The organism is Bifidobacterium sp. ESL0825 (genome assembly GCF_052606465.1).
The window spans coordinates 57,672-115,342 of record NZ_CP199589.1 but is presented as its reverse complement, the minus strand read 5'-3'; the positions used below and the strand labels follow the sequence as shown (position 1 = coordinate 115,342).

General features: G+C 63.7%; 47 protein-coding genes and 1 tRNA gene (2 of these 48 cut by a window edge). 14 read left to right on the top strand and 34 right to left on the bottom strand.

Annotated features, from left to right (window positions below; genetic code table 11):
* Window positions 1-1,507: the end of an ATP-dependent RNA helicase HrpA gene (gene hrpA, locus ACUIAG_RS00450; RefSeq protein WP_445339811.1), read on the top strand. 2,564 nt of this gene lie to the left of the window's left edge; 1,507 of the gene's 4,071 nt are visible here — the last part of the coding sequence; its start codon lies off the left edge, out of view; it ends in the stop codon at window positions 1,505-1,507.
* Entirely contained in the window at window positions 1,504-2,391 is an 888-nt protein-coding gene (locus ACUIAG_RS00445; protein WP_445339810.1) for a hemagglutinin, read from the top strand. Before hrpA ends, ACUIAG_RS00445 begins: the two co-directional genes overlap by 4 nt.
* Before the next feature lie 9 nt (window positions 2,392-2,400).
* On the opposite strand, the gene glnA is transcribed toward ACUIAG_RS00445, so the two are convergent.
* The 16 genes from glnA to ACUIAG_RS00365 form a co-directional block, all read right to left on the bottom strand.
* Window positions 2,401-3,738, bottom strand: coding sequence for a type I glutamate--ammonia ligase (glnA, locus tag ACUIAG_RS00440; protein WP_445339809.1), 1,338 nt, complete (start codon window positions 3,736-3,738; stop codon window positions 2,401-2,403).
* A 46-nt stretch (window positions 3,739-3,784) separates the two neighbouring features.
* Window positions 3,785-4,516 (bottom strand): bifunctional 1-(5-phosphoribosyl)-5-((5-phosphoribosylamino)methylideneamino)imidazole-4-carboxamide isomerase/phosphoribosylanthranilate isomerase PriA, encoded by a 732-nt coding sequence (priA, locus tag ACUIAG_RS00435; protein WP_445339808.1) that lies wholly within the window; start codon window positions 4,514-4,516, stop codon window positions 3,785-3,787.
* A 1-nt stretch (window position 4,517) separates the two neighbouring features.
* Window positions 4,518-5,267, bottom strand: a complete 750-nt coding sequence (gene hisH, locus ACUIAG_RS00430) for an imidazole glycerol phosphate synthase subunit HisH (RefSeq protein ID WP_445339807.1) — start codon at window positions 5,265-5,267, stop codon at window positions 4,518-4,520.
* Window positions 5,268-5,298: 31 nt separating this feature from the next.
* A complete protein-coding gene (locus tag ACUIAG_RS00425) occupies window positions 5,299-6,051 on the bottom strand; it encodes a hypothetical protein (RefSeq protein WP_045924082.1) in 753 nt (250 codons plus the stop codon).
* Window positions 6,048-6,650: an imidazoleglycerol-phosphate dehydratase HisB gene (hisB, locus tag ACUIAG_RS00420; protein WP_024627238.1), complete on the bottom strand. Its 603-nt coding sequence runs from the start codon at window positions 6,648-6,650 to the stop codon at window positions 6,048-6,050. Before hisB ends, ACUIAG_RS00425 begins: the two co-directional genes overlap by 4 nt.
* A gap of 99 nt (window positions 6,651-6,749) precedes the next feature.
* Complete coding sequence (locus ACUIAG_RS00415) at window positions 6,750-7,898, bottom strand: histidinol-phosphate transaminase (protein ID WP_445339806.1); 1,149 nt, start codon at window positions 7,896-7,898, stop codon at window positions 6,750-6,752.
* The gene (hisD, locus tag ACUIAG_RS00410; protein ID WP_445339805.1) at window positions 7,895-9,292 is read right to left on the bottom strand and encodes a histidinol dehydrogenase; all 1,398 of its coding nucleotides are present in this window, start codon (window positions 9,290-9,292) and stop codon (window positions 7,895-7,897) included. Before hisD ends, ACUIAG_RS00415 begins: the two co-directional genes overlap by 4 nt.
* Before the next feature lie 82 nt (window positions 9,293-9,374).
* A complete protein-coding gene (gene dnaE / locus ACUIAG_RS00405) occupies window positions 9,375-12,932 on the bottom strand; it encodes a DNA polymerase III subunit alpha (protein WP_445339804.1) in 3,558 nt (1,185 codons plus the stop codon).
* A 43-nt stretch (window positions 12,933-12,975) separates the two neighbouring features.
* Window positions 12,976-13,905 (bottom strand): RluA family pseudouridine synthase, encoded by a 930-nt coding sequence (locus ACUIAG_RS00400; RefSeq protein ID WP_045924078.1) that lies wholly within the window; start codon window positions 13,903-13,905, stop codon window positions 12,976-12,978.
* Window positions 13,902-14,432 carry a signal peptidase II gene (locus tag ACUIAG_RS00395; protein WP_445339803.1) on the bottom strand — a complete coding sequence of 177 codons (531 nt, stop codon included), beginning with the start codon at window positions 14,430-14,432 and terminating at the stop codon, window positions 13,902-13,904. The genes ACUIAG_RS00400 and ACUIAG_RS00395 overlap by 4 nt, the downstream gene beginning before the upstream one ends.
* Before the next feature lie 12 nt (window positions 14,433-14,444).
* Window positions 14,445-15,749, bottom strand: coding sequence for a DivIVA domain-containing protein (locus ACUIAG_RS00390; protein ID WP_445339802.1), 1,305 nt, complete (start codon window positions 15,747-15,749; stop codon window positions 14,445-14,447).
* Window positions 15,750-15,840: 91 nt separating this feature from the next.
* Window positions 15,841-16,125, bottom strand: a complete 285-nt coding sequence (locus tag ACUIAG_RS00385; RefSeq protein ID WP_045924075.1) for a YggT family protein — start codon at window positions 16,123-16,125, stop codon at window positions 15,841-15,843.
* Between the two features lie 41 nt (window positions 16,126-16,166).
* Window positions 16,167-16,634 carry a cell division protein SepF gene (locus ACUIAG_RS00380; RefSeq protein WP_313836892.1) on the bottom strand — a complete coding sequence of 156 codons (468 nt, stop codon included), beginning with the start codon at window positions 16,632-16,634 and terminating at the stop codon, window positions 16,167-16,169.
* Between the two features lie 18 nt (window positions 16,635-16,652).
* Window positions 16,653-17,825, bottom strand: a complete 1,173-nt coding sequence (ftsZ, locus tag ACUIAG_RS00375; RefSeq protein WP_445339801.1) for a cell division protein FtsZ — start codon at window positions 17,823-17,825, stop codon at window positions 16,653-16,655.
* Window positions 17,826-18,056: 231 nt separating this feature from the next.
* Window positions 18,057-19,235, bottom strand: coding sequence for a tRNA dihydrouridine synthase DusB (dusB, locus tag ACUIAG_RS00370; protein ID WP_082067627.1), 1,179 nt, complete (start codon window positions 19,233-19,235; stop codon window positions 18,057-18,059).
* On the bottom strand, window positions 19,222-20,739 hold the full coding sequence (locus tag ACUIAG_RS00365) for a glycine--tRNA ligase (protein ID WP_445339800.1): 1,518 nt from the start codon (window positions 20,737-20,739) through the stop codon (window positions 19,222-19,224). The genes dusB and ACUIAG_RS00365 overlap by 14 nt, the downstream gene beginning before the upstream one ends.
* A gap of 198 nt (window positions 20,740-20,937) precedes the next feature.
* Between ACUIAG_RS00365 and ACUIAG_RS00360 the strand changes: the two genes are divergently transcribed.
* The 4 genes from ACUIAG_RS00360 to ACUIAG_RS00345 all read left to right on the top strand — a co-directional run bounded on the left by ACUIAG_RS00360 (window position 20,938) and on the right by ACUIAG_RS00345 (window position 25,527).
* On the top strand, window positions 20,938-21,273 hold the full coding sequence (locus ACUIAG_RS00360) for an MTH1187 family thiamine-binding protein (RefSeq protein ID WP_445339799.1): 336 nt from the start codon (window positions 20,938-20,940) through the stop codon (window positions 21,271-21,273).
* A gap of 61 nt (window positions 21,274-21,334) precedes the next feature.
* On the top strand, window positions 21,335-22,408 hold the full coding sequence (locus tag ACUIAG_RS00355) for a LacI family DNA-binding transcriptional regulator (protein ID WP_445339798.1): 1,074 nt from the start codon (window positions 21,335-21,337) through the stop codon (window positions 22,406-22,408).
* 252 nt (window positions 22,409-22,660) lie between these two features.
* Window positions 22,661-23,953 carry an MFS transporter gene (locus ACUIAG_RS00350; protein ID WP_445339797.1) on the top strand — a complete coding sequence of 431 codons (1,293 nt, stop codon included), beginning with the start codon at window positions 22,661-22,663 and terminating at the stop codon, window positions 23,951-23,953.
* 50 nt (window positions 23,954-24,003) lie between these two features.
* Window positions 24,004-25,527 (top strand): glycoside hydrolase family 32 protein, encoded by a 1,524-nt coding sequence (locus ACUIAG_RS00345; protein WP_445339796.1) that lies wholly within the window; start codon window positions 24,004-24,006, stop codon window positions 25,525-25,527.
* Window positions 25,528-25,767: 240 nt separating this feature from the next.
* Here the strand turns inward: ACUIAG_RS00345 and ACUIAG_RS00340 are convergent, their stop codons facing one another.
* The 9 genes from ACUIAG_RS00340 to ACUIAG_RS00300 all read right to left on the bottom strand — a co-directional run bounded on the left by ACUIAG_RS00340 (window position 25,768) and on the right by ACUIAG_RS00300 (window position 36,290).
* A complete protein-coding gene (locus tag ACUIAG_RS00340) occupies window positions 25,768-26,964 on the bottom strand; it encodes an MFS transporter (protein WP_229133121.1) in 1,197 nt (398 codons plus the stop codon).
* 91 nt (window positions 26,965-27,055) lie between these two features.
* Entirely contained in the window at window positions 27,056-28,486 is a 1,431-nt protein-coding gene (locus ACUIAG_RS00335; RefSeq protein WP_121913994.1) for an amidohydrolase, read from the bottom strand.
* Window positions 28,487-28,654: 168 nt separating this feature from the next.
* On the bottom strand, window positions 28,655-29,449 hold the full coding sequence (locus tag ACUIAG_RS00330) for an isoprenyl transferase (RefSeq protein ID WP_445339795.1): 795 nt from the start codon (window positions 29,447-29,449) through the stop codon (window positions 28,655-28,657).
* 3 nt (window positions 29,450-29,452) lie between these two features.
* The gene (gene recO / locus ACUIAG_RS00325; RefSeq protein WP_045924065.1) at window positions 29,453-30,175 is read right to left on the bottom strand and encodes a DNA repair protein RecO; all 723 of its coding nucleotides are present in this window, start codon (window positions 30,173-30,175) and stop codon (window positions 29,453-29,455) included.
* 15 nt (window positions 30,176-30,190) lie between these two features.
* The gene (locus ACUIAG_RS00320; protein ID WP_445340405.1) at window positions 30,191-31,843 is read right to left on the bottom strand and encodes an alpha/beta hydrolase family protein; all 1,653 of its coding nucleotides are present in this window, start codon (window positions 31,841-31,843) and stop codon (window positions 30,191-30,193) included.
* A 101-nt stretch (window positions 31,844-31,944) separates the two neighbouring features.
* Entirely contained in the window at window positions 31,945-33,174 is a 1,230-nt protein-coding gene (gene ispG, locus ACUIAG_RS00315) for a flavodoxin-dependent (E)-4-hydroxy-3-methylbut-2-enyl-diphosphate synthase (protein ID WP_180335377.1), read from the bottom strand.
* Window positions 33,171-34,445 carry a 1-deoxy-D-xylulose-5-phosphate reductoisomerase gene (gene dxr / locus ACUIAG_RS00310; protein ID WP_445339794.1) on the bottom strand — a complete coding sequence of 425 codons (1,275 nt, stop codon included), beginning with the start codon at window positions 34,443-34,445 and terminating at the stop codon, window positions 33,171-33,173. Before dxr ends, ispG begins: the two co-directional genes overlap by 4 nt.
* Window positions 34,442-36,115 carry a DivIVA domain-containing protein gene (locus ACUIAG_RS00305; protein WP_445339793.1) on the bottom strand — a complete coding sequence of 558 codons (1,674 nt, stop codon included), beginning with the start codon at window positions 36,113-36,115 and terminating at the stop codon, window positions 34,442-34,444. The genes dxr and ACUIAG_RS00305 overlap by 4 nt, the downstream gene beginning before the upstream one ends.
* A gap of 101 nt (window positions 36,116-36,216) precedes the next feature.
* Window positions 36,217-36,290 (bottom strand) — tRNA-Val (locus ACUIAG_RS00300).
* Between the two features lie 132 nt (window positions 36,291-36,422).
* On the opposite strand from ACUIAG_RS00300, the gene ACUIAG_RS00295 reads away from it, so the two are divergent.
* Entirely contained in the window at window positions 36,423-37,967 is a 1,545-nt protein-coding gene (locus ACUIAG_RS00295; RefSeq protein ID WP_445339792.1) for an MDR family MFS transporter, read from the top strand.
* Window positions 37,968-38,086: 119 nt separating this feature from the next.
* On the opposite strand, the gene ACUIAG_RS00290 is transcribed toward ACUIAG_RS00295, so the two are convergent.
* The gene (locus ACUIAG_RS00290) at window positions 38,087-38,503 is read right to left on the bottom strand and encodes a DUF3052 domain-containing protein (RefSeq protein WP_045924062.1); all 417 of its coding nucleotides are present in this window, start codon (window positions 38,501-38,503) and stop codon (window positions 38,087-38,089) included.
* A gap of 51 nt (window positions 38,504-38,554) precedes the next feature.
* Window positions 38,555-39,421 carry a S16 family serine protease gene (locus ACUIAG_RS00285; protein WP_445339791.1) on the bottom strand — a complete coding sequence of 289 codons (867 nt, stop codon included), beginning with the start codon at window positions 39,419-39,421 and terminating at the stop codon, window positions 38,555-38,557.
* Window positions 39,422-39,515: 94 nt separating this feature from the next.
* On the opposite strand from ACUIAG_RS00285, the gene ACUIAG_RS00280 reads away from it, so the two are divergent.
* Complete coding sequence (locus ACUIAG_RS00280; RefSeq protein ID WP_445339790.1) at window positions 39,516-41,153, top strand: zinc-dependent metalloprotease; 1,638 nt, start codon at window positions 39,516-39,518, stop codon at window positions 41,151-41,153.
* Between the two features lie 46 nt (window positions 41,154-41,199).
* Here ACUIAG_RS00280 and ACUIAG_RS00275 read toward each other — a convergent pair whose 3' ends face one another.
* A complete protein-coding gene (locus ACUIAG_RS00275) occupies window positions 41,200-42,690 on the bottom strand; it encodes an ATP-dependent helicase (RefSeq protein ID WP_045924060.1) in 1,491 nt (496 codons plus the stop codon).
* Between the two features lie 102 nt (window positions 42,691-42,792).
* Here ACUIAG_RS00275 and ACUIAG_RS00270 point away from each other — a divergent pair, with 102 nt between their 5' ends.
* A complete protein-coding gene (locus ACUIAG_RS00270) occupies window positions 42,793-44,427 on the top strand; it encodes a phosphotransferase (protein ID WP_445339789.1) in 1,635 nt (544 codons plus the stop codon).
* An 89-nt stretch (window positions 44,428-44,516) separates the two neighbouring features.
* Window positions 44,517-44,756 (top strand): DUF3107 domain-containing protein, encoded by a 240-nt coding sequence (locus tag ACUIAG_RS00265; protein WP_024627268.1) that lies wholly within the window; start codon window positions 44,517-44,519, stop codon window positions 44,754-44,756.
* Window positions 44,757-44,820: 64 nt separating this feature from the next.
* Here the strand turns inward: ACUIAG_RS00265 and ACUIAG_RS00260 are convergent, their stop codons facing one another.
* A complete protein-coding gene (locus ACUIAG_RS00260; protein ID WP_445339788.1) occupies window positions 44,821-45,708 on the bottom strand; it encodes a PHP domain-containing protein in 888 nt (295 codons plus the stop codon).
* Between the two features lie 71 nt (window positions 45,709-45,779).
* Here ACUIAG_RS00260 and ACUIAG_RS00255 point away from each other — a divergent pair, with 71 nt between their 5' ends.
* Window positions 45,780-46,388: a vitamin K epoxide reductase family protein gene (locus ACUIAG_RS00255; RefSeq protein ID WP_445339787.1), complete on the top strand. Its 609-nt coding sequence runs from the start codon at window positions 45,780-45,782 to the stop codon at window positions 46,386-46,388.
* Here the strand turns inward: ACUIAG_RS00255 and dapF are convergent, their stop codons facing one another.
* Window positions 46,389-47,354, bottom strand: coding sequence for a diaminopimelate epimerase (gene dapF / locus ACUIAG_RS00250; RefSeq protein ID WP_445339786.1), 966 nt, complete (start codon window positions 47,352-47,354; stop codon window positions 46,389-46,391).
* A 67-nt stretch (window positions 47,355-47,421) separates the two neighbouring features.
* On the opposite strand from dapF, the gene murI reads away from it, so the two are divergent.
* Together murI and ACUIAG_RS00240 are read left to right on the top strand one after the other, a co-directional pair.
* Window positions 47,422-48,207, top strand: a complete 786-nt coding sequence (murI, locus tag ACUIAG_RS00245; RefSeq protein WP_445339785.1) for a glutamate racemase — start codon at window positions 47,422-47,424, stop codon at window positions 48,205-48,207.
* A 68-nt stretch (window positions 48,208-48,275) separates the two neighbouring features.
* Window positions 48,276-49,127, top strand: a complete 852-nt coding sequence (locus ACUIAG_RS00240; RefSeq protein WP_045924054.1) for a patatin-like phospholipase family protein — start codon at window positions 48,276-48,278, stop codon at window positions 49,125-49,127.
* A gap of 52 nt (window positions 49,128-49,179) precedes the next feature.
* Here ACUIAG_RS00240 and ACUIAG_RS00235 read toward each other — a convergent pair whose 3' ends face one another.
* Window positions 49,180-50,148, bottom strand: coding sequence for an SPFH domain-containing protein (locus tag ACUIAG_RS00235; protein ID WP_445339784.1), 969 nt, complete (start codon window positions 50,146-50,148; stop codon window positions 49,180-49,182).
* A gap of 166 nt (window positions 50,149-50,314) precedes the next feature.
* On the opposite strand from ACUIAG_RS00235, the gene ACUIAG_RS00230 reads away from it, so the two are divergent.
* The gene (locus ACUIAG_RS00230; RefSeq protein ID WP_445339783.1) at window positions 50,315-51,262 is read left to right on the top strand and encodes an aldo/keto reductase; all 948 of its coding nucleotides are present in this window, start codon (window positions 50,315-50,317) and stop codon (window positions 51,260-51,262) included.
* Between the two features lie 136 nt (window positions 51,263-51,398).
* Here the strand turns inward: ACUIAG_RS00230 and ileS are convergent, their stop codons facing one another.
* The 3 genes from ileS to ACUIAG_RS00215 form a co-directional block, all read right to left on the bottom strand.
* Window positions 51,399-54,743 carry a mupirocin-resistant isoleucine--tRNA ligase gene (gene ileS, locus ACUIAG_RS00225; protein WP_445339782.1) on the bottom strand — a complete coding sequence of 1,115 codons (3,345 nt, stop codon included), beginning with the start codon at window positions 54,741-54,743 and terminating at the stop codon, window positions 51,399-51,401.
* 275 nt (window positions 54,744-55,018) lie between these two features.
* A complete protein-coding gene (locus ACUIAG_RS00220; protein WP_445339781.1) occupies window positions 55,019-56,293 on the bottom strand; it encodes a glutamate-cysteine ligase family protein in 1,275 nt (424 codons plus the stop codon).
* Between the two features lie 137 nt (window positions 56,294-56,430).
* Window positions 56,431-57,671: the 3' portion of a glycoside hydrolase family 3 N-terminal domain-containing protein gene (locus ACUIAG_RS00215; RefSeq protein ID WP_445339780.1), read on the bottom strand. It continues 1,087 nt past the right edge of the window; the window shows 1,241 of its 2,328 coding nt (coding positions 1,088-2,328); its start codon lies beyond the right edge, outside the window; it ends in the stop codon at window positions 56,431-56,433.

The following is a 57,671-nucleotide window of genomic DNA, read 5'->3' as shown; positions in this document are numbered from 1 at the left end:
GGACTTCGACCCTGACAAGATGGAGCGCCTGAACGACCAGTCCGCCTCCTACCGACCCGGAGACTACCCCGACCACTGGCACACCCTGGGCACCGACGGCCGGCCCATGGATCTGCCCCTGACCTACCGCTATCAGCCGGGAGAGCCGGACGACGGCATCACGGTCCACATCCCCCTGCACTGCCTGAACCAGCTGACGCCCGGACAGTTCAGCTGGACCGTGCCCGGCCTCCTGGACGATCTGATCACAGCCACCATCAAGTCCCTGCCCAAGGCCCTGCGGGTCCAGTTCGTACCCGCCCCTGACGCCGCCCGGACCATCCGCGCCTGGATAGACGGCCACTATCCCCTGCTGCCCGGCGCCGATCCTGACTCGGCAGAGCAGGCAACCTACGGATCGGCTGACCAGCAGTCTGCGTCCGGGAACGAAACCGGTGCAGAAGCCATCCCCGCCGAGGGCTGGCCGGACTTCGAGCAGGCCTTCACCGCCGCGGCCATAGACACGGTCGGAGCCCAGCTGCACCCGGAGGTCTTCACCCAGGACAGGCTGGAACGACTGCCCGACTACCTGCGGCCCACCTTCCAGGTGGAGGAGAAACGGCGCCACGGCCATCCCAAGGTCCTGGGCCGGTCCAAGTCCCTGACCGACCTGCAGCGCGACCTGGCCGGACAGGCCCGGCAGTCGGCCCGGTCCCGAGTTGACTCCCAGGCCAGCAAGGCCGCCCGGCAGGGCCAGGTGGTCAAGAGCGCCGACCTGCTTCACCAGTCCGGCGCCACCACCAAACCGCGAGAGGAGCTGATCTGGCAGGCCGCCCTGGGCAAGCTCCACCTGCCTGCCCAAAGGATCTCCTCGCGCTGGCTGAGCCGGGAGGCCCTGATGCTGGCCTCGGCCCCCTACCCGGGCACCTCTGCCCTTGCCGAGGACCTGCAGATGGCTGCTGTCAAGCGCCTGATCCCCCACACCGAGGCCATCACCGACGACCGGTCCCTGCAGGAGGCTGTGGCCGGCGTCAGCCAGGTCTACGAGGACACCGTCTACCAGGTGGCCAAGGATGTGGTCGCCATTCTGGAGACCTCGGCCCAGGTGGACAAGGCCGTGTCTGGCCCCGCCGATCTTCCCCTGCTCTCGGTCCTGCAGTGGATCCGCCAGCACGCCGGCGGATTGGTGGCCAAGGGCTTCATCGGCGCCGACCCGCCCTACGCCCTTCCCCGCCTGCGCACATATCTGAAGGCGGACCTGATGCGCCTGAACAAGGCCCGCAGGGACAAGGACCGTGACGTACGATGGGCATGGCAGGCGCAGACCGCCCAGGATCTGGTGGACCAGGCGGCCAAGGCGGCCCAGGCCCTGCCCGCCGGTCCCGGACGAGACCAGGCCATGGACCGTGCGCGAAGGGGACGTTGGATGATGGAGGAGTACTTTGTCTCCATCTGGGCCCAGGAGCTGGGGACGGCCATCCCTGTCAGCCTGCAACGGATCAGGAAGGTGCTGGAAGGAAAGCCATGAGCACGAAACCATCGGGACGATCACGCAGGGGCAGCACCAAACGCGGACGGATGACCCTCCGCCGCGCGCAGACCCTGGGGGCCGCCCTGATGGCCATAGTCCTGGTGGTCGCCCTGTGCATCCTGGCCGTCCGCTTCGTCTCCTACCGGCTGATGGTCGGCCGCGTCATCCGCCACCAGGAGGAGCTGTCCCAGGAGTACGTTTTCAATCCAGGCAAAATCATCACCGATCACCGCTTCCATGACACCGTCGATATGAACGCCGACGATGTCCAGGACTTTTTAAACAAACATGAGGCCTCATGCAGCGGATCCACCTGCCTGCGCAGCCTGCAGATGGATGTCCCCGACCGTCCCGGTGACGGTCTATGTGATGCCTACAAGGGCGGCAAGAGGCAGAGCGCGGCTCAGATCATCGACGGTGCCGCCCGCTCCTGTGGAATCAGCCAGAAGGTCCTCCTGACCATGCTGCAAAAGGAGCAGCATCTGGTGGCCACCAACCAGTCCCCCACACAGGTCCAGCTCAAGTCGGCCATGGGCCTTTCCTGCCCAGACGATGCAGACTGCGACACCCGCTATGCCGGATTCTTCGATCAGGTCTACGGGGCCGCCCACCGATTCCGTTACTACCAGGCCCATCGGGACCAGTATGCCTACCAGACCAAGGCCCTGAACGATGTGCGCTTCAGCCCCGATGCCTCCTGCGGCAGCGGCAAGGTCTACATCGAGAACGACGCCACCGCCCTGCTCTACATCTATACGCCCTACCAGCCCAACGAGGCAGCGTTGCAGGCAGGCGACGGCGAAGGCGACCGCTGCTCGAGCTACGGCAACCGCAACTTCGTCATCATCTACAACAACTGGTTCGGCCGATCGGACCAGTGAGCCCCGGTTTCAAAGCCTGGGCAGGTAGTAGGCCAGCTCGTAAGGGGTGACCTGCCGGCTGTATCCGGCCCACTCCCGGTGCTTGTTGCGCAGGAAGTACTCAAAGGTCTGCTCGCCAAGCACCTGGGCCACGAAGTCCGACTTCTCCATGACCTTGAGCGCCGCGTCCAGACTGTCAGGCAGGGGCTCGATGCCCATGGCCTGCCGCTCGGCGTCGGTCAGCTCCCAGACATCATCGCTGGTGGGATCGCACAGGGTCATCTTCTGCTCGATCCCGTCCAGGCCGGCAGCCAGCAGCACCGAATAGGCCAGATAGGGGTTGGCCCCCGGATCCAGCCCGCGGAACTCCATCCTGGCCGAGTTGCCCTTGCCGGGCTTGTACTGGGGTATGCGCAGGAGGGCGGACCGGTTGTTGTGCCCCCAGCAGACGTAGCTGGGCGCCTCGGCCCCGCCCCAGAGACGCTTGTAGGAGTTGACGTACTGGTCGGTCACCGCGCAGATCTCGGCCGCATGGGCCAGGATGCCGGCGGCGAACTGCCGGGCCGTCTGGGACATGTTGAACTCCTGGCCTACCTCGTAGAAAGCGTTGGTGTCCCCCTCGAACAGGCTCAGATGGGTGTGCATGCCCGATCCAGGCTGGTCGGTGAAAGGCTTGGGCATGAAGCTGGCGTAGATCCCCCGCTCCAGGGAGATCTCCTTGACCACGGTCCGGAAGGTCATGATGTTGTCGGAGGTGGTCAGGGCATCGGCATAGCGCAGGTCGATTTCGTTCTGCCCCGGCCCGGCCTCGTGGTGGGAGTACTCCACCGAGATGCCCATCTGCTCCAGCATGTTGACGCAGGCCCGGCGGAAGTCCATCCCCGGGCTGCGGGGCACATGGTCGAAGTATCCGCCCTCGTCGATGGGGGTCGGGGTCTGGGACCAGTCCTCCTGATTCTCGAACAGGTAGAATTCAATCTCCGGATGGGTGTAGAAGATGAATCCCTTCTCCTTGGCCTTGGCCAGGGCCCGCTTGAGCACGTGCCGGGGATCCCCGCTGCTGGGCTCGCCGTCCGGGGTGAGCACGTCGCAGAAGATCCGGGCTGTGCCCTGCGGTCCGCCCCTCCAGGGAAGAATCTGGAAGGTGGACGGGTCGGGCTTGACGATCATGTCATCCTCGGAGACCCTGGTCATGCCCTCGATGGCCGAGCCGTCAAAGCCCAGCCCCTCCTCGAAGGCCACCTCCAGCTCGGTGGGTGCTATGGCCACCGACTTCAGGGTTCCCAAGACATCGGTGAACCAGAGACGAATGAACCGGACATCGCGCTCCTCGACGGTGCGCAGCGCGAACTCCTCTTGCTTATCCATAGAGCTTATGCTCCCATTCCTATATTTCGCAGACTTGCTTATAGCGTTAACAATGCCCTGAGACCAGGTCCAGTGCCTGCCCCAGGGTGAAGGCCCCCTCATAGAGGGACTTGCCCAGAATGGCGCTGTCCACGCCCCGATCCACCAGACCCAGGATGTGGCTCAGGTCATCCAGGCTGGATATGCCGCCCGATGCCGTCACCTTGGCCGGGGTCCGGTCAGCCACCTGTCCCAGCAGATCCAGGTTGGGGCCGGTCATCATTCCGTCGCGGGTCACGTCGGTGACCACGTACCGGCTGCACCCGTCCCGGTCCAATCGTTCCATGGCCTCGAAAAGATCCCCGCCCTGTCTGGTCCAGCCCCGGGCGGCCAGGGTGTGTCCGCGCACGTCCAGACCCACGCACACTTTCTGTCCGTAGCGAGCCAGGACCTGGCTGGTCCACTCCGGGTCCTCCAGGGCCGCCGTGCCGATGTTGACACGGGTGGCACCTGCATCCAGGGCGGCCTCCAGGCTGGCATCGTCACGGATGCCGCCGCTCAACTCCACCTTGACGCGATCGCCCAGCTGGTTGACCAGGGCGGCCAGCTTGTCACGGTTGTCTCCGGTGCCGAAGGCCGCATCCAGATCCACCAGGTGGAGCCACTCGGCACCCTGGTCGACCCAGGCCTTGGCTGCATCGGCAGGCTCGCCGTAGACCTTCTCGGAGCCGGAGATCCCTTGCCTGAGGCGGACCGCCTTTCCGTCGCGGACATCGACAGCGGGTAGGAGCGTCAGCATCTCATTCACCTTTCTCGGAGGGGATCCCGGAAGCCCCGGGAAGGGTCCGCACCCAATTGGTCAGCAGCCGTGCCCCGGCCTGACCGGACTTTTCAGGATGGAACTGGGTGGCGCTCAAGGGACCGCATTCATAGACGGCCACGAATCTGCTGCGCCCATAGGTGGCCCAGGTAACCAGCGGTTCGCCGAACAATGCGCCCTCTGTTGACCCTGGCTGCCTGTCGCTGTGTTCATTCAACGCCGATACTCGTAGGGACAGATCGGGCTGCGCCACGCCGGCCCGATCATCCCCCTGCACCGCCATGGCGGCATAGGAGTGGACGAAGTAGAAGCGCTGGTCCTGGACCCCTGCCAACAGCCGTGTTCCCTGTGGCGCCTGGACATGGTCCCAACCCATATGGGGCACCACGTCAGCGTCCAGCCTGGTCACCCGACCGGGGATCAGGCCCAGGCCGGGCTCGCTGCGGCCGTCCTCGTCCCCGAACTGGAACATGATCTGAAGGCCTATGCAGACCCCCAGGACCGGCAGCCCTTGGGCCAGGCGATCCAGGATGATGCGGTCACCGCCGACGGCGCGCAACCCTGCCATGCAGGCCCCGTAGGCCCCCACGCCGGGAATGACCAGGCCGTCGGCCTTCATGGCCAGGTCCGGGTCGGCGCTGATCTGCGCATCGACCCCCAGCTGGGAGAGGGCATGCACCATGGATCTGACATTGCCGAACCCATAGTCAAGCACCTGTATCCTGGTCATGTTCCTCCTAGCAGGTCTGTTGTCCCAACGACTACTCGACGCGGCCCTGGCGAGTCGATCCGCCGGCTCCGAACCTGGTGTGCGAGGCGATGATGCCCATGGCCTTCTCGCGGTTGTACTCCCCCGAGTCGAAGATGGCGGCCCCATCCTGGCGCAGCCTGTCCACCGTGGTGGTCCCGATCATCAGGTCCTCCACGAAGTCGGCGGTGGCGGCAAAGAGGATGGGCGGCGCGAGCGTCTGCCCCGACTGCCCGCTGATCCAGAGGGTCACTTCGAGTTTGTCGGCCCGATTGACCGCCAGGATGGCGCTGAGCCCGGATACGACCGTGGTCAGATCGCGGATGGCCGCCTCGGGTCCGTCCCCGTCCAGGTTTCTCAGGACGGCCACGGCACCCTCACGGGCCTGGATGCACCAAGCTGAGATATCGGATATCTGGCAGAAGGCCGCCAAAAGCTCTGCCGAAGCCAGACGGGTCACCATGACGGCGGCCTTGGCCCGATTGCCGATCAGGCCTTCCAGTTCTTGATCGAAATCGGCAGCAACGCCATCAGCCTCATCCGGTTCCACCGACGATTCGTCAGCGGGCCCGGAATCCAAACCGGCCTCGTCAGCCACGCCTGATTCGGTATGGCCAACAGGCTGATCCGCCTGATTCTGGCCTTCATTGAACTCGGCCTCAAAGCTGGCCAGGGCCCGCTCGACCTCCTCCTCGCTCAGATGGTGGCCGGAATCCGGCAAGCCCTGATCCTCGCTGTCATTGTTGTCGTGTTCATCAGCACTCATAGCGACCCCTTGGTGCTGGGGATCCCCTTCACCCTGGGATCAGGCTCCACAGCGAAGCGCAGAGCCCTGGCCAGGGCCTTGAACTCAGCCTCGGCGATGTGGTGCGGATCCCTGCCCGACAAGAGGGTCAGGTGCAGGCAGATGCCGGCATGCAGGGCGATGGACTCCATGACGTGCCTGACCAGGGAGCCGGTGAAGTGCCCGCCGATCATGGCATACTCGAACCCCTCGGGCTCGCCGGTGCAGACCGCATAGGGCCTGCCGGAAATGTCGACCACGGCTCGTGCCAGGGCCTCGTCCAGGGGAACGGTGGCGTCGGCGAAGCGCTTGATGCCCCGCTTGTCGCCCAGGGCCTGGGCCAGGGCCTCGCCAAAGACGATGGCCACATCCTCGACGGTGTGATGGACGTCGATCTGGGTGTCCCCGCTGGCCTTGATGGTCAGGTCGATCAGGGAATGCCTGCCCAGGGCCGTCATCATATGGTCATAGAAGGGAACCGAGGTGTCGATATCGGTCACTCCGGTGCCATCCAGGTCCAGACTCAGGCTCACCTTGGATTCACTGGTCTGGCGGGTGATGGTGGCTGTTCTGCCTGCCATTGCTGCTCCTCCGCTTTCTGCCGCACATTCCAGCTCGCACTGTGTCTTCTGCACGGCGTCTAGACCACCAGCATAGCCGTTCGGCTGGTCTGCATCCTCCTAGAACCGCTTGAGAACATGGACCAGGGTTTGACGGAATCGATCCATCTCCGCGTCCGTGCCCATGCAGACCCTCAGGTAGCCCTGGGGGCCCACGGCCCGGATCAGCACGCCTTCATCCTTCATGGCTTCGAAGACGGCATCCCGGTCGGGGAAGATGCCGAAGAGGATGAAGTTGGACGCCGAGGGCACCACCGTCAAGGGCTGACCATGGAACTTCTGTCCGGCCAGCCACTGGGCGGTCCGCCGACGGGTCTGGCGAAGCTGATCCACCCGAGCCAGCTGGAGGTCCGTGTGCTCCAGGGCAGCCAGGGCCGCAGCCTGGGTCAGGGCACTCAGGTGGTAGGGCATTCGGACGATGCGGACTGCATCGACTATTCCCTGGGATGCGGCCAAATAGCCCACCCTGGCGCCAGCGAAGGCGAAGGCCTTGGACATGGTCCGGCTGACTGCCAGATGGTCGTACTGCCCGATCAGGCTGACCGCCGAGGGCGTGCCCGGGTCGCGGAACTCGATGTAGGCCTCGTCCACGACCACGATGGGTCGGGCGGAGGGATCCGCGCCCGCTACAGGGACCTTGGAGCAGGCCTGAAGAAGCCCGGTCAGCTGATCCATGGGCAGAGGCGTCCCCGTGGGATTGTTGGGGCTGGTCACCAGAACCATGGCTGGCCTCAAAGCCTTGATGCGTTCGATGGTCGTATCCATGTCCAGGCTGAAATCGGGCCGCCGGTGGGCCAGCTCCCAGTCGGTGAAGGTGTCCCTGGCGTACTCGGGGTACATGGAGTAGGTCGGGTCGCAGCCCAAGGCGGTCCTGCCCGGTCCGCCGAAGGCCTGGAAGAGCTGGAGCATGATCTCGTTGGACCCGTTGGCCGCCCAGATCTGCTGGGGTTGGAGCGAGGTCCCTGATTCCTTCTTCAGGTAAGCCGCCAGGGCCCGCCGCAGTTCCTCATGCTCCCTGTCCGGATAACGATTGAGGCCGGGGGCCACCTGGCGCACACGCTGGCAGATGGCCTCAACCACTTCTTGATCCAAGGGGTAGGGGTTCTCGTTGACATTCAGGCAGACCGGGACATCCAGCTGGGGGGCGCCGTAGGGCTCCTCCCCCACCAAGTCCGTGCGCAGGGGCAGATCGGCTGGTATGGCACTCACCGCAGACCGGCCTTCTCTTCGTCGGCTTCAAGGTCGGCCTTGTCATAGGGGTCGTCCAGGAACCGGCTCAGGATGCACTCGCCGTGGGCGGGCAGATCCTCGGCTACGGCGAAATCGTTGATCTTGGCCGCGATGGGCTTGAGCCCCTCCTCGTCATATTCGATGACTTCGACAGGCTTCATGAAGGTGTGGACGCCCAGGGCGACGTCGAACCGGGCGGTTCCGCCGGTGGGCAGGACGTGGTTGGACCCAGACATGTAGTCGCCCAGAGGAACAGGAGAGTAAGGGCCGCGGAAGATGGCGCCGGCATTCCGGATCCGGTCGATGACGGCATCAGGATCGGCGGTCTGAACCTCCAGATGCTCGGCTGCATAGGCATTGGCCACGTCGATGGACTGGTCGATCCCGTCGGTCATGATGATTCCCGACTGGTTGCCGCCCAGAGAGATGCGCACCCGGTCGGCATGCTCGGTCCGAGGCACCCTGCGCCCCAGAGCCTCCTGAACACCCTGGGCCAGATCCTGGCTGTCGGTGATCAGCACCGAGCCGGCCAGCTCGTCATGCTCGGCCTGGCCGATCAGGTCTGCCGCAACCCAGTCGGGATTGGCCTGCCCGTCAGCCAGAATAGCGATTTCCGTGGGGCCGGCCACGGCGTCGATGCCCACCATGCCGGAGACCATCTGCTTGGCTGTCGCCACGAAGATGTTGCCCGGGCCGGTGATCTTGTCAACCGGATCGCAGAGAATCTCCCCGTCCTGGGGCTCGGATCCCTTGGCCCCGTATGCGAACATGGCCACGGCCTGGGCACCGCCCACGGCATAGACCTCGTCCACCCCCAGGATGGCGCAGGTGGCCAGGATGATGGCCGCTGGCAGACCGCAGGGATCGTCAGAGGCGGGCGGAGTGGCCACAGCCAGGGAATCGACACCGGCAATCTGGGCGGGGACCGCGTTCATGATGACCGATGAGGGGTACAGGGCCTTGCCTCCAGGCACGTACAGACCCACCCGTTGAACCGGGATCCACCGCTCGCTAACCCGGGCGCCGGGTGCCAGGTCGGTGGCCATGGGCTTGGGCACCTGGGTGGTGCAGACCTTGCGGATGCGGCTAACGGACTCCTCGATTGCCGCCCTGACCTTGGGATCCAGCCCATCCAAGGCCTCCTGCATGGCCGATGCCGGAACCCTCAGATCATGGGGACGCACATGGTCGAACCTCTCCTCCAGGTCGCGCAGGGCCGCAGCCCCATGCTCGCGCACCTGGTCCAGTATGGGCCGCACCTGGGCGCTGGCCTCCCGGGTACCCATATCGGCTCGGGGCATGGCGGCGAGGAGTTGGGCGCGGGACATGGTTTTCCCGCGCAGATCCATGGTTCTCATCATGAGCTTTGACATACTTTGATGGTAGTGAACTTTTGTGTCGCCAAAGCCAGCGACTCACCGCCGTCCCATATGGTGAGACGGTTCCGGGCGCATCCTAGGCCGACGGCAGGCAGGAGGGCCCGAAGACCGACTTGATCTCGGCCATCATGGAGGTGTCGTGCCTGGTGCGGAATCCGTCGCCAAAGGTCAGCAGGCGGACGTTGCCCCGGTCGTCGGTGACCGCCAGACGAACCTGGCAGTAGCCGGGGTGGGACTTGAGTATCCGGGCCAGCCGCTCCATGTGCCCCCGATCCAGGGCCTGCCTGGGCAGGGTGATGGTCAGAGGCCGCTCGTCCGCCGACTCCAGGACGGGCACCTCCATATCGGTGACGCGGATGTTGGTGGCCTCGTCCCGCAGCTCGACCACACCCTTCACCCGGATGACCGAGTCCAGGACCAGGTCGTCGGAGTGGGCGTCGTAAATCTTGCCAAAGAACATGCACTGGATGGAGCTTTCCAGATCCTCGATGGTGACGATGGCCCAAGGATTGCCCTTCTTGGAGACCCGTCGGTCCACAGCAGTGACCAGCCCCGCCAGGGTCACCGCCTTGCCGTCCATGCCCTTGGACCGGTTGAGCAGCTGGGCGATGGACATGTCACGCATGCCAGCCAGAACCGAAGTCATGCCGCTCAAGGGATGGTCGGACACGTACAGACCCAGCATCTGCCGCTCGAAGTTGAGTTTGGTGGACTTGTCCCACTCGTCGATGTCAGGCACGGTCACCTGGGCATCGCCCAAGGCATCCTGCTGGGGCAGATCGTCATCGGGGTCAGCGAAGAGATCGAACTGGCCCTCGGCCTGCTTGCGCTTGATGGGCATGACCTGGTCGACGGCCTCGTCATGGATCTGGAAGAGTGCTCTTCTGTTGGGGTCGATGCTGTCGAAGGCGCCGCCCTTGATCAGGGATTCCACGGTTCGCTTGTTGAGCACCTCCATGGGCACCCGCTTGACGAAGTCCATGAAGTTGACGTACTTGCCCCGGGGCCCCTGGCGTTCCTTGATGATGTCCGCCACCACCTTGTCGCCCACATTGCGGATGGCTCCCAGGCCGAAGCGGACCACGTCGCCGACAGCGGAGTACTCGGCCACGGACTCGTTGATGTCAGGCGCCAGGATGCGGATGCCCATCCTTCTGGCCTCACCCAGGTAGAGGGCGGTCTTGTCCTTGTTGGCCTTCTCGTTCTGCAGCAGGGCGGCCATGAACTCCACCGGATAGTGGGTCTTCAGGTAGGCGGTCCAGTATGCGATCAGGGCGTAGGCCGCGGAGTGCGCCTTGTTGAAGGCGTAGCCGGAGAAGGGCACCAGGACGTCCCAGACCGCTTGGGCGGCCTCCTGGGAGTAGCCGTGCTCTTTCATGCCCTGGAAGAAGGGCACCTGCTCCTTGGCCAGGACATCGGGCTTTTTCTTGCCCATGGCCCTTCGGAGCACGTCGGCTCGGCCCAGGGAGTAACCGGCCAGAATCCGGGCTGCCGACTGGACCTGCTCCTGGTAGACGATCAGACCGTAGGTCTCGTCAAGCACGCCCGCCAGGGGCTTGGCCACCTCCGGATGAATGGGCTCGATCTTCTGCTGCCCGTTCTTGCGCTTGGCATAGTTGATGTGCGAGTTCATATCCATGGGCCCTGGCCGGTAGAGGGCGATCAGGGCGGAGATGTCGTTGAAGTTGTCGGGCTTGAGCATGCGCAGCAGGGATCGCATCCCGTCGCCATCGAGCTGGAAGACGCCCAGGGTGTCGCCCCGGGACAGCAGCTGGTAGGTCTCCTTGTCGTCCAGGGGGACCTTCTCGATGCTGATGGGCTCCTTGCCATTGCGCTTGATGTTGGCGACCGTGTCCCTGATGACCGTCAGGTTGGACAGCCCCAGGAAGTCCATCTTGACCAGCCCCAGGGTTTCGCAGGTGTGGTACTCGAAGGTGGTGGTCACCGTGCCGTCGGTGCGCTCCATCAGCGGCGAGGTGTTGGTGATGGGGTTGGAGGCCATGATGGTGGCGCAAGCGTGCACGCCGGTCTGGCGGATGATGCCCTCGATGCCCTTGGCTTCCTCGGTGATCCGCTTGACGTCCGGGTTGGACTCGTACAGGTCACGGAACTCCTTGGCCTCCGGGTAGCGCTTGGACTGGGGATCGAAGATCTCCTTGAGGCTCATGTCCTTGCCGTTGACCGTGGGCGGCAGGGCCTTGGTGACCTGGTCGCCCACCGAGTACTCGTAGTCCATGATCCTGGCCGAGTCCTTCAGGGCCTGCTTGGTCTTGATGGTGCCGTAGGTCACGCACTGGGCCACCTTGTCGGAGCCGTACTTGCGGCCCACGTAGTCCAGGACCTTCATGCGCCCCTCGGGGTCGAAGTCCACGTCGATATCGGGCAGGGAGACGCGCTCGGGGTTGAGGAAGCGCTCGAAGATCAGCCCGTGCTTGAGCGGATCCAGCTCGGTGATGCCCATGGCGTAGGCCACCATGGATCCTGCCGCCGATCCACGGCCCGGCCCCACCATGATGCCATGCTGCTTGGCCCAGTTGATGTAATCGGCCACCACCAGGAAGTATCCGGTGAACTGCATCTGGCAGATGACCCCGCACTCGTAGTCGGCCTGGTGGGAGACCTCCTCGGGCACCCCGTCCGGGTAGCGGTTCTTCAACCCCTCGTCCACCTTCTTCAGGAAGAGGGAGGTCTCGTCCCAGCCCTCCGGGCAGTCGAAGCGGGGCATGAAGGCCCCGTCCTCGTGGTCGTCGAACATGACGTTGCAGCGTTCCGCGATCTCCAGGGTGTTGTCGCAGGCTTCGGGGAACTCCTTGAAGATCTCCCGCATCTCCTGGGCCGAGCGGATGTAGTAGCCGGTGCCGTCGAACTTGAAGCGTCCAGGGTCGGTCAGCCGGGACCCCGAGTTGATGCAGAGCAGGGCATCCTGGGCCGAGGCGTCCTCCTTGCGCACATAGTGCGAGTCGTTGGTGGCCACCAGGGGGGCATCCAGACGACGGGCGATCTCCAGCAGTTCCTTGGTCACCCGATGCTCGATCTCCAGCCCGTGGTCCATCAGCTCCACGTAGTAGTTCTCCTTGCCGAAGATGTCCTGGAACTCCCCTGCGGCACGCAGGGCCTCGTCGAACTGGCCCAGCCTCAGCCTGGTCTGGACGATGCCCGAGGGGCAGCCGGTGGTGGCGATGACCCCCTGGTGGTAGGTGGACAGCAGATCCTTGTCCATGCGGGGCCATTTGCCGACCAGGCCCTCCAGGTTGGCCACCGAGGAGGCCTTGATCAGGTTGACCAGACCAGTGTCGTCGCTGGCCCAGAGGGTCATGTGGGTGATGAAGCCGCCGCCGGAGACATCGTCGGAACGCTGCTCGTCGGTTCCCCAGTGGACCCGGCTCTTGTCCTGGCGGGCAGTCTCAGGGGTCACGTAGGCCTCGATGCCGATGATGGGCTTGATGTCGGCATCCACGGCCGTCCGCCAGAGCTCGTAGGCCCCGTGCATGTTGCCGTGGTCGGTAATGGCCACGGCCGGCTGCCCCAGCCGCCCCACCTCGGCAACCAGGTCGGGGATCCTGCTGGCCCCGTCCAGGGTGGAATAGTGGGTATGGGTGTGAAGGTGAACGAAGTCTGACCGGGTTGAGGACATATCTCCAACTTACCCAGGACCCTGGCCGAATCGCCGGAGTCCGCTAGCTGCGTATACCAGTGGCGCTCTGGCGTTCGATCTGCAGGGCGCGGCGCAGATCAGCCGGATAGGAGGAGACCACCTTGGTCCAGATCTTGGTGCGGGGATGGCGGAATTCCAGGCGCATGGCGTGCAGCCACTGCCGCTTCAGGCCCAGCCTGTCCGCCAGGTCGGGGTTGGCCCCGTACATGTGGTCGCCTACCAGGGGGTGTCCTATGGAAGAGAAGTGCACGCGTATCTGATGGGTGCGCCCGGTCTCCAGATTGACGCTGACCAGGGTGGCCGAGCCGAAGCGCTCCAGTACGTCCCAGTGGGTGATGGCCTCCTTGCCTGCAGGGGTGACGGTGAAGCGGAAGTCCGAGACCCGGGCCCGGCCGATGGGAGCCTCGATGGTGGCCTTGTCCTGGGAAAGATTGCCCTGGACCAGGGCGTGGTAGATCTTGACCACCTCATGCCGGGCGAACTGCCGGCGCATCTCCTTGTAGGCCAGGTCAGACTTGCAGACCAGCATAAGGCCGCTGGTGCCTGCGTCCAGGCGGGAGACGATGCCCTGACGGCCCTGGGCCCCCATGGAGGTGATGTGGGTGCCCCGCTGCAGGAGGCTGCCCAGAACGGTTGGGCCGGTCCAGCCTATGGAGGGATGTGCCGCCACCCCAACCGGCTTGTCAACGACGACCACGTCCTCGTCCTCGTAGACCACGGGCATGTCCTCAGCCACCGGCTCCACCTGTGTGGCCGGCTCGGGTTCGTCCAGCTCTATCAGATCGCCGCTCATCAGGGTGGTGGCCTTGTTCACCCGACGGCCCATGATCCGCACATGGCCCTGGGCCACCAGATCGCTGGCCTTGGCCCTGGACAGGCCCAGCATCTTGGACAGGGCCATATCCAGGCGCCGACCCACCAGGGCATCCGGCGTGGGAAGAAGCCGGGTCACTTGGCTGCTCCCCCATGTTCTTTGGGTCGGGATCTGTCGCTGAACTGCACATTGCAGGCAATGAGCGCCACCACGGCAACACCGGCCAGGGTCAGATAGATGTCGGCCACATTGCCCACCGACCATCCGTAGTCCAGAAAGTCGACCACGGCACCGTCAAGAAAGCCTGATGCATAGGCCACCCGGTCGATCAGATTGCCTGCCGCCCCTGAGAAGGCCAGGGAGAGGGCCAGGGTCCAGGCCATGGAGGTGGTCCGCAGGGCCAGAACAATGATGAGCAGGCAGGCGGCCAGGGCGATCAGGGATATGACCCAGGTACTCCCGGATCCCAATCCAAGAGAAGCCCCAGGGTTGCGCACCAGTCGCAGACCATGCAGAGGACCAGGCAGTGCCACACTGACCCCCTTGCCCAGCCGAGCCAAGGCCAAGGCCTTGGTCACCTGATCCAACGCTATGGCCACTGCCGCCAGAGCGACGAAGACGGCCACGCGCCCGCGCAGCCGTCTCTTGTATGTGTTCTTGGTCATTACCGGATGGAATCAGTGGGCCTGTTCGGACTTCTTTTCCATGGACTGGTAATTGCTGGTGTCCGAGATCTGGTTTATGAGCTGGTTGAGGAACTCAGTCAGCTTGCTGCGGTAGCCCGCCTCGAACTGCTTGAGACCCTGGATGTTCTCCTCCAGAACCTTGGACTGATCCATGAGCTTGTTCTTGACATCGGCGGCATAGCGGTCGGCGCTGTCGCGGGTGTTCTTGTCGTACTCCTGGGCACGGGTCTGCACCTGGGTCTCGTACTCGTCGGCCTGGTTGTGCTGGCGCTTGGAATAGGCGTCGGCATCGGAACGGGTCTTGACCGAGTACTCGTCAGCCTGGGAGCGTACGCGCTGTGAGTAGCCATCGGCCTCGGAGTGCACGCGCTTGGAATACTCGTCCACTTCGGCGCGTGTCCTCTTGGAGTAGTCCTCCGCCTTCTTGACGATGTCGTCGTGCTGCGCGTGGCCCTCGGCCACCAGCTGGGAGGCGTTGGCCTTGCCCTTGTCGACGTACTGATCGTGCAGTTGCATGGCCAGGGTGAGCATGGCGGTGGCCCTCTCGGGTTCGCTGCTGGCCTCGGCGCCAGCGCCCGCGATCCGTTGCAGGCTGCCCGTTTCGGTGGAGGGCTCGGCCTTGGAGACCTGCTGACGCAGCTGCTCCTCGCGCTTGCGGGACTCCTCCAGCTCCTTGTTCAGCTGTTCGGTGCGCTGTTGCTGCTCCTGAGAAGCCTTCTGGGCCTGGGTGACCTGCTGGCGGGCCGTGGCCATGCCCTGCTGGGAGGCATTGAGCTGGTTGGTCAGAGCCTGGACCTGCTGGCGGGCCTGGTCGCGCTCCTTTTGCATGGCCGTCAGCTGGTTGGTCAGCGCCTGGGTGTTGTTGCCCGCGGCGGCCTGGGCGGTAAGCTGGTCGATTTGGGAGTTGAGCTGCTCGACCTGACGCTTGAGCTGGTCGTTCTGGGAGGCCAGGGTCTTGACCTGGCTCTGGGACTCGGCCAGCAGTCGCTTGGTCTGGGCATCCACGGCAGGCTGTTGGACGGCGGACCCCTGGGCCTGCTTCAGATCCCGGTTCTCCTTCTGCAGCGATTCGACCTGAGCCGTCAGGTCGGAAATCTTCGAGTTCAGCGAGGCCACATCGGTACCCAGGGACTGGGTGGAAGCGGCGTTGCCTTGCATGGCCTGCTTACCCAGAGCTTCAACCGTATCGGTGACCTGATCCAGGAAGTCGTCGACCTCGTCGACGTCGTAGCCTTCCTTAAACCGCACTGTCTGGAAGGTATGCTCCCTTATGTCATTAGGCGTCAATAGAGCCATATGTTTCTCCACCTCGCTTCAGGCCAACCAGCCCGATTGTGTTCTCTTACTGCATGCTAGCACGGAGTCTGCCGTATCCACGGTCTTGCTCTTACCCCAACAGCACCTGGATGATGATCAGGGCCGCGTAGAGCACCATGAAGGAGACGTCAAGCTGGATCCTGCCCATGGGCAGAGGCGGAATGTACCGGCGCAGCCAGCGCAGGGGCGGCTCAGTCAAGGCATAGATGACCCGAATGAGCGAGGCCACGAAGCCACGAGGGTACCAGCGAGGCGACAGAACCAGGACCCAGTCCAGAATCATCCGCACGAAGAGGATCAGCAGGTAGGTCTCAATGCAGATGTCTATCAGATATCGAATAAAAAGAAGAAGCATGCGTCTTTAGGCTCCTGCAGACACGGCTGCCAAGGCATCGCTCACTGGGCGAAAAGCCCCTTGGCCGAAGAGCCTGACTCGGGCTCCTCCACCTTGATGTTGACCTGCGCAGGACTGAGCAGAAAGACCCTGGGAGTGACCCGCTCGATGGACCCGCGTACCCCGAAGACCACGCCTGCCGAGAAGTCGACGATCCTGTAGGCCACCGACTCGGACACGCCAGTCAGGTTGAGGACCACCGGCACTCCGTCCCGCAGGGCCCTGCCGACCATCTGGGCATCCTCATAGGACTTGGGATGGATGGTGGTGATGCGGTTGATTCGGCTCTGGAAGGGCGTGGACTCGGCCTCCTGGCTGCTGGTCGTGGATTGCGGAGCCATGGGAGTCACAGAGTGATCGGTGTCGAAGCCATCGCGGGCCTCGTCATCGTCGGCCAGGTCGTCGTCATCGTCGTCTACGACGTCCGACATGCCGAAAAAGGACATTGCGTTCTTCATCAATCCTGCCATACCTGCTCCTTCGCCTGATTACCGCAGAAAGTCAGGGATATCCAGATATCCCGGGTCGGAGGTGCCGTCGTCGCCGGAGGCGGGGGGCACCACATCGTGTTCGGAAGTCTCATCTGACTCCGCCTGGGCGGAAGGGGTCGTCAGCGGCTGCTGGGGCTGCTGGACCTGGGTGGCCGCTGCTGGCGTGGTGGTCGTGTCCACTGCAGGGGCCGGGGTCTCGTCCTTCTTTGGTGTGGGATCGAATCCGGCGGCGATGACCGTGACCCGCACCTCGTCCCCGTAAGCGTCGTCCAAGGCCAGGCCCCAGATGATCTGCGCCTCGGGATGGATGGCATCCTGAACCAACTGGGCGGCGGCAGATGCCTCCTGCATGCTCAGGTCGGTGGGGCCGGCCACGTTGATCAGGGCCCCGTGGGCACCCTCGATGCTCTCCTCCAGGAGCGGGGAGGAGATGGCGATCTCGGCGGCTTGGGTGGCTCGATCCTCGCCCCTGGCTGCGCCGATGCCGAAGAGGGCGGTGCCTGCATCCTTCAAGATCGCGGTGACATCGGAGAAGTCCACGTGAATGTAGGAGTTCATGGTGATCAGGTCAGTGATGCCCTGAACACCGGCCAGCAGGGCCGTGTCGGCGGTCTTGAAGGCATCCATGACCGAGACTGTGCGATCCGAGAGGTCCAGAAGCCGGTCATTGGGGATAACGATAAGGGCATCGACCTCCTTGCGCAGGTTCTCGATGCCCGATTCGGCGGAAGCGGAGCGCCTGGGTCCCTCAAAGGTGAACGGCCGGGTGACTACGGCGATGGTCAGCGCGCCTTGCTGACGGGCTGCACGCGCAACCAAGGGGCTGGCGCCAGTGCCTGTGCCGCCGCCCTCCCCTGCAGTGACGAAGACCATGTCGGCGCCCTTGAGAACCTCTTCAATATCGGACTGATGGTCCTGGGCAGCCTTGGCGCCCTTCTCTGGATCGGCTCCGGCCCCCAGGCCGCGGCTGTTGGCATCGGAAAGGGAGATCTTTACATCGGCTTCTGAGCGCAGGAGATCCTTGGCATCGGTATTGATGGCAACAAACTCGACATTCTGCAGACCCTCGGCGATCATGCGATTGACAGCATTGCCACCGGCTCCACCAACACCAACGACCTTGATGTTGGTCTTGTCATTGAAATTGTCATTCTGGGCAATCTCGCTCACAGTATGCTCCCGTCACTCACGTTACGCTCAACTCTAGCGCAGGTCGTATACGCCAACACGCATTTGCCCACAGGCGTTCCGACCCTCCCTGACGGCCGTGGGCCTAGGGTCCGGGAGGACAGAGCCAACCGCCCTGGCCTTCCGAGAGAACCTCCACGCCGTTCTGTCCGTATTCTAAACCCTGATTCTAGACCCGGATGCGCACGGTTGGCGACAGGAATATTTCCGGCTTCAGTAGGAGGCATCCATGGGGTCGTTGCCGAAGAGCGTCTCGCGCTCCTGATGGGTGGTGGTCCGCGAATCCAGCCAGCCATAGGGAAGACGGACCTTCTTGGCATAGCGGACCCGGCCACGGGGCTTGCCGGCCACGGCTCGTGGATAGGGCATGTCCTGATCCAGATCGGCGATGCAGCGGTCCAGCTCCTCCAGGCTCTCGCAGGCCATGAAGTCGCGGCGCACCTGGCCTCCAACCGCGAAACCCTTCAAATACCAGGCCACGTGCTTGCGCATGTCGTGGACGGCCATGCGCTCGTCGCCGTCGTAGAACTCGGCCAGAAGCCGGGCATGGCGGGCCATGATGGCCCCCACCTGGCCCAGGGTGGGCTCCTGCCGTTCCGGGGAGCCAGCCAGGGCCGCCGCTATGTCTGCAAAGAGCCAGGGACGGCCCTGGCAGCCCCGGCCGATGGCCACGCCTGCGCAGCCGGTCTGGGCGAACATGTCCAGGGCATCCTCGGCGGTCCAGATGTCGCCGTTGCCGAAGACGGGGATATCAACGGCCTGGACCAGCTGAGCGATCCGGTCCCAGTCAGCATGGCCGCCATAGTACTCAGCCGTGGTTCTGGCGTGCAGGGTCACGGCGGCGCATCCCTCCTCCTGGGCGATGTGCGCCGCCTCCAGGAAGGTCTCGTGCTGGTGATCGATGCCCACACGGATCTTTGCGGTGACGGGGATCCCGGCAGGCGAGCAGACGGCGACCACCCGATGGACCAGTTCGGCGAAGAGGTCGGTCTTCCATGGCAGGGCGGACCCGCCGCCGTGTCTGGTGACCTTGGGAACCGGGCAGCCGAAGTTCATGTCGATATGATCGGCCCAGCCCGCATCAACCACCATCCGGGTGGCCTGTTCCATGATCTGCGGATCCACCCCGTACAGCTGCAGGGAGCGCACCTTCTCCTGCGGGGCGAAGCGACAGAGCCGGAAGGCCTTGGGGTTGCGCGCCACCAGGGCCCGGGCCGTCACCATCTCCCCCACGTACAGTCCGTCGGGACCGTACTGCCGGCAAAGCAGGCGGAAGGGCCAGTTGGTCACGCCCGCCATAGGCGAAAGCATGACCGGCACAGGCACGGTTATCGGGCCCAGCTGCACCGGGGCAACCTTCGGGGTCGGGCGATCAGTCTCAGTACCGGCCACCGGCCTCGGCCACCTTGATGGGTTCGCTCTCGTCCGTGCCCGGCTCGCTGGCCAGGTCCGTGTAGCCGTCAGCGGCACACGCTCCGGTCAGGTCAGACGGCCCCATGGGGTAGCGCACCCGCCGCTCGCCGACGACCCGGCGCACATAGTCCTCCACCTGGTCCAGGGCCACCCGATCCTGCTGCATGGAGTCTCGGTTGCGGATGGTGACCGCCTTGTCGTCCAAGGTGCCGAAGTCCACGGTGATGCACAGGGGTGTACCGATCTCGTCCTGACGACGGTAGCGGCGGCCGATGGCGCCGGACTCGTCGTAGTCCACCATCCACTCGTTCTGGCGCAGGTCGGCAGCCAGGTCATGGGCGATCCGCTGCAGATCGGGCTTCTTGGACAGGGGCAGGACGGCGGCCTTGACCGGGGCCAGCCTCGGATCCAGGCGCAGCACGGTGCGCCGGTCGACCCCACCCTTGGTGTTGGGGGCCTCGTCCACGTCATAGGCATCCACCAGGAAGGCCATCAGCGAGCGCGTCAGGCCGGCAGCGGGCTCGATCACGTAGGGGATGTAGCGTTCCCCGCTGGCCTGGTCGAAGTAGCTCAGATCCTCGCCCGAGTGCTCGGCATGGGCCTTGAGGTCGTAGTCGGTGCGGTTGGCCACGCCCTCCAGCTCGCCCCACTCGGAGCCCTGGAAGCCGAACCGGTACTCGATGTCCACGGTCCGCTTGGAATAGTGGGCCAGCTTCTCCTTGGGGTGCTCATAGTGGCGCAGGTTCTCGGGCTTGACGCCCAGGTCCACGTACCAGCGGGTCCTGGCATCGATCCAGTACTGATGCCACTGCTCGTCGGTGCCGGGATGGACGAAGAACTCCATCTCCATTTGCTCGAACTCGCGGGTGCGGAAGATGAAATTGCCGGGTGTGATCTCGTTGCGGAAGCTCTTGCCCATGTTGGCGATGCCGAAGGGAGGCTTGGAGCGGGAGGAGGCCATGACGGACTTGAAGTCCACGAAGATGCCCTGGGCGGTCTCGGGACGCAGGTAGTGCAGGCTCTTCTCGTCCTGGACAGGTCCCAGGTGGGTCTGCAGCATCATGTTGAAGTCGCGCGGCTCGGTCCACTGGCCCTTGGTGCCGCAGTCCGGGCAGGGGATGTCCTTGAGGCCGTTTTCCGGATCATGGCCGTGCTTCTCGACGTAGGCCTCCTCCAGAGTGTCGGCCCGATGCCGCTTGTGGCAGTTCAGGCACTCGATCAGGGGGTCGTTGAAGACGGACACGTGGCCCGAGGCCTCCCAGACCGCCGTGGGCAGGATGACCGAGGTATCCACGCCGACCACGTCGTCGCGGGTGACCACCATGGTCCGCCACCACTCACGCTTGATGTTGTCCTTGAGGGCCACGCCCAAGGGGCCATAGTCCCAGGCCGAGCGCGTCCCGCCGTAGATCTCCCCTGCGGGAAAGACGAATCCTCGGCGCTTGGCCAGGGAGATGACCTCATCCAGTTTCGATACTGCCACTGATCACACCTTCTGCTCGGGAGCCCCTCCTGGGGACATACGACCTGATGACCGGCCTCCAGCATACCTTCGGCGGGTGACCTGCTGTCAGCGCAGAGGCCTACCCTTGAGGAAGGTGCGGGAGGCCGCACAGGTGACCGCAGGGGGACACCGGGCATCCTGCCTGCCAACCCCAGTCGACGAGGAAAGGTTCCCGATATGCCTAATGTGAACGATCCATCCTATCTGAACACCGTAGCCGAGGTCACCATTGCGCCCTCTGGTCAGGGTGAGGAGCTGTCCACCTATGTGGCCCAGGTCATCAAGGTCATCAGGGATTCGGGGCTACCCAACCAGACCAATGCCATGAGCACCGTCGTCGAAGGGGATCTGCACCGGGTCATGGAGGTCGTGGAAGAGGCCACACGGGTCCTGGCCGAGCAGGGATACAGGACCGGCGTCAGCCTCAGGCTGGACATCCGTCCCGGCAAGCGGGACCAGATCCACGAGAAGGTGGAGCGGGTCAACCAAATCCTAGGCGGGGAAAACCGCTGAAAGCACCCTGCCGCTCAAGATCAGCCGGGCTGAAATCGCCTGAGCAAGTTAAGGTATGCCCATGATCACGATGAAGCAGATCGCCGAACGCACAGGCGTATCCGTCTCCACGGTTTCCCTAGTGCTCAACGGCCATGACAAGGGCAGAGTCAAGGAGGGGACCGCCCAAAAGGTCCGCAGCACAGCCAAGACCCTGGGCTATCGGCCCAATCCTATGGCTCGGTCGCTGCGCACCAGCAAGACCGGCATGCTGGGCTTCATCAGCGAAGAAGTGGCCACTACGCCCTACGCTGGCGCCATTATTCGGGGCGCGCAGGATGCGGCAGCCGAGCGCGGCTATGTGCTTCTCACCGTCTCCACCGATGGAGGCATCCGGGAATCCGAGCAGATCCGGGCTTTGAAACGCTATGGGGTGGACGGATTCCTCTTCGCCAAGATGTACGACCAGGATGTTGACCTGCCCCAGGCTCTGCGCTCCTGCCCTGCCGTGGTGGTCAACGCGGCGGAGCGGGCCAACCGCTGTCCCAGCATCGCCCCTGACGAGTTCCTGATCGGCTACGATGCCACCCGCCACCTGATCGAATCAGGCTGCCATCGGGTAGCCTACCTGGGCACCACACAGGATCTGCCGGCGCAAGAAGACAGAATGCGCGGATATCACACAGCTCTCAAGGAAGCCGGCTTGCCCACAAGTCAGGCCTTGATCCGACTGGTGGGATTCAACCAGGATGCCATGAATCAGACAAACGACCTAATGGACGACCAGCACCCCGACGGGGTCTTTTGCTTCAATGACTCGCGTTCCTTTTACCTCTACCAGGCCGCTGCGGCCCGCCATCTGATCATCGGCAAGGATCTCAATCTGGTAGGTGTGGACAACCATCAGGTCGTAGCCGAGACCACAGCGCCTCCCCTGACCACGGTTGAACTGCCCCACTACGAGATGGGCTTCTGGGCGGTGCGGCGGCTGCTTGCGCAAATCAATCCACGTCGCCTCGCTCTGCCCCTGCCCAAAACCCGTGCCGCCCTGCCGCCGCTTGATCACGACGAGGGAGTGCGCATCCATTGCGCCCTGATCCGCAAGGGCTCCACCCGCCTCGATGCCGCCTCGGCCGCAGTGCCAGCCAACCGCTAAAGCCAGGAACGCATCTGCCTGTTCCCGATTGCAAAATGGTGGACCATGATCGAAGGCTGACGAAGTTCAAACCAATCGCCGATCGGTCAGGATCCCTTATTGGCTACCAGGTACGCACAGCAATCGTCAATCGTTTGACGTAAATCGATTGACGACCTACTATACCTACCAGGATCCGCTCTGCACACAGACCGCGCATCGGACCTGGAAGCACTGCGGGGAAGCAGTGCACAATAGGGAGAGAGGGGCAGCATGGCCGCCAAATCATCAGCATGGAGGAATCCATCATATTTGGAATCCTCCACCGGAATATTCTTCTTCTTCTGCGCCTGGGGCATCTGGTGGTCCTTCTACCAGCGATGGCTGGTAACGGGGCTTGGCATGACCAACACCCAAGTGGGCAACATCTACTCCATCAATTCCGTGGCCACCCTGATCATCATGTTTGTCTACGGGGTGATCCAGGACGAACTGGGCGTCAAGCGCCGTCTGGCCGTCTTCATCGCGGCCATCGCCGCACTGGTGGGGCCCTTCGTCCAATTCATCTATGCGCCGCTCATGCGCTCCAACATCATGCTGGGCGCCATGCTTGGCGCAGTGGTCCTCTCTGCCGGCTTCATGTCCGGCTGCTCCCTGATCGAGGCCATCACCGAGCGTTACTCGCGCAAGTTCGGCTTCGAGTATGGACAGTCCCGGGCCTGGGGCTCCTTCGGCTACGCCATTGTGGCCCTGATCGCCGGCTTCGTCTTCAACATCAACCCCATGATCAACTTCTGGCTGGGCTCAGCCTTCGGCCTGTGCATGCTGCTGGTCTACGCCTTCTGGATCCCGGACGAGCAGCGTGACGAGATCCGCCGCGAATCGACCCCCGAGGGCGAGAAGTCCCAGCCTTCACTGAGGGATATGCTACACGTACTGGGTATGCCGGCCCTCTGGCTGCTGATCGTCTTCATGATCTTCACCAACACCTTCTACACGGTCTTCGACCAGCAGATGTTCCCTACTTACTACGCCAACCTCTTTGCCACCCCGCAGCTGGGCAACCAGGTCTACGGCATCCTCAACTCCTTCCAGGTCTTCCTGGAGTCGGCCATGATGGGCGTCGTACCTGTCATCATGCGCAAGATAGGTGTCCGCAACTCCCTCCTGCTGGGCGCTACGGTCATGTTTGCCAGGATCGGCCTGTGCGGCTTCTTCCACGATCCGGTCATGGTCTCCATCGTCAAGCTCTTCCACTCCATCGAGGTTCCGCTCTTCAGCCTGCCGGCCTTCCGCTACTTCACCCTGCACTTCAACCCCAAGCTGTCCGCCACCCTCTACATGGTGGGCTTCCAGATCGCCTCCCAGGTCGGCCAGGTGGTCCTGTCCACCCCGCTGGGCATGCTCCACGACCGGGCCGGCGACCGGGTCACCTTCTACACCATCTCCCTGGTGGTGCTCGCGGCCCTGATCTACGGCATCTTCGTGCTCAAGCGCGACGACCAGCAGGTTGACGGCGATCCCTTCATCAGGGATTCGCAGAAGTCCGCCGTAACCCGGGGCTGATCCCAACGTCAACCGTAATCAGCACCCATCCAACCCGAGAGGATTCAAGGATGAACCAGCCAACAACCAAGGAAAACGCCGACATGAGCGCTCAACTGGACAAGGCCCAGAAGAGCATCGATAGGCTCTTCGCCACCCGCAATGACCGCTGGTATCCCCAGTGCCACATCGCCTCCAAGGCCGGATGGATCAACGACCCCAACGGCCTGAGCTACTACAAGGGGCGCTATCATGCCTACTTCCAGCTCAATCCCTACGGGAGCGAGTGGGGAAACATGCACTGGGGGCATGTGTCCAGCGCCGATCTGGTCACCTGGCGGCGCGAGCCCCTGGCCATGGCACCCACCCTGGAGGTCGAGAAGGACGGAGTCTTCTCCGGATCGGCCGTGGTGGGCGACGACGGCCGTCTGACCATCTACTACACAGGTCACCGCTGGCGCAACGGGGTCAACGATGACGACGGCAACCTCCAGGAGCAGTGCATGGCTGTCTCCTCCGACGGCATCCACTTTGAAAAGAAAGGTGTTGTGGTCCCCTGCCCGGACGACAAGATCCTGCACTTCCGCGATCCCAAGGTGTGGAAGATGGGCGGGCTCTGGTACATGGTCTTCGGAGTCAGCACCCCCGCACAACGCGGCGAGATCTGGATGTACACCTCCAATGACATGGAGCACTGGACCTTCGACCGGGTGATCTATCGGCACCCCGACCCCGAGGTCTTCATGCTGGAATGCCCCGATATGTTCCCCCTAGAGGACAAGTGGGTGATCTGCTACTCGGCCATGGGCTTGAAACCCCATGGATTCGAAGCCCGCAACCACAACAACGCCGGCTATGTAATCGGCAGCTGGCAGCCCGGCGGCGACTTCCATCAGGAGACCGAATTCCACCTCTGGGATGACGGCCACAACTTCTATGCCCCGCAGACCTTCCAGGCCCCTGACGGCCGCCGACTGGTCTTCGGATGGATGAGCCCCTTCACCGAACCCATCCCCATGCAGGAGGATGGCTGGTGTGGCCAGTTCACCGTGCCCCGCGAAGTCACCCTGGCCGGTGATCATCTGCGCTGCCTGCCCATACGCGAGTTCTCCAACCTGGACCAGGACCAGAAGGATTTCGGTCCCATCGAACTGGAGGTCAACGGCAGCCAGGATCTGGTGGACGACGCGCAGACCGCCGACATCACTATGGAAATCGACCTGGCCAAGTCCCAGGCCGAGCGCATCGGTTTGGAGATTCACCGGACCCAGTCAGGCGATCATACGCTGGTCTGCTATGACGACCAGCTGGGCCGCGTGGTGCTGGACCGCCACTGCAACACCTACGGGGATCGGGGTTACCGCACAGCACCCGTCGACAAGTCCTCGGGAAAACTCAAACTGCGCATCATCGTGGACCGGGGCTCGATCGAGGTCGTCGTCAACGACGGGCTGGAGATCATGTCCTCCTACTCCTTCCCCGCTGAAGGACCGCGCGGCATCCGTCTGATCGCCGAGTCCGGCGAGGGCAAGGCCCTGATCGACTCCCTCTCGATCGCCAGACTGGGCACCATCTGGGAAGAGCCGGATCGCTGATCCGACTGTCCGAGTCGGCACAGGAAAGGCCCGCCCCCTGAATTACTCAGGGGGCGGGCCTTTTGCTTGGTAAGCATCGCCTTCAAGCATCCGTGGTAAGCATCAAAGAATCGAAGATCCCAGAAGAGGTACCGATCCTTCGGCACTGATTCCCTGTCATGGACCGGCGGCCATGACTGCGTCACAGCCGCCTAATCTTCGAGACCAGAAGCCATTGATGTAGCCGATCCGACTTCGGCTTTACTTGCCGACCTTGACCAGCAGAGCCATCAGCCCGGAGGCGATGGCCGCCGCGCCCATGAAGAGGAAGGCTCCGACGAAGGAACCGCCGGCCGCCTTGACCAGGTAGCCGATGATCATGGGGGCCAGGAATCCGCCCAGGGTGCCGCCGGTATTGATGATGCCGATGGCGGAGCCGATGATGTGCGGGTCCATGATCTTGTGTGGCCAGGTGAAGATGCCGGTGAAGGCCACCACGGAGACGCAGGATACCAGGATCAGCAGCAGGAGGGAGAGCCAGATGTTGCGCGAGAAGACAAAGCATACGACCAGGACGGCGCTGATCACCCCGGCGCCCAGAATGGCCAACTTCTCCCTGCCTAGGAAAAGCTTCGAGAGCAACTGACCGGCGTAGATGGTGGCGACGGTCGTGAAGACCGCGTTGACCGCCAGCAGGATGCCGGCCTGGCCAATCGTAAGACCGAAGGTGTTTTTGATGAAGGTGGGCATCCAGGAGATATTGCCGTACAGGAGGATGTTCAGCAGCAGCATGGCCACGAAGAGGACCAGCACGTTCCGATTCTTCAGAACCTCGAGGAACCCTGCCCCCTTGGCTCCGGGCTTCTGGTCAGCCTCGGGCTGGCGGGGCTTGGAGGGCACGAAGATCAGGATGCAGACAAAGGCCAGCAGGTAGAGGGTGCCCAGCACAGCGTAGGCCAGATGCCAGTTGATGGCGACCAGGTTGGCGCCCAGGACGAAGGCCAGAATGCCGCCTATGCCCGAGGTCGACAGGATCAGCGACTGGACGAAGGTACGCCGCTCCTGGGGGAAGTTCTCCGCGATCGACTTGGAGCAGGAGGGCGGGTAGCCGCCGTGGCCCATGCCAGCGAAGAACCGGACGATGATGAAGAAGGCCAGACCATTGGCCAGGCCGAACAGGTAGCTGAACAGACCGATGATGATCATGGAGGCCATCAGCACACGCTTGGCCCCAAGCCGGTCGGCCAGCCAGCCGCTGGGTATCTGCATGAGCGAGTATCCCAGGAAGAAGGCCGACATGATGATGCCTGTCTGCCCCGAGTCAAGGTGGAACTGCTCGGATATGGGGATGATGGCGGTCGAGATCATGTTCTTGTCCATGTACACGATCGAGTAACCGGCCATCAGGGAAAAGATCAGCGTTCCGCTCGCCGTTTTTGAGGATTGCTTGATTGCCATTGGTCTGTCATCCTTCAGTAGAAACCGGCCGCCGCCGGGCAAGGTGATCCCGCAAAGATCACAGGGCCTGGCGGCAGCCGAACAGTAGAGGTCAGTGGGGCATCACATCGTCAGGGATGACGACCTTGTACTCCTGGCCGGCGAAGGTCTTGTCAAAGTCCTCCTTGGCGGCCTTGACCAGATCCGGGTCGGTAAACGCATCATAGGCGGTCAGGGCCAGGGTCTTGCCCGCGGCGAGCAGACCCTTGTGGGCCACCGAGGACTTGCCGTTGGCCGCCCACTGCCAGGAGTGGGCCGAGGTGCCCTGGGGCTCGAAGCCGCCGCTGAACTGGGCGGTGGGCGTCTGCCAGCTGACATCGCCGACATCGGTGGATCCCGATGCCGTATCGGTGAAGACCAGCGGGTACTTCTTCAGGGCCATGGTTGACTCGGCCATCTTCCTGACTTCCTCATCCGTCAGATCAGGGAAGGCCTCCTTGGTGCGGCTGAGCACCCGCTGCTTGCCCGCCTCGGGGACCGTGTCCGTGTAGCGGCGCTCGTAGTCCAGCTCCTGCTGGTCCAGGGGCAGCGGGCCGACGAGGTCCAGGTTCCTGTCTATGGCCTCGGTCAGCGGATGGTTGGGAATGAAGTTGTAGCAGGCCGCGTCGAACTCCTCCTTGACCTGGGTCTCGGTCATCAGGGCCGCACCCTGGGCGATCTTCTCCACACGCTTGAACAGATCCTGAGCCTGGTCCATCCTGGGGGCGCGCACGAAGTAGTAGAGCCGGGCATGGGACTGCACCACGTTGGCCGACTCGCCGCCTGCGTCGATGAAGGCGTAGTGCACGCGGGCCGCATCGATCATGTGCTCGCGCAGGAACTGCACGCCCACGTTCATCAGCTCAGCGGCATCCAGGGCGCTCCGGCCCAGCTCGGGAGCCGCAGCCGCGTGCGCCGGCACGCCGGTGAAGTCGAAGTAGGCCTGCAGGACCGCCAGGCTGGAGGAGCCCCAGGCCTGGGTCACATCCGAGGGATGCCAGGACAGAGCCAGATCCAGCCCGTCGAAGACCCCGTCCCTGGCCATGAAGGCCTTGCCGTAACCCGACTCCTCAGCCGGGCAGCCGAAGACCTTGATGGTCCCCTTGAGGCCCTTCTCCTGCATGAAGGTCTTGATGCCCACGCCTGCCGCGACGGCGGCCATGCCCAGGATGTTGTGGCCGCAGCCTTGCCCGTTGCCGCCTTCGACCAAGGGCTTGTGCTCGCCCAGGTCGGCCACCTGGCTGAGCCCTCCCAGGGCATCATATTCGCCGGTGATGCCGATCACCGGACGGCCCGAACCCCAGGTCGCCACGTAGGCGTAGTCCATATGGCCCACGCCCTTCTCGATCTCGAAGCCCTCCTGCTCCAGCACCTTATAATGCTGCTGGACCGACTCCTTGACGGCAAACCTGGTCTCGGGGGTGCCCCAAATATGATCGGCTGCCTCGATGAACTCCTGTGACTTGTCCTCGATGATCTGCATGATGCGTTGCTTGTCGTCCACGCCTGTCGACTCCTTCGTTTCGTTTGCTGCGCTGATTTCCACGGCGGACACATGGCCTGCTCCGCTGTGATAAGTCACAGACTACCTTTCATGGGCGTTACGAGGGTGTTCAGACGTGTAAATTTGGACGACTATGGGTAACCTCACAAAATTGGAGGTTCTGTCTTCTCAGGCATTCTCCACGCCGCCAAAGCGCCTGTCCCGGTGGATGTAATCGTCGATGGCCCGCCAGAGCACCTCACGCCCGCAGTCCGGGAAGAGCTCAGGGACGAAATCCAGCTCCGCATAGGCCGCCTGCCAGGGCAGAAAATTGGAGGTTCGCTGCTCCCCAGAGGTGCGCATGACCAGGTCGCAATCCGGAATGTCGGGGTTGTAGAGGTGCTGGGCGATCATCTTTTCAGTCACCTTGGAGCCCTTGATTCGCCCAGCCGCGACTTCTCGGGCGATGTCTGTGGCTGCATCGGCCAGCTCAGCCCTGCCCCCGTAGTTGATGCAGAAGATCACATCGATCCTGGTGTTGTGGCGGGTGCGCTCCATGGCCGCCTCCAGCTCGTCCATGACCGACTTCCAGAGCCGTGGCCGACGACCCGCCCAGCGCACGCGCACTCCCCAGTCGTCCATCTGGGCCACCCGGCGGTGGATGATGTCCCGGGAGAAGCCCATCAGAAAGCGGACCTCAGCCGGCGAGCGTTTCCAGTTCTCCGTGGAAAAGGTGTACAGGCTCAGGTAGCGGACCCCGGCCTCAATGGCCCCGGCTATGGTGTCGAAGACCACCGGCTCGGCAGCCCGGTGACCCTGGGTGCGCTCCATGCCCCTCTGCTTGGCCCAGCGGCCATTCCCATCCATGATCACACCCAGGTGCCGCGGGACTGAGCCCTTGGGGAACTGCGGGATACGCGCGGGGTCGGAGAAGGGGGCTGCAGGCACATCCAGAGAAGTGTAGTCGACGGGGTCAAAGCTCATGCTTCAAGAATCTAATAGCCGCAGAGACCTGATGGGCCGCTCCAGGTAATATTCGCCCCATTTCTCAACAAGACCGTCGCAGAGGGGGGTGGAGTCCTTGCCGTCCAGTTTGGACCAGTCCCCGCTGCTCAGCGCCCGGAAGCGGGCCAGGGTGGCGGAATCCACTGCCACGGCGTCGGTAGGCCTGTCCCGGCTGCAGACCACCCCGCCGCCAGGCACCGAAAAGTGGGTCAGCTGGTCGGTCCGTCCGCAGACGATGCAGGAATCCAGCCGGGGCCTCCAGCCAGCCAGCGCCAGGGACCGCAGCAGGTAGGAGGCGCCGATGTCACGGGGTCCATGCCGGTGACCAGCCAGACTGGCCAGGGCGGAGGCCAGCAGACGGTATTGCTCAGGGGCCGGCTCGTGCTCGCCCACCACCAGCTTGTCGGCGGTCTCAAGCATGACGCCCCCGTTGGCATAGAGATCATAGTCGGCGCATATGGCATCCGCATAGGCGGCTATGCAGACGGCCTGGGAGACGATGTCCAGGTTGCGGCCACGGGAAATGAGCAGGTCGTCACGCATGAATGGCTCCAGCCGCGCGCCGAAGCGGGACTTGGTCCGTCGCACCCCCTTGGCCACGGCCCTGACCTTGCCGTGTCCCCTGGTCAGAATGGTGACGATCCGGTCTGCCTCACCCAGTTTGACCGTTCTGAGGACCAGGCCCTCGTCACGATAGATAGCCACGACGGCCCCGTCCTTTCATTGGTAGATGAACAGGCCCCAGAAAGCGAAGATCAGCAGGACTCCGAACATGGCCAGGGTGGTGACGGTGAAGAGCGCGACGCCAAAGCGGGTGGAGGCCAGAACCGGCCTGGGATCCAAGTTGCGCATCTGCTGACGCAGACTGGGGCCGCCGGCCTTGCTTGTGCGGACCTGGTCGGGCAGCCGGTCCAATCCCCTGAGTGAGGCTACCTCGACCATACGGGCGAAGGTGCGCGACCAGGCCCAGATGACCAGGGCACAGACCACCTGGATGACCGGCCAGCTCCAGTAGCTGACCCCAGCCTGGTCGGGCACGCCGCCCCAGCCCAGGCGTACCACGGCCATGATGACCTGGCCCAGACCAGCTCCGAAAAGGACCAGGGTAGCCAGGGTGGTGCCGGTAATGGTGACCAAGGTGCCGCCGAAGCCATGGCTGAAGCCCAGGACCGGATCCTTGCGCCGGCGCAGACGGAATAATTTCATCAGACCGGCCGCCAAAGCCATAATCAAGGCCGCCAGCAAAAGCACCAGGGTCAGCAGGTGCAGGACCAGCATATAGATGGTCAGCGAGCGTCGCCCCCGCAGGTCAGTAGGCACGGCGATGGACTGGTGGATGGTGGCCCCACCCACGCTGGGGCTGGTCTGATGCAGGCCATGGACCTGACCCACCGCCCAGTCGACCATGTCCTGCTGGTAGTGGTCGGCCAGGGGCGTGCCGGTCCGGGCCTCATCTCCCAAACGCAGCACATGGTTGGAGACCGGGTAGGAACGCACAGTGACGTTCTCGTTGCCCGAGGCGTGGGCCTGGGCGAGCACGCGTTGCACCCCCTCCACCTGGGCGGTCATGACATCCTTGGCCCCGTAGGCCAGTAGGGTGGGAATGGCATAGGTGCTGCGGTCGGTGGGGTCGATGTCCAGATTATTCAGGCCCAAGAGGGAGGCATCGGTGCTGAAGAGCCGACGGACCACCGACTGGTAGCCCTGGTTGGCTCCGGCAATGGCGAAATCCTGGGCTACGAAGAAGCCCATCGCGTGCCGCGGCGAATAGACCATGGGGCTCAACAGGATCTGGAAGGCGATCCGGTGGTCCATGGTCAGCAGCATGGCGGCGATCCAAGTGCTCTCGCTGGTGGCATAGATGCCTACCTTGGATGCATCCACATCAGCCCGGTCGCGCAGCAGATTGGCAACCCGCTCGTAGGCCTTGGCCGAGGCGGGATAGTCCCGGTCGGCATCCGTGGTGGACCAGACCGGCTTGTCCAGCACGGCGGTGACGAAGCCGGCAGAGGCCAGGGTTCGGGCCACATCCCCGAAGGAGTTGTCGCAGGTGCCGTAACCGGCGCCGTGCATGAAGACTACGGCTGGCCGATGCCCTGAGGCCTCCTTGGGGGCGCGGATCAGTATCCGGATGCGTTGGTGCTCGCCGGTGGAGGGCCGCTCCACGTTCAGTTCCTGGTGACGGGATTCGACCTGGTACTGCCCCACGGTATCCCTGTCAACCCCGGCAGGCCAGTCGAAGGTGACCGCGGTGTCCGAAGTCAGGGTAGGAAAATTTTGATCCACTGGTTCGTATTTCCAGGGGACGGCGGTCAGGTGGGAGACGGAGGCCAGCAGACCCATGAGGATGATGAAGACGGGCAGGCTGGTCATGAGCCGCCTGACCCTGCTCCACCCGCTTGCAGGGAGGGAACGCTCAACCTCTTGGGACACGTCGGCCATTGTAGCCGTTGGCGGGGATGGCGCTTACGCCCTCAGCTGGCACGGCCGGTGACCGGGACTACCATGGGCCCTGCCTCCGGCAGGGTTTCACCCTGGGCCGCCGCCTTGGCATCCATCTGGGCGGCGATTTCCTTGGCCCGTTCCAGCAGCGTGGGGACAATCTGATCCTCGGGCACGGTCTGCACCACCTTGCCCTTGATGATGATCTGGCCCTTGCCGTTGCCCGAAGCCACCCCCAGATCGGCCTCCCTGGCCTCGCCAGGTCCATTGACGATGCAGCCCATGACGGCCACCCGGATGGGGGCGGTGATGTCCTTGAGCCCCTCGGTGACCTCCTTGGCCAGCTCGATCACGTCCACCTGGGCCCTGCCGCAGGAGGGGCAGGAGATGATGTCGAAGTGGCGCTGGCGCAGCCCCAGGTACTCCAGGATCTTGCAGCCCACCTTGACCTCTTCCACAGGCGGTGCGGACAGGGAAACACGAATGGTGTCGCCGATGCCCTCGGCCAGAAGCGCGCCGAAGGCCAGACAGGACTTGATGGTCCCCTGCCAGGAGGGCCCGGCCTCGGTCACGCCCAGGTGCAGGGGCCAGTCGCCCTTGGAGGCCAGAAGCCTGTAGGTCTGGACCGTGGTGACGGGATCGTGGTGCTTGACGGAGATCTTGAAGTCATGGAAGCCCACGTCCTCGAACATGTGGGCCTCTTTCAAAGCCGAGGCGACCAGGGCCTCAGGGGTGGGTCCGCCGTAGCGGGCGTAGATGTCCTTGTCAAGGCTGCCGGCATTGACCCCGATGCGCAGGGAGATGCCTGCATCGGTGGCGGCCTTGCAGATCTCGGGGCCGACCTGGTCAAACTTGCGGATGTTGCCCGGGTTGACCCTGACGGCTGCGCAGCCCGCATCGATGGCCTGGAAGACGTACTTGCTCTGGAAGTGAATGTCGGCGATGACCGGGATGGGCGACTTCTTGGCAATGATGGGAAGCGCGTCGGCATCGTCCTGGCTGGGCACAGCCACCCGTACGATGTCGCAGCCGGCGGCAGCCAGCTCGGCGATCTGCTGCAGGGTGGCATTGATGTCAGCGGTGACCGTGTTGGTCATGGACTGCACCGATATGGGGGCTCCCCCGCCGACCGGCACAGGCCCCACCATGATCCGACGGGAGCGGCGACGAGGATGCAGCGGAGTCTGGCTGATGGCCTGCTCGCCTGTCTTGCGGAACCCCTGAGAGGATGTTGACTGTTCGGTCTTGGGAATGCTACTCACGCTGTCATGTCTATCAAAGCATCAGCCCTTTGGCGTGCCTCATGCTCGACTTGCTCCATTACCTCCACGGATGTGAATGTTCCCGGAAGATGCGTTTCCATGGCATCCATGACCGAACGGATGGTTTCGACGATGCCCAGGTAGGGCAGCCGGTGATCCAGGAAGGCCCTGACCGCCTGCTCGTTGGCGGCATTGAAGACCGCGGTCATGGGCTCGCAGCTTCCCAGGGCCCGCCTGGCCAGGTTGACCGCCGGGAAGGCCTCATCATCCAGGGGCTCGAAAGTCCAGGTATTGGGCTTGGACCAGTCGCAGGCCGCAGCCACATGGCCGAGACGGACGGGCGCCGACAGGCCCAGGGCGATGGGCAGACGCATATCCGGAGGGGAAGCCTGGCTTATGGTGGCCCCGTCCTGGAACTGGACCATGGAGTGGACCACGGACTGGGGGTGGACCACCACGGTGATCCGCTCGGGCTCGATCCGGAAGAGCCGGCTGGCCTCGATGACCTCCAGCCCCTTGTTGACCATAGTGGATGAGTTGATGGTGACCACCGGACCCATGGACCAGGTCGGATGATTCAGGGCCTGCTCAGGGGTGACCTCGCGCATGGCTTGGCGGCTCCAGCCCCGGAAAGGACCTCCCGATGCGGTGACCACCAGACGGGCCACCTCTCCATGCTGCCCCGAACGCAGAGACTGCCAGATGGCTGAATGCTCGGAGTCGACCGGGTTGATCTGACCCGGCCGTATCTCGGCATCAAAGAGCAGATGGCCGCCGGCCACCACGGACTCCTTGTTGGCCAGAGCCAGCTGGGATCCGGCCTGCAGGGCCGCAATGGACGGGCGCAGACCGACTGATCCGGTGATGCCGTTGAGGACCATATCACTTCCGGAGCCGGCCAGAGCCTGGACCGCCTCCATGCCTGCTTCTACTTGGATACCAGTCAATCCCAGAGCCTTGAGCGCCTGCTGCAGGGCCGGAACCTGGGCCCTGTCGGCCAGAGCCAGACGGGTCACGCCAAAATCACGGGCTTGACGGGCTAGGAGCTCAACATGCGCACCACCAGCGGCCAATCCAGTCACCTGGAACCGATCCCTATGACGACTGATCAGATCCAAGGCCTGGGTACCGATGGATCCTGTGGATCCCAGGATAACCAGACTGCGAGACTGGTCGGCATCGTCCCTGGGCGACCAATCCGCCAGGGTACGTTCACGCTCGACCGGCAAACCGGCCTGCACGCCTTCACTCATCACTGCCAACTGACTCATCGACCGCCTTTATCCTGCTCCCCCTCGTCGCCGAAGGCCGGGAATGAAATATCAGGGATGTCCAGATCCATCTTGGGCAGATCCTGGTTGAGCAGGGAGTTCAGGTAGGAATCCGGATCCTGGTCCTGCTTGTTCCCCTGCGTGTTTTGTGAGTACCGAGGCTTGGCCCAGTCGGGCGTATCCGTGCTGCTTTCGGCTGTTTCGGCCCAAGGACGCTCCTGGGTCTCAGGTGCTGCTGGTGCCGGCTCCTCGTAGCTGCCCAAGGGCCCGCCTGCGCCCAGAGGTCCGTCGACAAAAGGCGAAGAGATAACTGAGGTGGATCCTGGCACAGAAGAGTCTTCGGCATCAGCCTCGTTCGAGGGGGACACCGGTGATTCCGGTCTTGTGGCGGGGGCGGATGCGGCAGGTGTCGAGGGGATCGGCTGGAATACCGTCGGCTCAGGAGCCTGCGGTGCGGGGGAAGGCGAAGGAGAGGCCGTCGGGTTCAAAGGCACGGATTGTACAGCCGGCGCGGGTGCAGCCGAGCCTGCAGCGGAGACTGCAGGAGTATAGCTGGTTGGCGCAGAGGTGGGCATAACCGATTCAGGCCGACCGGAGACAGCCGGACTTGCAGGAGCAACGGCCGCTCCGCCGCCGACATCGACTGAGGATGCAGACCGGGCTGAAGCTGTTGAAGGTGTATCAACACCGGTATCCACAGCCGCTCCAGCGCCGTCCTGAGCCAGTCGCTGGTTGACCGCTGAAGCCAGGGCACTCAGGGAGCTGTTGGGCTGGGCCGTCGGCACCGTCTGCGTGCTGGCAGCGGGAGCATCGAAGATGGCCCGTTCCGCCTGATGCAGTTGAGCGAAATCGTCCTGACTGCTTTGGTCCTCCGCAACAGGGGAAGCATTGGGGATGCTCCAAGCGGGTTCCTGACTCTGTCCGATCAGCGGCTGAACGCCCGAGGCTGAAGAGTCCTGCACAGGAAGCTGCGATTGCGCAGGAACAGCGGCAGGCGCCGTTGAACTCGCGCTTGCTCTCTTGGCCCTCTCGCTGACCCTGGCGAAGGACTCCAGCTGCTCCAGAAGCTCGACGGCCTTGGCCAGGAAGAAGTCCACCTGGCGCTCGTCATAACCCTTGGGCCCCCGCCGCTGGGTGAAGATGACGTTGGAGACGCGGTCAGCCGTGATGTCGGTGTTCTTCGACTTGCCCGAGTCCGTCTTCCGCCCCTCCTGCAGGTTGAGCTGGTCAGAAGTCTTGTTGAGGACCTGCTCGATCAGCCGCTCCACCTGCTTGCAGTCGTATGAGGGCATGCCGGGATCCCCGCGCTTGAAGACGCTGCCTGAGGGCCTGCCGGCATGAGTGGTCAGCTCCGATTGCAGACTGACCATTCTGGTCGTCCAACCATCCACGCCCACCCGGGCTATCTCCAAGCTGGTCTGCCTGTCGGAAATCACCCTCTCCAGTCGGGAGAGGGCTGCATCCACCTGGGTGATGATGTAGCCGTTCTTGCACAGGTCAAAGGAGGCGTTGGCTATCTCCTCCTGGGTCAGATCAGGATCCTGGCTCTCATAGAGCGAATGCGCCCGCTCCAGGAAGGCGTCCACCTGCTTGGTGTCATACCCCCACTTGCGCTTGCCCGAGCGCGCGATGGTCGCCTCGGTTCCACGGGCATCAGGCTTAGCTGACATCAGGCATCGACCTCCTGACCTTTCTTGCCAACGATCGTCGTGCATCGATTCTACGTGAGCGCTAAGACGCGACTTCGGGCACGCCCCCTCAAAAACCCCTGTGGTCCCGCCCGGACTCGAACCGGGGACATCCACCGTGTAAAGGTGGCGCTCTAACCAACTGAGCCACGGGACCAGCACACTACCTTAGCAGAATACACGGTGACAAGGCCGCACGGTGCGGCTATAATCCACTAGGAATTCGCGGGCCTTGTCCGCAAAAAGAAGAGAAACACACCATATACACCGTATAAAAGGGGGGTTCGGATTGTCACAGACAGTCGATACAGGCAGCGGCAGGAAGACCAACCGCACCCTGGTGACGGTGGCGGTCTTCATCGCCACCTTCATGACGGCCATCGAGGGGACCATCGTCTCCACCGCCATGCCCACCATCATCGGGGACCTGCATGGGCTGTCCATCATGAACTGGGTCTACTCCATCTATCTGCTCATGACAGCGGTCACCACGCCCATCTACGGCAAGCTTTCGGACCGCTTCGGCCGCAAGCCGCTGCTGACCATCGGACTGCTGGTCTTCGTGATCGGATCCACCCTGTGCGCCCTCTCCCAGTCCATGCCCCAGCTGATCGGCGCCCGTTTTCTGCAGGGCCTGGGGGCCGGCGCCATCCAGCCGCTGACCTACACGGTCCTGGCCGACATCTATCCCCTGGACAAGCGGGCGGGCATGATCGGCCTGAACGGCTCGGCCTGGGGCATCGCCTCCATCATCGCCCCCCTGCTGGGAGGCTTCATCGTCCAGCAGATAAGCTGGCACTGGGTCTTCGCCATCAACGTGCCCATCGGCCTGCTGGTCATCATCATGATCCAGATTTTCCTGAGCGAGCATATCCAGGCGCGTGAAACCCGCGTCGACTACATCGGCATCGGACTGCTCAGCGTCTGTCTGATCTGCCTGATGCTCTGCCTGCAGAGCCTGGGATCGGCGGGCGATACGCGAATTACCCTGATCTTGGCTGCAGCCACCGTGGTCACCTTTGCCCTGCTGCTTCATGTGGAGGGCCGCCAGGAGGACCCCATCCTGCCTCTGCGGCTCTTCCGCATCAGGACCTTCGTCATCCAAAACATCTGCATGCTCCTGGTGGCCGGATTCCTCATGGGCTTCGACACCTACATGCCCATCTGGATGCAGTCTGTTCTGGGAATGAACCCCTCCCTGGGCGGCTTTGTGGTCACCCCATCCTCCATTCTCTGGCTCCTGGGCGCCTACTTGGCCGGACCGCTGACCATGCATCACCCGCCGCACCGGGCCACCAACATCGGCCTGGCCTTCATCCTGACGGCCTGCATCTGCTACATAGCCGTCCCCCAAGCCACCGCCTACTGGGTCTTCCTGGTCATCTCGGCCGTGGTCGGCTTCGGCTTCGGACTGACCATCACCACCTCGACCATCACCGCCCAGAGCGTGGTGCCCTCAGGCGACGTGGGCGCCTCGACCAGCTTCAACACCCTGGCTCGGTCCCTGGGGCAGACCCTGATGGTCTCCATCTTCGGCATCGTCATGAACACGGTCATCGCCCGCGAGGTGCCTGAGCATAAGGGACTGACCGAGGACATGATGAACAGCATGATCAACCCGGCCACGGCAGGGAGCATTCCATCGCGTCTGCTGGGCCCGGCCCGCACCATCGTCTTCGACGGCCTGCATTGGATCTTCCTGGTGGGCCTGGTCATCTTGATCATGGCCCTGGTGGCCAACCTCTGCGACATCCGTTCGCGCACCCTGCTGGCCGAATATCAGAACAAGGCCACGACGGCGGATCCCGCCATTGCTGAGAAGAGCGTGCAGTAAAGACCGCTGGGCAGACGGATTCCTCCGGGGAATCCCTTATGAAAGACAGCGAGGTGGCGGGCATCGGTTGATCCTGATGTCCACCACCTCGTTCATTGGCGCTTCTGCAGCCAGAAAACTTACTTGCCCTTGCCGAAAGCCCGCAGCTGGGTGGCGTTCCAATCCTTGCTGGCGGTGGTGGGCATCAGGGCGTTCATGCCCGCGGTCTTGGCCGCATTGGAGACGACCCCTGGAGCCGATGCCCCCGGTCTGCCGGGTTTGGGAGTCAGCACCCAGAACGGCGCACCCTTGTTGACCATGGCCGAGGCATCCATGATGGTATCTGCCAAATCGTCCTCGGCATCGCCGTCCCGCCACCAGATGATGACCCCATCCACGGCTGCGTCATAGTCCTCGTCCACCAGCTCTTCGCCGGTCAGATCCTCGATCCTGGTCCGGATCCCGTCGTCGACATCGTCGTCCCACATCCATTCCTGAACGATATCGCCGGGATGGAAACCGAACTCTTCCGCTGTATAGGTTGTAGTCTCAGCCACGGCTTCAGCATAACAAGACTGCCGGAATTCACCAATTGGACCGGCCTTGTCTTATCTGCCCTTGGCGGCTGTGCAGCGGGGCAGCCCCTCCCCCTGGCCATGGCCGATGGCCACCAGGGCCTTGTAGGCCTCGTCCAAGGTGGATACCCGCACGTCGCGCAGTCCCTGTGGCACATGGCCCGCCACCTGTGGGCAATTAGCCGCCGGGGCCAGGAACCAGGTGGCGCCGTCCCGCCTGGCGCCCAGCATCTTCAGCTGGATGCCGCCGATGGCACCGACCCGTCCCTTCTGGTCCATAGTGCCGGTACCTGCGATGGTCAGACTACCGGTCTCCTGCTCCGGAGTGATCTTGTCGATGGCCCCCAGGGTGTACATGAGCCCAGCCGAGGGACCGCCGATGTCGGCCACCCTCATGCTGAACTGCAGGCCTGAGACGTCGTATCCCCGGGCCTTGAGGAAGGCCAGAGCCTGGGCCGAGGCAGCCTTCTGGGAGCCGTGCATATCACCCTGCTCCTGGCGCCTGTACTCCTCCACACTCTGCCCGGGAGGCACCACGGCCTCCTGGGGAAGCACCGTGGCGTGGGGGTCGGCCCAGCCCACCAGGGCATCCAGATTGGAGGCCGGATAACCGGGGATTCCGCGGGCATTGACCGTGGTCATCAGCAGACGGCCCTTGTCATGGTGGACCTGGCCGCCCTTGACCTTGATGACCGGTGAGCCTTTTGAACTTCCCAGCACATCCTGGGTGGGTCCGGGCGTCTCGATGGTATAGGGCGAGGGGAGGAAAAGCACCAGGAGGGCCAGAATGATCAGAAGACCGCCGACCAGCATTTTGCGGGTGGGTCCGCCAAGCGTCCCGATTTGCCTTTCGGGTGCGCCTGTGGCGCAGTGATCCGATTTCCCGTGCGGAAGTGTCATAGCTCCAATATTATGGTTGATGAAGACGATAATCCCGGCAGACGTCGACCTCGATGGCGGACGGCCTGCCTTGGCGAGGACTGGAATCAAAGCAATGGACGAGAATGCAATCCACCAATGGCTCATCGAGTGCTTCGGCCCGGTGCAGGGCGAGCTGGCCTGGAGTCAGTTCTCACAGCTGCCTGAGTCCATCCGCTCGCAGATGGCGGCCCAGGGAGCCGATCAGCTGCCCAAACCCGCCGAGGTTCAGGCCCTGATTCAGGCTTTCACGGCCGGAGGGCTGAACACGCCGGCTGACATGCAGGCCCAGGCCGACCGGGGGCCCATCAACCTTGTGCTGGCCAAGAACATCGCCCTGGGACGCACCAGGGCCGACCAGTCCGATACTACCGTCACAGCCGAGGACAGCGACCGCGTGGCCCGGGTCATGAGCGAGGCCAACCTCTGGCTGGACACCGTCTGCTCCTTCGACCCCGCCCCAGGCCAGACCGAAGCCTTGACCCGTGCCGGATGGATCGAGGGCAGCATAGACGCCTGGGTCCAGTTCGCCTCGCCTGTGGCCCAGGCGGTCAGCGAGGCCCTGACCTCCGTCATCAACCAGCGCTTCCAAGGTTTCGACCAAGGCGAGATTTCGGGGATGTTCGCCGGACCTGTGCCCATCCCCCTGCCCGACAATCTCAAGGATCCGACCACGCTGATGAGACTGCTGGGGAACACCTCATTCGCCATGCAGCTGGGGCAGGCCGCCGGCGAGCTGGCCAAGGAGGTCCGCGGAGGATTCGACCAGGGCATCCCGCTGCTGAAGAACCCCGCCGGAGCCCTTATACCGCAGAACATCAAGGCCTACGCCAAATCATTGGAACTGGATCTGGACGAGGTCACCCGTTACATGGCCCTCAAGGAGGCCGCCCACGCCCGGCTCTACGCCGCCGTCCCCTGGCTGATGCCGCGCTTCGAGGCCCTGATCGGCAAGTACGCCCGGGGGGTCTCCATCGACCTGGACGCGGTGGAGGATCAGCTGCGCGACGCCGACCAGATCAATCCCGAATCCATCGCCGGCGCCATCAACCTCAGCAATGTCGGCATCGAGGACACCCCTGAGCAGAAGGAGGCCCTGCACAGCCTGGGCGACCTGCTGGCCCTGGTGGACGGCTGGGTGGATTGCGTGATCTGGAATGCCGGAATGGCCCACCTGCCCCACCTGGAGCAGCTGCGGGAGATGACCCGACGCGAGCGCGCCGTAGGGGGGCCGGCCGAGCAGACCTTCGAGTCCCTGCTGGGCCTGCATCTTCACCCCAAGCGGCTGCGCGAGGCCGCCGACCTCTGGGAGCGCATCACCGCCGAGGAGGGAGTCCAGGGCCGTGACGGCCACTGGTCCCATCCTGACCTGCTGCCTTCCCTGCCTGTCAAGGACGAAGGCGGCCAGGGCGGAGCATCCACCTCTGCAGATGGGCAATCCGAGCAGAAGGCCTCCACTTCCGCCACCTCGGTGGACTGGGATGCCGAGCTGGACAAACTGCTGAATGCCGAAGACAAGGATTCCTCTGCCGATCTGGCCACCCCTGCAGACTCCGACGCTTCCGATTCCGACGCTTCAAATGACCAGGAGCATTCAGACCACGAAGCCCCCGGCAATCAGAAAAGCGCCGGCACCGATTCCAAGGACCCCGACAGCGGTCACCCGGACCAGAACAACTCAGACAAGGGCGATTCGGACGGCAACCAAGCTTGAATCGCACTCCCTCTCCCCGCGTTCCGAGGGGCCGAGTCGATAGTGCTCAGCGGTGAATGAACCGGCTGGGAGCACGCCGGGCAAAGGCGCTGCCGTCCTTGTGCTCCGCATAGGAAAGATGCAGGGTGTCCTCTGCTCGGGTCACCCCTACATACATAAGGCGGCGCTCCTCCTCCAGAGCATCCCCCTCGGGCGGTGAGCCAAAGGGAATCAGCCCCTCGGCACAGCCCACGATGAAGACATGGGCGAACTCCAACCCCTTGGCAGCATGAATGGTGGAGACCGTGACCCTCCCCTGGCCCATGCCGCTCTCCAGCTGCTCCAGTACCTCATGTTTGCTCAGATCGACCGACTGGTTCTGCCAGCCCGACTCCGTGCGCACCCGGTAGCCGATCCCGCATTCGTGCAGGGCACGGCAGATCAGGGTCTGCTGGGCGTTGATCCGGGTCAGGATTGCAAACTGGCCGGGACGGGCCCCCTTCCGGATCATGGAGGATATACGGGAGGCCACTGCCCCAGCCTCTTCACCATCGTCCTCGTAACGGGTCATCGCGACCCTGCTGCCCTCCTGGCGGGCTGATGCCAGCTTCAGGTAGTCGTCACGCACCGGCGAGCGAGCCAGAATGCCATTAGCGTAGTGAACCACTCTTCCCGTGGACCGGTAGTCGGTGGTCAGGTCCAGATCGGCCTTGATTCCCGGGAATTCCTGGGGAAAGTTCAGCAGATAGTAGGAGGTGGCCCCCGCAAAGGAGTAAATGGTCTGGGCCGGGTCCCCCACCACGCACAGGTTCTGCCTGCCGTTGAGCCAGAGCTTGAGCAACCGATGCTGCAGGGGCGAGACATCCTGGTACTCGTCCACGGTCAGCCAGCCGATGCGGTCTCGAATGTCAGCAGCAGCCTGGCCGCCCTCTTCCAAAATGTGGCAAACCAGCAGAAGGATATCGTTAAAGTCCATCTGATTATGGGCGGCCTTGGAGCTCTCGAAGACCGTGTACAGGTCGGCCATCCGATCAGCCTCCAGACCAGCCGGCGGCAGACGGTGACTGGCCGCGCAGACCCGAACGTAGTCCTGAGGGGCGATCAGCCCCACCTTGGCCCAGTTGATCTCCGCAGTCAGGTCCCTGACCTGGCCCGGGTCGGCCTCCTCACCGCAGACCCGCTGGCAGGCGGAGGACACCAGGGGGGCCACATCCTCGATCAGATCCGGAAGATAGGTCTCGCTGACCTGGGGCCAGACCCGCCTGAGCTGGCGCAGGGCCGCCGAGTGAAAGGTCGCCGCCTGCAGGGAGGCCGACACGCCAAGCTTGGTCAGACGATCACGCATCTCGGCTGCGGCACGGACCGAAAAAGTCACTGCCAAGGTTCTGGAGGGCTCCCAGCTGCCACTGGCGCAGGCATAAGCCATACGCCGGGTGATGGTCCTGGTCTTGCCAGCCCCGGCCCCTGCTACGATCCGCACAGGCCCGTCAAGCACAGTGGCCGCCTGCCGCTGGGCAGGATCCAGACCCTGTAGCAATCGTTCCTCATCCTCATGCACACCCCCATTGTGTCAAAGGCCGGTACCGGAACCCGCTGCGGCGTGCCATGTGGTCAAGTGGACAACCGTATTCACAACAGTCCTTGTATTATCCTTGAGAATGTGAGTGAACGAACGAAGCTGACCCTGGCTGCCCTGGCGTCGGCCGCCATGCCCGAGGTGCCCATGACCGGCGCGCGGGACTGCGACCAGCTCAGCAGCCTTGACCGCGCACAGGGCGTGGACTGTGCGGTGGTCCAGGACGCGACCGGCAACGTCTACGACGTCTGGGCCACCAGCTCGGAAGCCGGCAAGCGCCGGTTGGCCGCTCGGGTCAAGGCGGCTCAGGCTCTGGCCGATGCCAAGGAGATGGCGGCCATGGGCTTCAGGGTCGAGCACATCCTGGCCTACCAGCCCGGCGAGAAGGCCGATAGCCCGACCGGCACCACAGCTGTTGCCGTCATGACCCACTGCCCAGGCCGAATCCGTCCCCTCCATCTGCTGACGTTGAACGAATGCACCGCCGCAGGCACCGCCATCGGCGCCATCCACCGGGTGCGCCCTGATTTTCTGAAAACCCACGGATACCCAGCCTTCTCCACTGCCCAGATCGCGGCCCAACTGCGGGGATGGATCAAGCGGCTGCGCATGGACGGCCACGTGCCCAAGGAAATCACCGATTCCTGGGCATCCATCGTGGCGACCGACGGACTCTGGTCCTTTGAAACATGCACCGTGCACGGAGGCTTTTCCGACGGCGACCTACTCTATGCAGGCTCCGGGCTGAGCGGGGTCTACGGTTGGCAGGACATGCAGGTCAACGATCCTGCCCGTGACCTGGCCTGGATCTTCGCCAAGCTGGATGGATCCCGCCGCAACGCAGTCATTGCAGCCTACGGCAGGATGATGGGGGCTCGGCTGGACGACCTGATCATGCTCCGAGCCAATCTCTGGCTGCAGATGGAGCAGGTGGGCGACTTCATCACCGCCCTGGATCATGCCGACAACGAACAGATCATCCAATTCAAGGCCCAGGTGGAGCGTCTGGCCCAGCAGTTGGGCGACCACGAGCAGAACCAGCGCGCCCGTCGTCAGCAGCAGACTTCCGGTTCGTCACCCACTGGGGCACCCTCCACCATCACCGTGGGCACCCTGCTCGGCGACGACAATGCCGAGAATCCGGCATCAGAACAGGGCCTCGCCGCGGCAGATGCGGCAACCTCACCTAAGGAACCCTCCTTTGAACCCTCGGATGAGAGCTCGGCCACCATCGCCATCAGCAGGGCAGAAATGGCTGACCTGGCTCAGACCCAGACCGCCATGGACCATTCCGAAGCCAGGAACAAGCCCATCAGACAGGCCCAGAGCACAAACCTTGGCAGCGACAATCAACCCAAGCCACCAGCTGTTGCTCCTGTTGCCCAAGAAGAGGAATCAGGCCTGAGCGATCATTTCCGCGGCATCGGCAGTCCAGCCACCGGCGACGAGGATACGGATGGCGAGGCGAATCCAAAGGCTGCAACGAGCGACCCGTCCGTAGACAGCCAGTCCTCGAACCCCGCTGGGGCAGGAGAGGCCGCTTCCCAGCCGCATGATGCCTCGTCAGCTCAAGCCCTCGCCAGCGATCAGGCTGAGACCGTCGTCATTCCCAGAAAGCCCCTGCCCGAGCAGACCCCCACGCTCACTGCAGACGGACAGGCATCGGCATCACCGCCGGAAAGCGGCTCTTCCCCGGAGGAGCATCAGGGAGACGCTTAGAGCGTAATCACCCGGGCCAGCGAATAATGAGACCGGAAGAACCGTGGGCCGGCAGGTCTGGGCGACGGAAAACAACCTTGGAGGTAGCAATGGATATCGAATTCGGCATCAAAAATGTGGCCCGGACGGTCAACTTCAGCACCAATGCCAAGGCGGACGAGGTGGCTGCACACATCGCCCAGGCCCTGAACGAGGGCGGGCCCATCGATCTGGTGGACGACAAGGGCCGGCACATCATTGTTCCTAAGGAGTCCCTGGGCTACGCAGTGGTCGGTTCGGACACCACCCATCCGGTCGGCTTCGGTGTCCTGGGAGGCTCCTCCGACTGAGGCTGTGATCGCCTGACGGGGGCGGCCGGGTCCTTGTGGTCCGACCGCCCCCGATTCGTATCCGCTAACCCTTCCAGGCCACCGGACGGCTCCCCCGGGCCCTGTCCACGATTCGGGCCACCACCTCGTCACTGGTGCTGTTCTCCCCCATGCGATTGGGCTTGCCTTGGCCGTGCCAGTCCGATCCTCCGGTCACCAGCAGCCCCCAGCGCTGGGCCAGGGCCAGCAGCCGTCGGCGCTGCTCGGGCGGATTGTCCCGATGCCAGACCTCCAGGCCTCCCAGTCCCTCCCCGGCCAGAGCGGCTATCTGCTGGTCGGAGAGCAGGACGGGATTGCGACTGACTGCACCGGGGTGGGCGACGACCAGGACGCCGCCTGCATGGTTGACGGCTGCCAGCACCTGGTGGGTGGTCGGCGAGGGCGTTGGCAGATAGTAGGCGCTTCCGGAGGAGCAGACCCCGGCGAAGGCCTGGCTGCGGTCGGCATAGACACCGGCCTTGACCAATGCATCGGCGATATGCGGGCGGCCCACCGTGGTCTTCGACCCCTCCTTGACCTGATCCAGCACATCCTGCCAGGTGATCGGGTAATCCCGGGAGATCCGCTCGACCATGGTCCTGGTCCTGGTCAGCCTGGCCTCCCTGGTCTTGGCGAAGAGCCCGGCGATGACCGGATCCTCAGGATCATAGAGGTAGGCCAGCATGTGAACCGAGACATGGCCATCCTGGGCGGTGATTTCGGTGCCTGGCAGCAGGGGCATTCCCAGGTCCTGAGCCGCCTGACGGGCCTCATCCCAGCCCGCATTGGTGTCATGGTCGGTGATGGCCAGACCCTCAAGTCCCAGCTGCTGCGCCTGCTCGACCATCCCCCGGGGCGTCACGGTGCCGTCGGAGAACACGGTGTGGCAGTGCAGGTCCCATCCGGAGACCGCGACAGTATCCTCATGCGTCATGCCTCCATCCTAAACTCGTGAACGCGTTCCCGTCTCAGAGAACCCTCCCGACCATTGAGGTGATGGACCCCATGAGCGAACCGACCTCGTCAGCCCCTTCCAGCTATCTGATCGCCGCCCTGACCTCGTTTGCGGCGCTCTACGCCAGCCTGGTCCTGTCAGCGGAAACCCTGCAACTGGCGCGTCACCCCCAGGGCCAGCTCAGCTGTGACATAAACTCGGTGGTCTCCTGCTCAGCCGTGGCCCAGTCCCCCCAAGCCGAGCTGATCCGCCTGGGCACACTGCCGATCCCCAATGCCTTTCTGGGGCTGGTCGCTGAGGCTGTCTTCCTGACGCTGGCCGTAGTGGGTCTGTGCCGAATCAAAATGCCTGCGCTGCTGGCGGCAGGGACCTGGCTGGCCTCGCTTGCCGCCCTGGCCTATGCGCTCTGGCTGTTCGCCCAGTCGCTCTTCGTCATCCACGCCCTCTGCCCCTGGTGCCTGGTCATGACCTTCGCCACCAGCCTGCAGTTCATGGCCTTCAGCCACGCCACGGTCATCCAGCAGGGTCTGCCGCGCAAGAGGTCGGGATGGCTGCTGACCTACTATCAGCGGCACTTCGATCTGATGGTCGACCTGGTCTGGCTGGTCGCCCTGGCCACTACCGTCCTGGCTGTGGAAGGATCCGCCCTCTTCGGCTGATCAGCAGTCTGGCACATTCTCCAGGGTCAGACGGGCGACCATTCTGGCCGGTCCAGTCAGCCACACATCCTGCGAATCCACGTCCACCTTCAGACGGCCCCCGCCCACCTGGATGGTCCAATGGTCGACCCCGGTCAGGGCTCGCAAGAGCACGCCGCTGGCGCACAGACCGGTACCGCAGGACAGGGTCTCGCCCACCCCACGCTCATAGACCCTCATGGTGGCCCGACCGCTGCCATTGTCGGCATCCAGGGCATCCAGACGCAGGAATTCCACATTCTGCCCCTCAGCCAGCCCGGGCCTGACCCGCGGCGGGGCCGACAGGTCCAGATCGCCCGGATCGGGCAGGTCGGTCCTAGCCAGCAGTTCGGTCACGGTCCCGGGCAGTCCACCGGCCTCCAATTCGGCAGCGACTGCAGTCAGGACGACTGCATGAGGATTGCCCATATCCACCATGGTGCCAGGAGCCGAGCCTCCCAGGGCTCCGCCGTCGACCAGCTGTTGCCCCACCGGCCCCATCCGCCAGGCCCCGACCTTGACCTTGAACACATGATCGCCGTCGCACTTCATCGGACTGCGCGAGACGATCCGCTTGACCCCGGCCCGGGTCCCCAGCAGGAAGGAGGCGCCTTCCATAGTCGGCGTCAGCCCCTGCTTCTGGGCGAAGAGGGTGATGGCCCGGGTCCCGTTGCCGCACATCTGAGCCAAGGAACCGTCCGCATTGCGGTAGTCCATGAACCACTGGCAGCCGAAACGGTCGCAGGCATCCACCTGCTCCTGGTTCAGGTCGCTGACATCGGCCGGGTGGGTCAGCCGGATGACCCCGTCGGCTCCGACTCCGAAATGACGGTCGCACAGCCAGCGCACCTGGTCGGCCGTAGGCTCCAGATCCCCCCGGGGATCGGCGTAGACCACGAAATCGTTGCCGGTGGCTTGCATTTTGTAAACAGTCCGGGGAATACTCATGCTTGTAGCGTACGGCCCTTCGGCGACAGGCTAGGGTGGTTCTTCGGCTGCGAAAGGAGCGGATCAGATGACATCAGATGCACCGATCGGGATCTTCGACTCCGGACTCGGCGGTCTGAGCGTCACTGCAGCCATCCGCAACCTCCTTCCTCAAGAAAACCTGCTCTACTTTGGCGATTCCGCCTACGCCCCCTACGGCATCAAGAAGCCGGATCAGATCACCCAGCGCTGCCAGGTCATTGGCGACCGGTTCATGGACCAGGGCGTCAAGGCCATGGTCATCGCCTGCAACACCGCCACCAGCGTCTGCGTGGATGAAATGCGCCGACGCTACCCGGTCCCGGTCATCGGCATGGAGCCGGCCCTGAAGCTGGCTTGCACACGTGGCGGAGGCCGACCCCAGCGGGTACTGGTCACGGCCACCCCGCTGACCTTGAAGGAGGCCAAGTTCTCACGCCTGATGGCACGGTTCTCCGGCAGGCACACCATCCTGACCCAGCCCTGCCCAGACCTGGTGACCATTGTGGAGTCTGACAGGCTGAATGACCAGGCCCTGGTCGATGCCACCCTGCACCGTTATTTGGATCCCTATGACCTGCAGACCCTGGATGCCCTGGTCCTGGGCTGCACCCACTTCGTCTTCTTCCGCCAGTCCATCGCCCGCATCTGCCCGCCAGGCCTGGCGCTGATCGACGGCAACCCTGGGACGGCCCGCCACCTCAAGGATCTGCTGGCCCAGGCCGATGCCCTCAACCCGGGCCCCGGCACCGGCAGAGTAGAGATCGCCAACTCCGATCCCTCACCGGCCATGCTGGATCTGTCCAAGCGGCTGCTGGCCTCCTGCCGCCCCTGAACGGCTTGTCCAACGTTCACGCATAAGCTGTCATCAAGCTCGGATATCTGTCAGAAAACGAGGTGCCCATGGCACGCAAAAGAACAGCCGTCATCGACGTAGGCGGCGGCTACCGGTCCATCTTCGGCGCCGGCGTCTTCGACCGCTGCATGGAGCAGGGCATCACCTTCGATCACTGCTACGGGGTCTCGGCCGGCAGCGCCAATCTGGCCTCATTCCTGTCGGGCCAGCTCAGACGCTGCTACCGCTTCTACACCGTCTACTCCTCCCGCAAGGAGTACGCGAGCGTGAGCAACTTCCTGACCAAGCACACCTTCGTCGACCTGGACTACGTCTATGGCAAACTGTCGGCCCACGACGGAGAATGCCCGCTGGATTACCAGGCTCTGAAGGCCAATCCGGCCCTGTTCACCGTAGTCGCCTGCAAGGCCACTGACGGATCCACCGTCTACTTTGACAAGTCCGACCTGGCCCAGGACAACTATGACATCCTCAAGGCCTCATCCACCGTGCCGGTGGCCAACAAGCCCTACATGATCGATGGGGTGCCCTATCTGGACGGCGGCATCGCCGACCCGGTCCCGGTCCGCAAGGCCATGGACGAGGGCTACGAGCGCATCGTCCTGGTCCTGACCCGCCAGAGGGATATTCTGCGCGAACAGAAGAAGGATGTCCTGCCGGCCCGGATCCTGGCCAGAACTTATCCGGCGGCCGGCGAGCGCCTGATGGAGCGTTACCGCACCTACAACGACGAGGTGGCCCTGGCCAAGCAGGCCGAAAAGGAGGGTCGGGTGCTCATCCTGGCCCCTGACAGCCTGTGCGGACTGACCACGCTGAGCAAGTCGCTCAAGGGACTCAACGCCATGTACGACAAGGGCTATCGGGCCGCCGAGGCCATAGCCGACTTCCTGAAAAGCTGAACCCCGACCCCGCAGGACCTGCCATGCGGAAATTGCTTCTTAGGACACGGCCTTACAGAGCCGGCGTCCCGGCCCCGCCCTCTGCGCCCGCACTCCTGCGGCCGTGGCGGGGATCCGCACTGCCCTGGGTGCTCTGGGCGGTCATCAGCGCTGCGGTCATCTGGTTGAAGAGCTCGTTGTAACCACCGGGGGTCGCCGCAGGCAGAACCAGGGTCTTGGCATTGTCGGACTCGGCCAGCGAGCGCATCACATCCAGATATTGGTTGAAGAGCACCACATTGTTGACCGCATCGATATCCATGCCCACGGCCCTCAGACTGTTGATCTGGTCCACAATGCCGTTGGCGATCTCCCGTCGGTAGTTAGCCTGGCCCTCGCCCTGCATCCTGGTCTTCTCGGCATCGGCCCTGGCCTGGGTCTCGATCTCGATCCGACGGGCCTCGGCACGCTCCCTGGTGGCCTCCTTCTCACGCTGGGCCGCGTTGATGGAGTCCATAGCCTGCTTGACCTGGGCGGAGGGGTCGATAGCCGTGACCAGGGTCTTGATGACCGAGAACCCGAAGCGCTGCATCTCCTGGCCCACGGTCTGCTGCACGTCGGAGGCGATGTCGTCCTTGCGGGCGAAGGCGTCATCCAGGCTCAGGGCGGGAATGGCCGACCTGAGGGCGTCCTCCATATAGGAGCGCAGCTGGCCCGCCGGGTCGACCAGCTCGTAGTAGGCCGTAGACACGTTGGCCGCCTCCACCCGGAACTGTGCAGAGACCTCCACGGTGACGAAGACGTTGTCCTTGGTCTTGGTCTCCAGCTTGACGTTCAGCTGGTTGACCCGCAGGTTGGTCTTGGCGGCTATCCGGTCCACCAAGGGGATCTTGGCGTGGATGCCCGCCAGCGCCACCCGGTGGTACTTGCCGAAGCGCTCAATGACGTCCGCCTGCTGCTGGGGCACCACGAAAATCCCCAGAAGGAAGATGATCAGCGCCAGGACCAGCACGGCGATCACAATGGCGATGCCCAGATGCATGAGTGTTCTCCTTCGAGCTTAAAACCCTTGGGGCCGGACCTGAGAACCGCACCATTCCGGCCTATCCTCTCATCACCATACATGATGGACTCGTCTGAATAATCGGTTCGGGCGCATAAGCCGTAATAGACTCGGTTTAACAAGTCTTCAACCCGAAAGGATGAATATGGCAAAACTACGCGGCATCGACGCCGAAATCTTCCCCCTGGTCCTGGGCGGCAACACCTTCGGATGGACCAGCGACGAATCTGTGTCTGACCAGGTCCTGGACGCCTACACACAAGCCGGGGGCAACCTGATCGATACAGCCGACGTCTACTCGGCCTGGGCCCCAGGCCACTCCGGCGGCGAGTCCGAGATCGTCCTGGGCCGCTGGCTGGCCAAGAACGGCAACCGCAACAAGGTCCTGGTGGCTACCAAGGTCAGCCAGCACCCCCAGTACTCAGGCCTGTCAGCCAAGAACATCGAGGCCGCCGCCGACGCCTCGCTGCTCAGGCTGGGCCTGGATGTGATCGATCTCTACTACGCCCACTTCGACGACAGCTCCACCCCCTTGGAGGAGACTGCGGCAGCCTTCGACAAGCTGGTCAAGGAGGGCAAGGTCCGGGCCATCGGCCTGTCCAACTACACGCCTGACCGGATCCGCGAATGGTTCAGCATTGCACGCAAGGAGGGCCTGACCCTGCCGGTGGCCCTGGAGCCCCAGTACAACCTGGTCTACCGCAAGACCTATGAGGGCGGCCTTATGCAGGTCGCCAAGGACGAGGATTTGGCGGTCTTCCCTTACTTCTCGCTGGCTTCGGGCTTCCTGACGGGCAAGTACCGGACCATGGACGACCTCAAGGGCAAAAAGCGCGAGGGCATGGTCAAGGACTTCTTCACCCAGGAGGGACTGGACGTGGTCGCTGCCATGGACGGCATCGCCAAGGCCCACGGGGTCGAGCTGGCCACCGTAGCCCTGGCCTGGCTCAACCATAGGCCTGGGATCGCAGCCCCCATCGCCTCTGCACGCACCCCCGAGCAGCTGCCGGCCCTTCTGGCCGCTGCCCATCTGGAACTGAGCGACCAGGATATGCAGACCCTGGACCAGGTCAGCGACAAGGTCAAGGGCTGATCAGCAGCCGGCGCTCCATCGCAATATTGCCAGCCGCACGGCCAAGCGTGGCGCAGACGAGCACCTAGCCAGGCAGGTCGTATGAAAAAGGGCTTCCATCTGATAGGAGATGGAAGCCCTTTTTATGCAACTATGATCAGGCTTTGACCAGGTCAACCTGCGGCTGGTCCAGATCGCCAGCATTGACGGTCAGACTGGTGGCCAAGGTCTCGCGGGCGATCAGGTCGCTGAACTGCTGAGCCTTGGAGGCATCCTCCTTGGGGAGGGTCAGGGTCAGCCGAATCCGGTCAGCGATGTCCAGGCCAGCGGTCTTCCGAGCATCCTGAACCTGGCGGATCAGATCCCTGGCATAGCCCTCCGCCAGAAGATCGTCGTCCAGCTGGGTGTCGAGAATGACGAAGCCGCCGGTGGGCAGGGCCGCGGAGGCCGACCGGTCGGCCTGGGAGCCATCCTCCTGCTCGATCCGGCTGTCCAGCTCGTATTCGCCGGGTTCCAGGGCCACCGCTCCGTCGGGGGTGGTGACGACCACGTGGCCGTCCTGCTCGGACCAGTCGCCCTGCTTGGAAGCCTTGATGACGAACTGGACCTGCTTGCCCAGCCGGGGTCCGGCCGCACGGGCATTGACCTTGAGATCGTGGATGATCCGCAGACCATGCTGGCCGGCCTGGTCCAGGGTGCAGAACTCCACGTCCTTGATGTTCAGCTCGGACTTGAGCACGTCCACGTAGGAACGGGCCGCGTCGGGGTCACGAACCACCACGGTCAGCAGGGACAGGGGCTGGCGGACGCGAATCTGCTCGGCCTTGCGCAGGGCCAGGGTGGCCGAAACCACCTCGCGGACCTTCTCCATGGCGGCTACCAGGGCAGGATCGTCACGCAGGACCTGTCCCAGTTCTGTCTCCTGCCCGGTGGCCTCGTCGGCCAGGAAGGGCCAGTCGGCCAGATGGACAGACTCGCCACCGGTCAGGCCCCGCCAGATCTGCTCGGCTTCCATGGGCGCCAGGGGGGCCAGAAGGCGGGCGAAGGCCTCCAGAACCGTGTAGAGGGTGTCGAAGGCCTGGTGGTCCTCGCCCCAGAAGCGGTCGCGGTTGTTGCGGATGTACCAGTTGGTCAGCACATCGATGAAGTCGGTCACCGCATCGCAGGCCTCCGAGATGGCGAAGTCGTCCAGGGCCTTCTGCACCGATTGGATCAGCCGACGGGTGCGTGCCAGCAGGAAGCGGTCCATCTCCGGCAGGTCGGCCACACGCTCCGGTGTCAGCGCCTGGGCCTGGTAGCCGGCGCCCTTGTTGGCCGCGTTGGCATAGAGCGTGTAGAAGTAGTAGGAGCTCCAGACCGGCAGCATGACCTGGCGGACCGTGTCGCGGATGCCATCGGCGGTGACGACCAGGTTGCCGCCGCGCAGGATGGACGAGCTCATCAGGAACCAGCGCATGGCGTCGGATCCGTACTTGTCGAAGACCTCGTTTACATCCGGGTAGTTGCGCAGGTGCTTGCTCATCTTCTGGCCGTCGGAGCCCAGGACGATGCCATGGCAGATCACGTTCTTGAAGGCCGGGCGGTCGAAGAGGGCCGTGGACATGATGTGCATGGTGTAGAACCAGCCGCGGGTCTGGCCGATGTACTCGACCACAAAATCACAGGGATCCCTGTCCTCGAAGTACTGCTTGTTTTCGAAGGGGTAGTGGAACTGGGCGAAGGGCATGGAGCCCGACTCGAACCAGCAGTCCAGCACATCGGTGATCCTGTGCATGGTGGATTTGCCGGTGGGGTCGTCAGGGTTGGGCCTGGTCAGCTGGTCGATCCAGGGCCGATGCATGTTGATCTGCCCCTTGTCATCAGTCGGGTAGCGGCCGAAGTCCTTCTTGAGCTCATCCAAGGACCCGTAGACGTCCACCCGAGGATACTTGGGATCGTCCGAGACCCAGACCGGGATGGGCGAGCCCCAGAACCTGTTGCGGGAGATGGACCAGTCGCGTGCATTGGCCAGCCACTTGCCGAACTGGCCGTCCTTGACGTTTCCGGGGATCCAGTTGATCTGCTGGTTGAGTTCCAGGAGGCGGTCCTTGATCTTGGTCACGGAGACGAACCAGCTGGAGACCGGCTTGTAGATCAGCGGGGTGCCGCAACGCCAGCAGTGCGGGTAGGAGTGGACGTAGCTCTTCTCCTGGAAGAGGAGGGCCCGGTGCTCGGCCGGGATCTGTGCCAGGGGGCCATCGCCTGCGCGCAGGTTGCGGACGATGGGCATGTTGGCCTCGAAGGCCTGCAGGCCCTGGTAGTCGGGGCACTGCTCGGTGAAGACCGCGCCTGCATCGAGCACGTCCACGCTGCGGATGCCCTTGGCGTTCAGGGTGTTCATATCGTCCTCGCCATAGGGAGCCTGGTGGACCAGGCCAGTGCCCTCCACGGTGTCGACGTAATCGGCCGTGTAGATGGTATAGGCATTGGGGCCGGGGGTGCCGCCCTCGGATTCAGCCTGCTCTCCGGCGAAGTAGGGGAAGACCGGCCAGTACCGCCAGCCCTCCATCTCTGACCCTTTGAGGGTGCGGACCACCTGGTAGTCCTCCCCCAGCTGCTTGGCGTAATCGCCCAGACGGGCCGTAGCGATGTAGAAGCGCTTGCCCGCGAAGGACCCGGAGACCGGACTGACCTCCGAGTACTCGATATCAGCGCCGACCACGATGGCCAGATTGGTGGGGACGGTCCAGGGGGTGGTGGTCCAGAAGACGGCATAGGCGTCCTCGTCCCTGAGCTTGACGGCCACGGAGACGGTGGTGTCCTGGCGGTCCTGGTAGACATCGGCATCCATGCGCAGCTCATGGTTGGACAGCGGGGTCTGATCCTTCCAGCAGTAGGGCAGCACCCGGTAGCCCTCGTAGGCCAGGCCCTTCTCGTAGAGGGTCTTGAAGGCCCACATGACCGACTCCATGTAGGAGACATCCAGGGTCTTGTATCCGTGGTCGAAGTCCACCCAGCGGGCCTGACGGTGGACGTAGTCCTTCCACTCGCTGGTGTACTTGAGCACTGAAGCGCGGCATGCGTCATTGAACTTCTCGATGCCCATCTGCTCGATCTGATCCACACTGTCGATGCCGAGCTCACGCTGCGCCTCCAGCTCGGCAGGCAGACCGTGGGTGTCCCAGCCGAAGACCCTCTTGACCTTGTGGCCCTTCATGGTCTGGTAGCGGGGAATGACATCCTTGACGTAGCCGGTCAGCAGGTGTCCATAGTGGGGCAGGCCGTTGGCGAAGGGCGGGCCATCGAAGAAGACGAACTCATTGTCGGCATGATCGCCGGAAGGGCGACGGTCTACTGACTTGTTGAAGGTGTCGTCATGGTCCCAGTAGTCCAGAACGGACTCCTCCATATGGGGGAAGGAGGGATTGGGCTTCACCTTGGCCAGAGCCGGGTCCACCACCGCCTTGGGATAGACTGCGCTATCCCGTTTTGTCGCATCTGAGGTATCAGTGGTCTGATTCACCGTTCACGCTCCTCGCTGGTCGTTCATGTCGCCATGTCGAGGACGAGGGACCCATGGGGCCCACCGCGGTACCACCTCGCTTGCCCGGCCAATGACCTGCGCCGGACCGCTTGAACTGGGCTATGCGGGCCCGCCCGTCGGTTCTACTGAGGATCGCCGCAAGCGAGCCCGTTCTTCCGAAGGCTCCCCGCTGATAACGGATCAAGGCCCATTAGTGACCAGATTATACCATTCTCAGGAAACCTGACCCGCCCGTTCGCATAACGAAACAGTCGTCAGGACTGGAAGCGTTCAGGATGGCGCGGATCGCCCGGCAGATCATCCAGAGTGTTCTCGGCACCTAGCGCCTGCCGCCAGAAGTCCAGGGAGCGGCCATAGGGACTGGCCTGGCCGCCGCGGACCTGCAGGTCGGCCTTGGCCTGGAGCACGTCCTCCTCGCTCACCCCGTCCAAAAGCCCGACAAGTCCGGCGAATCGATCCGAGTCGTAGAAGATACCGCCGACGATCTCCAGAAGTCGGCTGGCACGTTTCATGGGCAGGGAATCCCAGTGCCTGAGCTCGATGTAATTCTTCAAACGGACGTCGTTGAAGTGCGTGGTCAGGATATGCGCTATCTCGGCATCGTTGAGCCGGCGGTCAGGATAGATCTCCCCGGCGTTTTCATGCCAGGCAATGAAGACCTGCTGCCCCAGTGGCCCGTCCACCTCAGGGGTGTGGGAGACATCCGCAACCATGAGCGGGGTGGAGAGCATGTCCACGGCATAGTCCTCCCAGCCGAAGCCATCCTCGAACAGCCCCGGGATCAGGCCCGTGCGCTGGGTGTCGAGCCAGTCCCAGATCCGCTGACGTCGCAGTGGCATGCGGTTGGGCTTCCCCTCAAAGATTGGGGTGTTGCGGAAGAAGTAGGCCACAATAGGCCCGATGGCCGTGCCCAGACGGATCTTGGCGATGGCATCGTCCTCGTCCTGGTAGTCGATGCTGATCTGGGTGGAGGCGGTGCTGCGCATCATCATGGGCCCGCACTGGCCGATGCGACCCAGGTAGGTGTTCATGACCGCATAACGTTCCTTGGGATTGACGCCCACATCCGCATAGGACCCAGCCGGACGGTACCCGTACTCGACCAGACGGAATCCCAGTCGCTCGGCGATGGGGTCGGCCTCGGCACGGAAGCGACGGTAGAGTTCCTCGAATTCCCGGCTGTCGCGCACCACGCCCAGGGAGCACTCCACCTGGCTTCCGGGCTCCAGGGAAACCACGCAGCCCGGCCTGCTCAGCCCGACCAAGTGGCCATCTTCCCGGTATTCCTTATCGCCGTCGTAGCAGGGCTCCAAGGCCGACAGCAGAGCCTCGATGCCCCGCTCCCCCTCATAGGGAACCGGAGCGTCGGAACCATCATTGCGCACCGGCAGATGCTCGACCTCAATGCCGAACCGCCACTTGGACCGTGGTTTGGATCCGCGTGTGAAGTAGTCGACCAGGCTGGCCACATGCCGAGGATTGGGGACCGTCAACAGGTGCGCATACCCAGCGCCTACGCTTTTCCTCATGCTGTCATGGTAAGAGCGGCCGAGGGCCACGGGCAACCAACACGCGAGGAGTTCCACAACAAGGTATCGGTCAGTCGACCGGCGGCAATCCAGAACAACCGCAACCTAAAGCAACCGCAACCCGGTCGATTTCAGGCTCAGCCCACGGTCACCGTCACGGCCTGCAGGTCTTCCCTGCGCGAGGAGGATCCCACCAGCACCTGGAACTGACCGGGCTCGACCCTGCGGTTGCAGTCGGCATCAACCAGGGTCCACTCGGACACCGGTAGATCAAAAACCACCTTCCGGGTCTGCCCTGGATCCAGCTGAATCCTTTGGAAGGCCTTGAGCTCGCGGTCGGCCCAGCTGACGGAGGTCACCAGGTCGCTGATGTAGGCCTGGACGACCTCGGTGCCTGGGCGCTGGCCGGTGTTGGTCAGGTCCACAGTCACCCTGACCCTGTCTTCAGGGCCGACGGCATCCGGTCCGTCGATCTGGGGCTTTCCGTAGGCAAAGGTGGTGTAGCCCATCCCCTGGCCGAAGGCGAAAGCCGGCTCTTGGGTCAGGTCGGCATAGCGGTCACCATGCTGGCCTCGGATCTGGTTGTAGTAGACCGGCAGCTGCCCGGCATGCCTGGGGAAGGTGATGGGCAGCCTGCCTGTGGGCTCAACCATGCCGGTGAGAATCCTGGCCAGGGCACGGCCGCCTTGCATGCCTGGGTCGGGCTGCCAGATCAGAGCCCTGGCCGACTGTGCGGACGGGGGCAGGATCAGCGGCTTGGAAGACATGAGCACGATGACCATGGGCTTGCCCGTCTGTGCCAGGGCGTCCAGCAGATCGCGCTGAGGACCGTAGAGCTCCAGGGTGGCAGTCGAACGGCCCTCGCCCACCAGCTGGACCACGTCGCCGACCACGGCAACCACCAGGTCGCTTTGCCTGGCCAGGTCCACTGCCCTGTCGAAGCGGTCCTGATCGATCGTGGCCGGGGCCGCCACCTTGGGCCTGGGCTGGCCATCAGGGAAGAGCGGGCCCGCAGGGTCGTCGACCAGACGGAGCACGTCGACGCCCTGCTCGCAGCCGAGCCGCCAGTTTTCAGGCAGCTCCTGGCGCAGACCGTCGGCCACGGTAGAGATCATCTCCCGAGGCTGGTCCTTGATCCAGTCGCACTGACCCGAACCGCCGGCCCAATCGCCCAGCTGGTTCTGGGCATCATCGATCAGCGGACCCACCAGGGCGATGCTGTGCGATGAGTCATCGCCAGGACAGCCATCGGCACCTACCCCACCGAACAGGGGCAGGATGCCGTCGTTCTTCAAAAGGACTGCCGACTCCTGGGCCACCTGAAGGTTGAGCTCCTGGTGCTCCGGTGAGTTGATAATCGCCTTCTGGGCCTCGGGGT

Excerpts from the sequence above, each read along its gene's own strand:
- ACUIAG_RS00445 (WP_445339810.1), top strand. The coding sequence starts at position 1,504 with ATGAGCACGAAACCATCGGGACGATCACGCAGGGGCAGCACCAAACGC.
- glnA (WP_445339809.1), bottom strand. The coding sequence starts at position 3,738 with ATGGATAAGCAAGAGGAGTTCGCGCTGCGCACCGTCGAGGAGCGCGAT.
- priA (WP_445339808.1), bottom strand. The coding sequence starts at position 4,516 with ATGCTGACGCTCCTACCCGCTGTCGATGTCCGCGACGGAAAGGCGGTC.
- hisH (WP_445339807.1), bottom strand. The coding sequence starts at position 5,267 with ATGACCAGGATACAGGTGCTTGACTATGGGTTCGGCAATGTCAGATCC.
- ACUIAG_RS00425 (WP_045924082.1), bottom strand. The coding sequence starts at position 6,051 with ATGAGTGCTGATGAACACGACAACAATGACAGCGAGGATCAGGGCTTG.
- hisB (WP_024627238.1), bottom strand. The coding sequence starts at position 6,650 with ATGGCAGGCAGAACAGCCACCATCACCCGCCAGACCAGTGAATCCAAG.
- hisD (WP_445339805.1), bottom strand. The coding sequence starts at position 9,292 with ATGTCAAAGCTCATGATGAGAACCATGGATCTGCGCGGGAAAACCATG.
- dnaE (WP_445339804.1), bottom strand. The coding sequence starts at position 12,932 with ATGTCCTCAACCCGGTCAGACTTCGTTCACCTTCACACCCATACCCAC.
- ACUIAG_RS00395 (WP_445339803.1), bottom strand. The coding sequence starts at position 14,432 with ATGACCAAGAACACATACAAGAGACGGCTGCGCGGGCGCGTGGCCGTC.
- ACUIAG_RS00390 (WP_445339802.1), bottom strand. The coding sequence starts at position 15,749 with ATGGCTCTATTGACGCCTAATGACATAAGGGAGCATACCTTCCAGACA.
- ACUIAG_RS00385 (WP_045924075.1), bottom strand. The coding sequence starts at position 16,125 with ATGCTTCTTCTTTTTATTCGATATCTGATAGACATCTGCATTGAGACC.
- ACUIAG_RS00380 (WP_313836892.1), bottom strand. The coding sequence starts at position 16,634 with ATGGCAGGATTGATGAAGAACGCAATGTCCTTTTTCGGCATGTCGGAC.
- ACUIAG_RS00360 (WP_445339799.1), top strand. The coding sequence starts at position 20,938 with ATGCCTAATGTGAACGATCCATCCTATCTGAACACCGTAGCCGAGGTC.
- ACUIAG_RS00355 (WP_445339798.1), top strand. The coding sequence starts at position 21,335 with ATGATCACGATGAAGCAGATCGCCGAACGCACAGGCGTATCCGTCTCC.
- ACUIAG_RS00350 (WP_445339797.1), top strand. The coding sequence starts at position 22,661 with ATGGCCGCCAAATCATCAGCATGGAGGAATCCATCATATTTGGAATCC.
- ACUIAG_RS00345 (WP_445339796.1), top strand. The coding sequence starts at position 24,004 with ATGAACCAGCCAACAACCAAGGAAAACGCCGACATGAGCGCTCAACTG.
- ACUIAG_RS00340 (WP_229133121.1), bottom strand. The coding sequence starts at position 26,964 with ATGGCAATCAAGCAATCCTCAAAAACGGCGAGCGGAACGCTGATCTTT.
- ACUIAG_RS00330 (WP_445339795.1), bottom strand. The coding sequence starts at position 29,449 with ATGAGCTTTGACCCCGTCGACTACACTTCTCTGGATGTGCCTGCAGCC.
- ACUIAG_RS00320 (WP_445340405.1), bottom strand. The coding sequence starts at position 31,843 with ATGACCAGCCTGCCCGTCTTCATCATCCTCATGGGTCTGCTGGCCTCC.
- dxr (WP_445339794.1), bottom strand. The coding sequence starts at position 34,445 with ATGAGTCAGTTGGCAGTGATGAGTGAAGGCGTGCAGGCCGGTTTGCCG.
- ACUIAG_RS00305 (WP_445339793.1), bottom strand. The coding sequence starts at position 36,115 with ATGTCAGCTAAGCCTGATGCCCGTGGAACCGAGGCGACCATCGCGCGC.
- ACUIAG_RS00285 (WP_445339791.1), bottom strand. The coding sequence starts at position 39,421 with ATGACACTTCCGCACGGGAAATCGGATCACTGCGCCACAGGCGCACCC.
- ACUIAG_RS00280 (WP_445339790.1), top strand. The coding sequence starts at position 39,516 with ATGGACGAGAATGCAATCCACCAATGGCTCATCGAGTGCTTCGGCCCG.
- ACUIAG_RS00265 (WP_024627268.1), top strand. The coding sequence starts at position 44,517 with ATGGATATCGAATTCGGCATCAAAAATGTGGCCCGGACGGTCAACTTC.
- ACUIAG_RS00260 (WP_445339788.1), bottom strand. The coding sequence starts at position 45,708 with ATGACGCATGAGGATACTGTCGCGGTCTCCGGATGGGACCTGCACTGC.
- ACUIAG_RS00255 (WP_445339787.1), top strand. The coding sequence starts at position 45,780 with ATGAGCGAACCGACCTCGTCAGCCCCTTCCAGCTATCTGATCGCCGCC.
- dapF (WP_445339786.1), bottom strand. The coding sequence starts at position 47,354 with ATGAGTATTCCCCGGACTGTTTACAAAATGCAAGCCACCGGCAACGAT.
- murI (WP_445339785.1), top strand. The coding sequence starts at position 47,422 with ATGACATCAGATGCACCGATCGGGATCTTCGACTCCGGACTCGGCGGT.
- ACUIAG_RS00240 (WP_045924054.1), top strand. The coding sequence starts at position 48,276 with ATGGCACGCAAAAGAACAGCCGTCATCGACGTAGGCGGCGGCTACCGG.
- ACUIAG_RS00235 (WP_445339784.1), bottom strand. The coding sequence starts at position 50,148 with ATGCATCTGGGCATCGCCATTGTGATCGCCGTGCTGGTCCTGGCGCTG.
- ACUIAG_RS00230 (WP_445339783.1), top strand. The coding sequence starts at position 50,315 with ATGGCAAAACTACGCGGCATCGACGCCGAAATCTTCCCCCTGGTCCTG.
- ACUIAG_RS00220 (WP_445339781.1), bottom strand. The coding sequence starts at position 56,293 with ATGAGGAAAAGCGTAGGCGCTGGGTATGCGCACCTGTTGACGGTCCCC.